The 57,671-nt window shown below is 58.2% G+C and carries 49 protein-coding genes and 1 riboswitch (1 of these 50 only partly in view); of the genes, 31 read left to right on the forward strand and 18 right to left on the reverse strand.

All coding sequences use genetic code 11. From position 1 onward, the window contains the following. Positions 1–70: 70 nt before the first annotated feature. Together metH and VXJ35_RS01595 are read left to right on the forward strand one after the other, a co-directional pair. The gene (gene metH, locus VXJ35_RS01590; RefSeq protein WP_064020209.1) at positions 71–3,742 is read left to right on the forward strand and encodes a methionine synthase; all 3,672 of its coding nucleotides are present in this window, start codon (positions 71–73) and stop codon (positions 3,740–3,742) included. A gap of 39 nt (positions 3,743–3,781) precedes the next feature. After that, complete coding sequence (locus VXJ35_RS01595; protein WP_064020210.1) at positions 3,782–4,018, forward strand: glutaredoxin family protein; 237 nt, start codon at positions 3,782–3,784, stop codon at positions 4,016–4,018. Positions 4,019–4,034: 16 nt separating this feature from the next. On the opposite strand, the gene trmB is transcribed toward VXJ35_RS01595, so the two are convergent. The 4 genes from trmB to VXJ35_RS01615 all read right to left on the reverse strand — a co-directional run bounded on the left by trmB (position 4,035) and on the right by VXJ35_RS01615 (position 7,526). Then, the gene (trmB, locus tag VXJ35_RS01600) at positions 4,035–4,724 is read right to left on the reverse strand and encodes a tRNA (guanosine(46)-N7)-methyltransferase TrmB (protein WP_064020211.1); all 690 of its coding nucleotides are present in this window, start codon (positions 4,722–4,724) and stop codon (positions 4,035–4,037) included. Between the two features lie 102 nt (positions 4,725–4,826). Continuing rightward, the gene (locus tag VXJ35_RS01605; RefSeq protein ID WP_064020212.1) at positions 4,827–5,966 is read right to left on the reverse strand and encodes a hypothetical protein; all 1,140 of its coding nucleotides are present in this window, start codon (positions 5,964–5,966) and stop codon (positions 4,827–4,829) included. Between the two features lie 190 nt (positions 5,967–6,156). Next, positions 6,157–6,603: an NfeD family protein gene (locus tag VXJ35_RS01610; RefSeq protein ID WP_064020213.1), complete on the reverse strand. Its 447-nt coding sequence runs from the start codon at positions 6,601–6,603 to the stop codon at positions 6,157–6,159. Positions 6,604–6,605: 2 nt separating this feature from the next. Then, complete coding sequence (locus VXJ35_RS01615; RefSeq protein WP_064020214.1) at positions 6,606–7,526, reverse strand: SPFH domain-containing protein; 921 nt, start codon at positions 7,524–7,526, stop codon at positions 6,606–6,608. 102 nt (positions 7,527–7,628) lie between these two features. Here VXJ35_RS01615 and VXJ35_RS01620 point away from each other — a divergent pair, with 102 nt between their 5' ends. Beyond that, on the forward strand, positions 7,629–7,892 hold the full coding sequence (locus tag VXJ35_RS01620) for a hypothetical protein (protein WP_054760456.1): 264 nt from the start codon (positions 7,629–7,631) through the stop codon (positions 7,890–7,892). A gap of 8 nt (positions 7,893–7,900) precedes the next feature. Here the strand turns inward: VXJ35_RS01620 and VXJ35_RS01625 are convergent, their stop codons facing one another. From VXJ35_RS01625 to VXJ35_RS01635, 3 genes are all read right to left on the reverse strand, one after another. Beyond that, a complete protein-coding gene (locus VXJ35_RS01625; protein WP_157198272.1) occupies positions 7,901–9,853 on the reverse strand; it encodes a DUF3488 and transglutaminase-like domain-containing protein in 1,953 nt (650 codons plus the stop codon). A 2-nt stretch (positions 9,854–9,855) separates the two neighbouring features. Next, the gene (locus VXJ35_RS01630) at positions 9,856–10,695 is read right to left on the reverse strand and encodes a DUF58 domain-containing protein (protein ID WP_331711083.1); all 840 of its coding nucleotides are present in this window, start codon (positions 10,693–10,695) and stop codon (positions 9,856–9,858) included. A gap of 107 nt (positions 10,696–10,802) precedes the next feature. Next, positions 10,803–11,708 (reverse strand): MoxR family ATPase, encoded by a 906-nt coding sequence (locus tag VXJ35_RS01635; RefSeq protein WP_054760454.1) that lies wholly within the window; start codon positions 11,706–11,708, stop codon positions 10,803–10,805. 136 nt (positions 11,709–11,844) lie between these two features. On the opposite strand from VXJ35_RS01635, the gene VXJ35_RS01640 reads away from it, so the two are divergent. Further along, positions 11,845–12,186 (forward strand): TraR/DksA family transcriptional regulator, encoded by a 342-nt coding sequence (locus VXJ35_RS01640; RefSeq protein ID WP_064020217.1) that lies wholly within the window; start codon positions 11,845–11,847, stop codon positions 12,184–12,186. Between the two features lie 92 nt (positions 12,187–12,278). Here the strand turns inward: VXJ35_RS01640 and yihA are convergent, their stop codons facing one another. After that, positions 12,279–12,890 (reverse strand): ribosome biogenesis GTP-binding protein YihA/YsxC, encoded by a 612-nt coding sequence (yihA, locus tag VXJ35_RS01645; RefSeq protein WP_064020218.1) that lies wholly within the window; start codon positions 12,888–12,890, stop codon positions 12,279–12,281. Between the two features lie 110 nt (positions 12,891–13,000). On the opposite strand from yihA, the gene VXJ35_RS01650 reads away from it, so the two are divergent. From VXJ35_RS01650 to VXJ35_RS01665, 4 genes are all read left to right on the forward strand, one after another. After that, positions 13,001–13,678: a cytochrome c gene (locus tag VXJ35_RS01650; protein WP_054760451.1), complete on the forward strand. Its 678-nt coding sequence runs from the start codon at positions 13,001–13,003 to the stop codon at positions 13,676–13,678. A 214-nt stretch (positions 13,679–13,892) separates the two neighbouring features. After that, complete coding sequence (locus VXJ35_RS01655) at positions 13,893–14,498, forward strand: thiol:disulfide interchange protein DsbA/DsbL (protein WP_064020219.1); 606 nt, start codon at positions 13,893–13,895, stop codon at positions 14,496–14,498. 121 nt (positions 14,499–14,619) lie between these two features. Further along, positions 14,620–16,158, forward strand: a complete 1,539-nt coding sequence (locus VXJ35_RS01660) for a GGDEF domain-containing protein (protein ID WP_064020220.1) — start codon at positions 14,620–14,622, stop codon at positions 16,156–16,158. Between the two features lie 11 nt (positions 16,159–16,169). Continuing rightward, a complete protein-coding gene (locus VXJ35_RS01665) occupies positions 16,170–17,492 on the forward strand; it encodes a GGDEF domain-containing protein (protein ID WP_064020221.1) in 1,323 nt (440 codons plus the stop codon). Between the two features lie 56 nt (positions 17,493–17,548). Here VXJ35_RS01665 and VXJ35_RS01670 read toward each other — a convergent pair whose 3' ends face one another. Together VXJ35_RS01670 and VXJ35_RS01675 are read right to left on the reverse strand one after the other, a co-directional pair. Further along, positions 17,549–18,232 (reverse strand): hypothetical protein, encoded by a 684-nt coding sequence (locus VXJ35_RS01670; RefSeq protein ID WP_064020222.1) that lies wholly within the window; start codon positions 18,230–18,232, stop codon positions 17,549–17,551. A gap of 233 nt (positions 18,233–18,465) precedes the next feature. Continuing rightward, positions 18,466–20,049 carry a glycosyl hydrolase family 17 protein gene (locus tag VXJ35_RS01675; protein ID WP_310751868.1) on the reverse strand — a complete coding sequence of 528 codons (1,584 nt, stop codon included), beginning with the start codon at positions 20,047–20,049 and terminating at the stop codon, positions 18,466–18,468. A gap of 374 nt (positions 20,050–20,423) precedes the next feature. Here VXJ35_RS01675 and VXJ35_RS01680 point away from each other — a divergent pair, with 374 nt between their 5' ends. Then, positions 20,424–22,151, forward strand: a complete 1,728-nt coding sequence (locus tag VXJ35_RS01680; protein ID WP_064020224.1) for a multicopper oxidase domain-containing protein — start codon at positions 20,424–20,426, stop codon at positions 22,149–22,151. A gap of 60 nt (positions 22,152–22,211) precedes the next feature. Here VXJ35_RS01680 and VXJ35_RS01685 read toward each other — a convergent pair whose 3' ends face one another. Beyond that, on the reverse strand, positions 22,212–23,864 hold the full coding sequence (locus VXJ35_RS01685) for a multicopper oxidase family protein (RefSeq protein WP_064020225.1): 1,653 nt from the start codon (positions 23,862–23,864) through the stop codon (positions 22,212–22,214). Positions 23,865–24,105: 241 nt separating this feature from the next. Here VXJ35_RS01685 and VXJ35_RS01690 point away from each other — a divergent pair, with 241 nt between their 5' ends. Then, complete coding sequence (locus VXJ35_RS01690) at positions 24,106–26,742, forward strand: UPF0182 family protein (RefSeq protein ID WP_064020226.1); 2,637 nt, start codon at positions 24,106–24,108, stop codon at positions 26,740–26,742. A gap of 22 nt (positions 26,743–26,764) precedes the next feature. On the opposite strand, the gene VXJ35_RS01695 is transcribed toward VXJ35_RS01690, so the two are convergent. Next, positions 26,765–27,211, reverse strand: coding sequence for an Rsd/AlgQ family anti-sigma factor (locus tag VXJ35_RS01695; protein ID WP_231914830.1), 447 nt, complete (start codon positions 27,209–27,211; stop codon positions 26,765–26,767). Positions 27,212–27,474: 263 nt separating this feature from the next. Between VXJ35_RS01695 and VXJ35_RS01700 the strand changes: the two genes are divergently transcribed. Next, on the forward strand, positions 27,475–28,128 hold the full coding sequence (locus VXJ35_RS01700; RefSeq protein WP_157198038.1) for a hypothetical protein: 654 nt from the start codon (positions 27,475–27,477) through the stop codon (positions 28,126–28,128). Positions 28,129–28,202: 74 nt separating this feature from the next. Here the strand turns inward: VXJ35_RS01700 and VXJ35_RS01705 are convergent, their stop codons facing one another. From VXJ35_RS01705 to VXJ35_RS01715, 3 genes are read right to left on the reverse strand one after another with little or no spacing between them, the layout of a single operon-like run. Then, positions 28,203–28,685, reverse strand: coding sequence for a hypothetical protein (locus VXJ35_RS01705; RefSeq protein WP_231879430.1), 483 nt, complete (start codon positions 28,683–28,685; stop codon positions 28,203–28,205). Positions 28,686–28,741: 56 nt separating this feature from the next. Beyond that, positions 28,742–29,575, reverse strand: a complete 834-nt coding sequence (locus VXJ35_RS01710; protein ID WP_064020228.1) for an SDR family oxidoreductase — start codon at positions 29,573–29,575, stop codon at positions 28,742–28,744. Further along, positions 29,572–30,162, reverse strand: coding sequence for a DUF4124 domain-containing protein (locus VXJ35_RS01715; protein WP_064020229.1), 591 nt, complete (start codon positions 30,160–30,162; stop codon positions 29,572–29,574). Before VXJ35_RS01715 ends, VXJ35_RS01710 begins: the two co-directional genes overlap by 4 nt. A gap of 79 nt (positions 30,163–30,241) precedes the next feature. Here VXJ35_RS01715 and recC point away from each other — a divergent pair, with 79 nt between their 5' ends. From recC to VXJ35_RS01770, 11 genes are all read left to right on the forward strand, one after another. Next, on the forward strand, positions 30,242–33,340 hold the full coding sequence (gene recC / locus VXJ35_RS01720) for an exodeoxyribonuclease V subunit gamma (RefSeq protein ID WP_064020230.1): 3,099 nt from the start codon (positions 30,242–30,244) through the stop codon (positions 33,338–33,340). Beyond that, entirely contained in the window at positions 33,330–36,845 is a 3,516-nt protein-coding gene (gene recB, locus VXJ35_RS01725) for an exodeoxyribonuclease V subunit beta (protein ID WP_064020231.1), read from the forward strand. Before recC ends, recB begins: the two co-directional genes overlap by 11 nt. Positions 36,846–36,912: 67 nt before the next feature. Further along, entirely contained in the window at positions 36,913–37,287 is a 375-nt protein-coding gene (locus VXJ35_RS01730; RefSeq protein WP_157198039.1) for a hypothetical protein, read from the forward strand. Positions 37,288–37,394: 107 nt separating this feature from the next. Next, positions 37,395–37,474: riboswitch (cyclic di-GMP riboswitch) on the forward strand. Positions 37,475–37,536: 62 nt separating this feature from the next. Continuing rightward, positions 37,537–38,367, forward strand: a complete 831-nt coding sequence (locus VXJ35_RS01735; protein WP_064020233.1) for a hypothetical protein — start codon at positions 37,537–37,539, stop codon at positions 38,365–38,367. A gap of 74 nt (positions 38,368–38,441) precedes the next feature. After that, a complete protein-coding gene (locus VXJ35_RS01740; protein ID WP_408953924.1) occupies positions 38,442–39,233 on the forward strand; it encodes a hypothetical protein in 792 nt (263 codons plus the stop codon). Next, the gene (locus tag VXJ35_RS01745) at positions 39,230–40,912 is read left to right on the forward strand and encodes a hypothetical protein (RefSeq protein WP_064020235.1); all 1,683 of its coding nucleotides are present in this window, start codon (positions 39,230–39,232) and stop codon (positions 40,910–40,912) included. The genes VXJ35_RS01740 and VXJ35_RS01745 overlap by 4 nt, the downstream gene beginning before the upstream one ends. 18 nt (positions 40,913–40,930) lie before the next feature. Next, complete coding sequence (locus tag VXJ35_RS01750) at positions 40,931–41,509, forward strand: cohesin domain-containing protein (RefSeq protein ID WP_064020236.1); 579 nt, start codon at positions 40,931–40,933, stop codon at positions 41,507–41,509. A gap of 45 nt (positions 41,510–41,554) precedes the next feature. Then, on the forward strand, positions 41,555–41,860 hold the full coding sequence (locus VXJ35_RS01755; RefSeq protein ID WP_064020237.1) for a hypothetical protein: 306 nt from the start codon (positions 41,555–41,557) through the stop codon (positions 41,858–41,860). A gap of 200 nt (positions 41,861–42,060) precedes the next feature. Then, the gene (locus VXJ35_RS01760) at positions 42,061–42,825 is read left to right on the forward strand and encodes a hypothetical protein (RefSeq protein ID WP_064020238.1); all 765 of its coding nucleotides are present in this window, start codon (positions 42,061–42,063) and stop codon (positions 42,823–42,825) included. Positions 42,826–42,950: 125 nt separating this feature from the next. After that, the gene (locus VXJ35_RS01765; protein ID WP_064020239.1) at positions 42,951–43,784 is read left to right on the forward strand and encodes a hypothetical protein; all 834 of its coding nucleotides are present in this window, start codon (positions 42,951–42,953) and stop codon (positions 43,782–43,784) included. Positions 43,785–43,908: 124 nt separating this feature from the next. Continuing rightward, a complete protein-coding gene (locus tag VXJ35_RS01770; RefSeq protein ID WP_064020240.1) occupies positions 43,909–46,119 on the forward strand; it encodes a cytochrome-c peroxidase in 2,211 nt (736 codons plus the stop codon). Between the two features lie 797 nt (positions 46,120–46,916). On the opposite strand, the gene VXJ35_RS01775 is transcribed toward VXJ35_RS01770, so the two are convergent. Genes VXJ35_RS01775 through VXJ35_RS01785 form a run of 3 tightly spaced genes read right to left on the reverse strand, consistent with a single transcriptional unit; the run spans position 46,917 to position 49,110 of the window. Beyond that, positions 46,917–47,570 (reverse strand): hypothetical protein, encoded by a 654-nt coding sequence (locus VXJ35_RS01775; protein ID WP_064020241.1) that lies wholly within the window; start codon positions 47,568–47,570, stop codon positions 46,917–46,919. Between the two features lie 5 nt (positions 47,571–47,575). Continuing rightward, positions 47,576–48,238: a hypothetical protein gene (locus VXJ35_RS01780; protein ID WP_157198040.1), complete on the reverse strand. Its 663-nt coding sequence runs from the start codon at positions 48,236–48,238 to the stop codon at positions 47,576–47,578. Positions 48,239–48,240: 2 nt separating this feature from the next. Next, positions 48,241–49,110, reverse strand: a complete 870-nt coding sequence (locus tag VXJ35_RS01785; RefSeq protein ID WP_157198041.1) for a TIGR04255 family protein — start codon at positions 49,108–49,110, stop codon at positions 48,241–48,243. 472 nt (positions 49,111–49,582) lie between these two features. On the opposite strand from VXJ35_RS01785, the gene VXJ35_RS01790 reads away from it, so the two are divergent. From VXJ35_RS01790 to bluB, 9 genes are all read left to right on the forward strand, one after another. Beyond that, complete coding sequence (locus tag VXJ35_RS01790; protein ID WP_064020244.1) at positions 49,583–51,448, forward strand: M48 family metallopeptidase; 1,866 nt, start codon at positions 49,583–49,585, stop codon at positions 51,446–51,448. A 141-nt stretch (positions 51,449–51,589) separates the two neighbouring features. After that, on the forward strand, positions 51,590–53,476 hold the full coding sequence (locus VXJ35_RS01795) for an ATP-binding cassette domain-containing protein (RefSeq protein ID WP_064020245.1): 1,887 nt from the start codon (positions 51,590–51,592) through the stop codon (positions 53,474–53,476). A gap of 2 nt (positions 53,477–53,478) precedes the next feature. Continuing rightward, on the forward strand, positions 53,479–53,985 hold the full coding sequence (locus VXJ35_RS01800; protein ID WP_064020246.1) for a hypothetical protein: 507 nt from the start codon (positions 53,479–53,481) through the stop codon (positions 53,983–53,985). A gap of 13 nt (positions 53,986–53,998) precedes the next feature. Beyond that, positions 53,999–54,442 (forward strand): universal stress protein, encoded by a 444-nt coding sequence (locus VXJ35_RS01805; RefSeq protein ID WP_064020247.1) that lies wholly within the window; start codon positions 53,999–54,001, stop codon positions 54,440–54,442. Next, positions 54,435–54,962, forward strand: a complete 528-nt coding sequence (cobU, locus tag VXJ35_RS01810; RefSeq protein WP_064020248.1) for a bifunctional adenosylcobinamide kinase/adenosylcobinamide-phosphate guanylyltransferase — start codon at positions 54,435–54,437, stop codon at positions 54,960–54,962. The genes VXJ35_RS01805 and cobU overlap by 8 nt, the downstream gene beginning before the upstream one ends. Positions 54,963–54,970: 8 nt before the next feature. Beyond that, the gene (gene cobT, locus VXJ35_RS01815; protein WP_064020249.1) at positions 54,971–56,011 is read left to right on the forward strand and encodes a nicotinate-nucleotide--dimethylbenzimidazole phosphoribosyltransferase; all 1,041 of its coding nucleotides are present in this window, start codon (positions 54,971–54,973) and stop codon (positions 56,009–56,011) included. Between the two features lie 130 nt (positions 56,012–56,141). Continuing rightward, positions 56,142–56,555: a TM2 domain-containing protein gene (locus VXJ35_RS01820; protein ID WP_064023324.1), complete on the forward strand. Its 414-nt coding sequence runs from the start codon at positions 56,142–56,144 to the stop codon at positions 56,553–56,555. A gap of 2 nt (positions 56,556–56,557) precedes the next feature. Next, complete coding sequence (locus VXJ35_RS01825; protein ID WP_064020250.1) at positions 56,558–57,280, forward strand: adenosylcobinamide-GDP ribazoletransferase; 723 nt, start codon at positions 56,558–56,560, stop codon at positions 57,278–57,280. Further along, positions 57,277–57,671, forward strand: partial view of a 5,6-dimethylbenzimidazole synthase gene (gene bluB / locus VXJ35_RS01830; protein ID WP_064020251.1) — the 5' portion only. 262 nt of this gene lie beyond the right edge of the window; 395 of the gene's 657 nt are visible here — the first part of the coding sequence; its start codon is at positions 57,277–57,279; its stop codon lies beyond the right edge, outside the window. Before VXJ35_RS01825 ends, bluB begins: the two co-directional genes overlap by 4 nt.

A 57,671-nucleotide genomic window follows, 5' to 3' on the forward strand; every position in this document is an offset into this window, starting at 1 on the left:
CTCAAAAATTGGTTTGCCGAAATTTCCGGTTAGCCGCCGTTCCAATATTACCTTTCGATAAACTGTCCGCATGAATAGCTCTCAAAGATTACACCAGCTTCTGTCACAGCGAATATTATTTCTGGATGGCGCTATGGGCACCATGATACAGAGCTACAAGCTGGAGGAAAAGGACTATCGCGGCGAGCGTTTTGCCGATTGGCCGGTCGATTTGAAAGGCAACAACGACCTGTTGTCGATCACCCAGCCCGATGTGATTCGCGCTATTCACAAGGCTTATCTGGACGCCGGCACCGACATTCTGGAAACCAACACCTTCAATTCCACCAAGGTGGCGATGGCCGATTACCGGATGGAAGATCTGGCCTACGAGATTAACGTCGCCTCGGCCCGAGTCGCTAGACAAGCGGCCGATGCAGCGACCGCTGTGACTCCAGACAAACCGCGTTTCGTGGCTGGAGTACTAGGGCCTACCAACCGCACCTCGTCGATGTCGCCCGACGTTAACGATCCCGGTTTCAGAAACATCAGCTTCGATGAATTGGTTGACGCATACAGCGAAGCCACCCGCGGTCTGATTGACGGCGGTGCCGATATTATTTTGATCGAAACCGTATTTGATACCCTGAACGCCAAGGCGGCGATATTTGCCGTGGAATCGGTGTTCGATCAACTCGGCTACAAGCTGCCGGTGATGATTTCCGGCACCATTACCGACGCCTCCGGCCGCACGCTGTCGGGCCAGACCGCCGCCGCGTTTTGGACTTCGTTGAAGCACGTCAAGCCGATTTCTATCGGCTTCAACTGTGCCTTGGGCGCTCAGGAACTGCGCCAGTACATCGAAGAATTGTCCAACATTGCCGACACCTACGTCTCGGCCCACCCCAACGCAGGCCTGCCCAACGAATTCGGCGAATACGACGAAACTCCGGAAATGATGGCCGCAGAGCTAGCCGACTGGGCTGCCAGCGGTTATTTGAACATCATCGGCGGTTGCTGCGGCACCTCGCCCGACACGATACGCGCCATCGTCGCCGCGCTGAGCAAATATCCTCCTCGCCGGATTCCCGAATTGGAAAAACGTTGCCATCTGGCCGGCCTGGAAGCGATGAGCATCGGCCCCGAGACCTTGTTCGTCAACGTCGGCGAACGCACCAACGTTACCGGCTCTGCGGCTTTTAAGAAAATGATCGTCGAAGAGCGTTACGAGGACGCGCTGGAAGTGGCGCGCCAGCAGGTCGAAAACGGCGCCCAGATCATCGACATCAATATGGACGAAGGCATGCTGGATTCGAAAGCGGCGATGGGGCGCTTTTTGAACCTGCTCGCTGCCGAGCCGGACATCGCCAAGGTTCCCATCATGCTCGATTCGTCGAAATGGGACATCCTGGAAGCCGGCCTGAAATGCATCCAGGGCAAGGGCATCGTCAATTCGATTTCGATCAAGGAAGGCGAAGCCAAATTCATCGAACAAGCCAAGCTGGTGCGGCGCTACGGCGCTGCGGTGATCGTCATGGCGTTCGACGAAGTCGGCCAGGCCGACACCATGGCGCGCAAGATCGAGATTTGCAGCCGCGCCTACAAAATTTTGACCGAACAGGTCGGTTTTCCGCCGGAAGACATCATCTTCGACCCCAACATTTTCGCGGTTGCCACCGGCATTGAGGAACACAACAACTACGGCGTCGATTTCATCGAAGCCACCCGTGCCATCAAGCAAAATCTGCCGCACGCCTTGATTTCCGGCGGCGTCTCCAACGTGTCGTTCTCGTTCCGCGGCAACAACCCGGTGCGCGAGGCGATTCACGCGGTATTTTTGTACCACGCCGTGCAGGCCGGCATGGACATGGGTATCGTCAACGCCGGCCAGTTGGCGATCTACGAAGACATTCCCAGGGAATTGCGCGATGCGGTCGAGGACGTGATCCTGAATCGCACGCCGGAAGGCACCGAAAAATTGCTGGAAATCGCCGAAAAATACCGCGGCAGCGGCCAAGCGGCCAAGCAGGAAACCTTGGAATGGCGCGAGTGGCCGGTCAACAAGCGCCTGGAACATGCGCTGGTCAAAGGCATCGCCGATTACATCGAAGAAGACACCGAAGCCGCGCGACTGGAAGCGGAAAAACCGCTGCACGTGATCGAAGGCCCGCTGATGGACGGTATGAACGTGGTCGGCGATTTGTTCGGCGAGGGCAAGATGTTCCTGCCGCAAGTGGTCAAATCGGCGCGGGTCATGAAAAAAGCCGTGGCCTATCTGATGCCGTTCATGGACGCCGACAAAGACGGCGCTGCCCGCGAAACCAACGGCAAGGTGCTGATGGCCACAGTCAAGGGCGACGTGCACGATATCGGCAAAAACATCGTCACCGTGGTGTTGCAGTGCAACAACTACGAGGTGATCGACATGGGCGTGATGGTGCCGGCGGAAAATATCTTGAAAACCGCCCGCGAGGAGAAGGTCGACGTGATCGGCTTGAGCGGCTTGATCACGCCGTCGCTGGACGAGATGGTGCACGTCGCCAAGGAAATGCAACGCCAGGGTTTCGAGATACCGTTGCTGATTGGCGGCGCCACCACCTCGCGCGCCCACACCGCGGTCAAGATCGAACCGAATTACCAGCACCCGACCGTTTACGTCACCGATGCCTCGCGCGCGGTCGGCGTGGTTGGCTCCCTGTTGAGCCAGGATTTAAACGCCGATTTCGTTGCTAAAACCCGCGAGGAATATGCCTTGGTCCGCGAGCGACATAAAGGCAGGCAAGCCAAGAATCCGCAACATCCGCTGGAAGCCGCCCGGCGCAACCGTTTCGACCACGCCGGCCACCAGCCGGTGAAACCTAAGTTCCTTGGCACCAAGGCCATCGACGACCTCCCGCTGGCAACGTTGGTGCCATTTATCGACTGGACGCCGTTTTTCCTGACCTGGGAGTTATCCGGCCGTTATCCGGCTATCTTGACCGATGCGGTCGTGGGCACGGAAGCCAGCAAGTTGTTTCAAGACGCGCAGGACATGCTGCAACGCATCGTCAGCGAAAACTGGCTGACTGCCAAAGCCGTGATCGGCTTCTTCCCGGCGAACAGCGACGGTGACGACATCATCGTTTATAACGACGACAGCCGCACCGAGCAGCTCGAAGTGTTGCACCACCTACGCCAGCAGAACGTCAAAGCGCCGGGCCGGCCGAATTATTGCCTGTCCGACTTCATCGCGCCGGTCGGCAGCGGCATAGCCGATTACATCGGCGGTTTCGCGGTGACGGCAGGCATCGGTATCGAAACCAAGCTGGCCGAATTCGAACAAGACCACGACGATTACAGTGCCATCATGCTGAAGGCGCTGGCGGACCGTTTGGCCGAAGCCTTCGCCGAATACATGCACTTGGCGGTGCGTAAGGATTATTGGGGCTATGCCGAGGATGAAAGCCACGACAACGAGGCGCTGATCGAAGAAGCCTATCGTGGCATCCGTCCGGCGCCGGGTTATCCGGCCTGCCCGGACCACACCGAAAAAGCCAAGTTGTTCGAATTGCTGAACGTCACCGCGACGACCTCGATCGCCCTGACCGAAAACTTTGCGATGTATCCGGCGGCGGCGGTCAGCGGCTGGTATTTCTCGCATCCGGAGTCGCAATATTTCAATGTCGGCAAGATCGACCGCGACCAGTTGGAAGACTATGCCCGGCGCAAAGGCATCAAACTGGAAGTGGCTGAGCGCTGGCTGGCGGCACATTTGAACCACTAACGGCTTACCGGTCCGTACGCTTGGAGCAGGCAGGCACAGATGGCGGATTTTATCTTGTACGGCACCGAAGGCTGCCATTTATGCGAAGAAGCCGAACAGATAGTCCGGCTGGCCGGCTTGAGCTTCGACACGCGGGACATTATCGAAGACGAGGCCTTACAACAACGTTACGGCGTAAAAATACCGGTGTTGGCGCACCGCGACGGCGAGCTGGAACTGCACTGGCCGTTCGGCCCGGAACAGGTACTCTGGCTTGCCGCCCAAGCCCGCACTTAATCCGGGCGGCGAATCGTCAACGCTTGGCGAAAATCAAATCCCAAACGCCATGGCCCAGGCCTAAACCGCGATTCTCGAATTTGGTCAACGGCCGGTAAGCCGGGCGCGGACAAAAATCCCCGCTCGGACTGCTATTCTTCAATCCTTCGCCTGCCGCCAGAATCGCCAGCATATCTTTGGCGTAATGCTCCCAATCGGTCGCCGCATGAAAATAACCGCCGACCGCCAATTTCTTATTCAGCAATTCGACAAAACTGGGGCGGACGATGCGGCGCTTATGGTGGCGGCGTTTTTGCCACGGGTCCGGAAAAAATAAATGGATGCCGGCCAGGCTGTGGTCGGCAATTTTGCGCTCCAATATCTCGATCGCGTCGTGGTGGTAGATGCGAACGTTGCTTATGCCCTGCTGTTCCAGCAACATCATCAGATGGCCGACGCCGGGCCGGTGAACTTCGATACCTAAATAATTCAAATGCGGATTGGCTGCCGCCATCGCCGCCAGGCTGTCGCCGTTGCCGAAACCGATCTCGACGATCAACGGCGCTTGCCGGCCGAAGGCTTGCACCGGGTCGAAGGCCTGCTCCGGTATCAGGCAGTATTTCTGCCAATGGTGCTCCAGCGCGAACTTCTGGCCGGCGGTGGCGCGGCCTTGGCGGCGGATAAAGCTGCGGATTTTGGAAGGGTCGATGCGTTGCGGTTCGGTCATTGGGTCAGAAGGTAAAAGCGGAACGAATGCGGTCAGGCCAAGGCGCCATCCACCGAGTCAGGCCGAAGCGTAAGCGGCTGCCGGGGCGGAGCGAGGCGGCGGTTAGCCGCCAAGATCGACTTTCGACATCGCGATGGCGCTTTCCATGACAATTTTAAGCGCAATGCACGGGTCGATCACGGATTTTCCGCTATGGATGGCCTCTTGTATCGCCAAACCGAACAGAATCGGCCAATGCGCCGGGTGCGGGCATAGCATGCGTATGGTCGGCAATAGGTTGGGCCACAGGGCTTTTAAATAATTTAAAGGCTGATCGGCCGGAGATTTTCGTAACGGTAAGCGCAGCATGCCGAATTCGCCGCTGCCCAAGGTATTCGCACTATGGCTGAACATGGCCTTGAGGTCCGGCAAAGCTTGGCAGCCGGATTTTTGCGCCGCCGCCGCGGCCAGTCCCCATACCGAATATTGCGATTCCGCCAGCGGCGAATTGACCGCGTCACCGTAAAAATACTGGTTGCCGTCCGCATCTTCGATCTGAACCAAACCGGCATCTTCCGCCAGCCCTAGCGCCAGATTCCGTTGTCTGACGCTGGCCTGGCAGGCATAGCCCGCCAACGCTCCCAATGCACACAACAGCGATTCGGCATGCACGCCTTTATCGCTTTGCATTGCCGAGGTCAGGCGATGGTATACCTCCTGAGCGGCAATCTTGGCGCCGGCCAGCGGATCCTCTTTGCTGCGTTCGCGAATTGCGGCCACTAGCGACTCGACGGCCGGCGGCGTGGTCTTGGCGTGTTGGGCGCGGCGCTGCTCGAGTTGCGCGAGAAATTCGGCGAACTCGCCTTCCAGCGCGAACCAATCGGAGCTGACGCGGGATTCGCCGAAAGCCGAAACCACGACGGCCACGCTATGGCCGGACAATTTGAGCACGCTGATTTGTTTGATTGCCGAGTAAGGCATGCCGATAAACGCTAAAGCCAGAGTAGCTTTGGGCAACAACGCCTCTTCCGCCCGCAGTTCGATGAAATTCTGTTTGGCCAGCGCTCGGGCAACAATCCATAGCGGCAAAATAGCCAATAAACCGCTGGCGGCCGCCAACCAAACCAATAAGCCGGCATACTTCGCAAAAACGCCGCAACCGGCGAGATAAGCCAAGCCGCCGGGCGGGGCCATCGCCAAAAACAGCAGCCACGCCGCAAAGCGGGCGGGTAACCGATAGCGGTAGCGGATTATGTCGGCCATGGCCTTACCGGTAATATTTGGCTGAAAGTCGGTTTCATTAGTATCAACCCTCCGCAACGCGAGTCTGGCCGAGGCCGTCTTGCCGCTAACTCTCGAGTTATGCCGCCCGATTGCGGCATTTTCAACGCCGCGAATGTGGATCGCCGAAAACCGATCGGGGCGGACTAATCCGGCGTATGTATCGATCGGGCTATTGGCAAACCTGCACCTCGAACACAGTGCCCTTGATGGCCACGACCTTGACTTTTGTTCCCAGCGGCGTGTCGGGGCCGTGGACCTTCCAGATCGTGTCGTCGACCTTGATTTTGCCCTGGCCGTTTTCGATCGGCGCGATCAGATTGAAAGTACGGCCGATGTATTGGGCGCCACGCCGGTTCAGCAATGGGTGGTCGCTGACTTCCGGGGTGCGGGTGCGGGCGTATTTGCGCCAGGCCAGCACCGACGACACCGCCAGTAACGAAAACAGCAAGATCTGGACGTTGAACGTGGTGGTTTCGATCAGCAACACCACCGAGCCGACGATAAAGGCCGAAACCGCCAGCCACAGGAAGAAGAAGCCGCTGGCCAGGATTTCCAACGCCAGAAAGCCGACCGCCAGCACCCACCAATACCAAAACACGATGCCTTGTTCCAACATGTTTAGCCCTTCTTCTGCAATGCTTCTTTGGCCAGCTCGCCGATGCCGCCCAACGCCCCGATGACGCTGGAGGCTTCCAGCGGAATCATGATTAATTTGCTGTTATCGGCAGAGGCGATCGCTTTGACCGATTCGATATATTTTTGCGCGACGAAATAGTTGATGGCCTGGACGTCGCCCTTGGAGATGGCCTCGGAGACCATTAGCGTGGCGCGGGCTTCGGCTTCGGCCAGCCGTTCGCGGGCCTCGGCTTCGCGAAACGCGGCTTCCTTGCGGCCTTCGGCTTCCAGAATCGCGCTTTGTTTCAAGCCTTCGGCTTTCAAAATTTCCGCCTGGCGCAAGCCTTCGGCTTCCAGAATCTGGGCGCGTTTTTCCCGCTCGGCCTTCATCTGCCGCGCCATCGAGTCAACCAAGTCCTTGGGCGGCGCAATGTCCTTGATTTCGATACGGGTGACTTTAATGCCCCACGGCGAGGTGGCATCGTCGACAACGGTTAGTAAGCGGGCGTTGATTTCGTCGCGGCGCGACAACAATTCGTCCAGATCCATCGAACCCATTACGGTGCGGATGTTGGTCATCACCAGATTGATGATCGCCACGTCCAGATAATTGACCTCGTAGGCGGCTTTGGCGGCATCCAGGATTTGGTAGAACACCACGCCATCGACCCGCACCATCGCGTTGTCCTTGGTAATCACTTCCTGGGACGGCACGTCCAGCACCTGTTCCATCATGTTCAGCTTGCGGCCAATATTCTCAATTATGGGCATGATGAAATCCAAGCCAGGACTGAGTGTTCGGGTATATTTGCCAAAACGTTCGACGGTATACTCCATCCCTTGAGGTACCGATTGCACACACTTGTAAACCATCAATATTGCAAATACCAACGACACAATTCCCAATAACTCAAAGCCGCCCATAGCGCCCCCTTAAGGTGATGATTAATTTTGTATATTGCCAAGGCCTGGTAGGCTAATAATAATGTATGTCTTATCAACTTGCTGGAAACAGGACCCGGTTACATGAATACCTTGATCTACTACAGTTTTAACGTAATGATTCTTGCCGTCGTGATTTTGATCGTCGGGATGGTCAAACCCAAGTGGATACTGTTGTGGATGGATAAACCGGGGCGCCTGCCGATCGTTGCCATTGCCGGCGCGATCTTTATGGCTGCCGCGGTGATGTTCGGCGAGGGCAACAAGCAAATACAAGCCGAAAAATCGAAACAAGTCCAAGCGCAACCCCAGCAAAACGCCAAGGAAGAAGTACCGGATCTGCACTAAGCTCTGGCTCAAACCCGCAAACTGCCGATCAGCGTTTTCAAGGCGCGCAAGTCTCCGGCTTCGGCGCTGGGTTCGTAGCGCAGCCGAATAAATACCGCGACGATCCGTTCGATGGTGTCGGCCAAATCCGGCCTTACCGCCTTGGCGCGTTGCGCCAACGTTTGCGGACCGTCGCCGGGGCCGAAGTCGACGCCGGCCTTGCGCAGTTTGCCGCAAAATTGGCGGTAGGCCTGCAACACCGGATCGCGCCGGCGCCGGTTGGGCCGCAACAAACGCCAGGCCAGCAAGCTGCTGAACCCGCCCACGCTGAGCAACAGCCAATAACCGAGCTTGACGAAATCGTCGATTCCTAAGTTTTGCAACAAGGCCTTTTGGTTGTCGGTATCGTAATTGATGACCCAGCGCTGCCATTGGTAATCGACGTTCTGCCATAGCTGTCGGCTGCGTTGCAGCCAGGTCAAGGTCTTGGCGTCGAACTGGATCGGGCTGAAATTGGCGGCGCCGCTGGCGATCTGCAAATCGACGTTGACTCCTTGCTCGATGCGTTCCGGCGCAATCGCGGCGGTCGGGTCAAAACGCACCCAGCCCTTCCCGTCCAGCCAGACTTCGGCCCAAGCATGGGCGTCAGCTTGGCGAATTTCCAGAAAACCGCCGACCGTGTTGAAACGGCCGCCTTGGTAACCGCCGACTACCCGCGCCGGAATTTCGGCGGCCCGCAGCAGATAAACGAAAGCCGTGGCGTAATGGCTGCAAAAACCGGCGCGGCGTTCGAACAGAAAAGTTTCGACCTGGCGCTCCGGCATCGGCTCCGGATTCAAGGTGTAGCGAAAATTCTCGCGGTGGAAGTGCTGCAACAGATTAGCGATCAACACCTCCGGCGATGCCGCCGTACCGTGCAATTGAGCGAGCAGATTGCGTATCCGCTCGGAAGGCTTGCCGGGCAATTGCAGGCTTTCCCGCCGCTCCGCCGGGTTGATGCCACCGGTATTGTAGGACGGCACCGAAGAAATTCGATATTCGGCGCGGTCGCCGGGATTTTTATTCGTGGTTAATTGGTACAACTCGTTGCGGCGCAAGCCGGCGGGGAATGCGCTGGGCAGTTCCAACGCAAACACCCAATTTTGTTTTTGCGGCTCCATCATCAGCGTGTAATCGTAAGCCTTGCCGCCGAATACCGGTTGGTCCGGATTGGCTGCACGGAACAAGGCCGGTGCTGCCTTCCACGCCGAACCGTCGAAAAGGGTGTAAACCGGGCCGCGCCAATAGCGCTGGGCCGGCGGCGGCAGATCGGAGTCGAACTTGACCCGAAATACCAATTCCGCCGACAAGCTCAATTCGGCAATCGAACCGGGCTCCAAAGTATCGCTCAAGCCGCTTTTGGCCTGATTGTCGGCATCCAGCCAACTCCAGCGCGGCGCTTCCAGCCTGGGGAACAACACAAACAACACGGCCGCGATCGGCAGGGCTTGCACGATCAGCGTCGCGGCGGTTTTCAGCGCCGGAACGGTTTGCGGAGAAACGCTGTTTTGGGTGACCAGCGTCGCTAACAGCACGGTACAGACCAGCAGGATGTAAAGCGCCATCAAGATGCTTTCTTCGTACAAAAACTGCGTCGCCGCGACGAGGAAGGCCAGATAAACGATGACGTAGATGTCGCGTTTGCCGTGAATTTCGAGTAATTTCAGCCCCAAGGCCACGACAAACAAGCCGGTACCGGCATCGCGGCCGAACACGCCGCGATGTTGGCTGTAGGCCAGGCCGATACCGGCCAGCGTCAACGCAAACAATCCCAACCGGTTCGGCAACCAGGCCGGCCGGCTAATCGCCAGCAGCCGCCACAGCCACATCAGGCCGAAAAAGCCTATCAGCAGCGGCGGCATATGCCAGGCGTGCGGCAATGTGATCAAGCCTATCGAACCCGACATGAACCATAACAGCCGCGGCGAAGGCTGGCCGTTCACGTTCAAAACAGCGCCAGGGCTTGCAGGCATTGGCGGTAATGGGCGGCCCCGGTGTCCGGCGGCACGCGAAGATTGGGCAGAACCAGGCCGTAACGCAATCCGGCCTTCTCCGCATCGACGATCCAGCGGCAGAGTTGGCTCAGGCGTTCCTCGCTGTTGTGTCCCGGCGCCTGTTGATAATCCAGCCACAATTCGCTCGATCCGGCGCCGGCATATTGCTTGCTGAACACGCCCTGGCCTTTGGCGAAGGTCTTCCAATGGATTTGCCGGATCGCATCGCCGCGTTGGTAGGGGCGCAAGCCGTAAAATTCGTCGCCCTGGCGCCGGCTCAGACCCTGGGCGACTTGGCCGTCGCCGCTTTCCGGAAACGGCAGTTGCCGCTTGGCCGGTTTGGGGTAGACCAGCAACGGGTTGTCGAAACGCAGCGGCGCCCAGGCTCTAAACAGCCCCAGCGGGTACAAGCTGGAAACGGTCAGCGTCTGCGGTTGCAGCCAGCCGCGCCGCGCCGTCGCCTGGTACAGGGTAGCGGTTCGGATTTCGGCCGGCGCCAAACCGATGGCCAGCTCGCTTTGCAAGGCCAAGTGCACCGCATAACGGCTGTGGCGGCCGGGATTGCCGATTTGAAAATTAAAGGCGCCGGCTTGGCCGGCAAACACGGCGGGTTGGCGGCCGGCTCTGACGGTCAAGCCGGCCAGGGATTTGAAGCTGTGCAAAATCGCGACGAAAAAGATGCTGGCCAATAAAAATCCCAACAAATAGGCCAGATTGTTGCTGTAGACGAAGCCGACCAGTAGCAGCAACACGATCAATAGCACGAAGGCTAAGCCGCGCTGGGTCGGCAAGATAAAGATCCGGCGGTGTCCCAGCGAGATCGGAGCGGAGGTCGGCGCCTCGCCCCGGAAAAAGCGCGACAGCCGAAAGCGGTCCGCCAACGATAGCGGGGCCGAGCTCAATGGACCGGTACTTGCGCCAATATCGGCGCGACAATGCCGACCGAGTCGCTGGAGCCGGCATTTAAACGGTGGCCGGCCACGGCGGGTAATACCGCCTGCAGGTCTTCCGGCAACACCGCCTGGCGTTTGCCGACGAAGGCCCAGGCCTTGGCCGCCGCCAGCAAACCCAGTCCGGCGCGCGGCGACAGGCCGTTGACGAAATCCGGCGATTGTCGGGTATAGGCCAGAATCGCCTGCAGATAATCCAGCAAAGCGGGCGAGGCATAAACGCCGGCCGCGGCCTGTTGCAGTTCGACCAGTTGCGTCGGACTCAAGGCCTCCGCCAGACCGTTGATCAACAGGTGGCGGGGTTGGCCGGCCAACAACTCGCGTTCGGCCTGGCGGCTGGGGTAACCCAGCTCTATCCGCATCAGAAAGCGATCCACTTGCGATTCCGGCAGCGGAAAAGTACCGATTTGGTTCGCCGGATTTTGGGTGGCGATGACGAAAAACGGTTGCGGCAAGGGGTAGGTCTGGCCTTCGACGGTAACCTGGCGTTCTTCCATCGCTTCCAGCAACGCACTCTGCGCCTTGGGCGTGGCGCGGTTGATTTCGTCGGCCAGGATCATTTGCTTGAAGATCGGCCCGGGGTGGAAGCTGAATTGTTGCTTATGCGTGTCGAACACCGTCGAGCCGACGATGTCGGCCGGCAGGATGTCGCTGGTGAATTGGATACGTTGGTATTCCAAGCCGAACAAGCGCGCCAAGGTATGCGACAGCGTGGTTTTGCCAACGCCGGGAATGTCTTCGATCAGCAAATGGCCCTTGGCCAGCAGGCAACAGACCGCCAGTTGAATTTGCCGTTCCTTGCCGAGAATGATTTGGTTGGCGGCGGCGATTAGCCGGTCGAGTGCAAGGTCCATCGTGCGAAATACCGTTAAGAAGCGATGGACCGAGTATAGACCAGCTTGGTTGCGCCGGCATCCGCTTCGTTGTATAAACCCGGAACGGCCGGCGCCGGCCGGACTAAAGCCACGCTGCCTCGCTGCGGAGATAGAAATGAAAGAATATCAAGACGTTCGAGACCAATTGCTGAACATGCTGGAAGATCTCGACGACCGGCTCGGCAAGATCACCGCCGATGTAAAACACGTCGACCACCCGCTGGACAAGGATTTCTCCGAACAAGCGGTCGAAACCGAAAACGACCAAGTACTGGACGCCCTGGGCAACGCCGCCCGCGACGAAGTCGAAAAAATCAAGCAGGCCATTTTCAGAATCGATGCTGGCACTTACGGAGTGTGCGCCACTTGCGGCGAGCCGATACGCAAGGAGCGGCTGGCGGCGTTGCCGTTCGCCAACCAATGCCTGCGCTGCGCGGAACGCAGCCAAGGCCGCTAATAGCGGTTTATGGGCGCGGCAGCCCGGGCAATGCCTGGCTCAGCGCGGTAACCAGCCGATAGCCCTGTCGGCGAGCCGATCCGCGGCGAAATTTACGCGGCCGCTTCGGAAAATCCGAACCACTCGTCCAGAATCTGGTGCACGTCGTCGACTCCGACCTTGTTCAAAGCCGAAAATAACTGCAGGGTCACGACAATATCGACCCGGCTCAATTCCCGTTGCACTTGCAATAACGTGGTTTTAGCGGCGCCGAAATTAAGTTTGTCGGCCTTGGTCAATAGAATGTGTAGCGGCAATTTGCGGTGCTCGCACCATTCGACCATCTGCCAATCGAAGTCGGTCAGCGGGTGGCGGATATCCATAACCAACACGATGCCGCACAAAGCCTGGCGCTGGTTCAGATAGGTCGCCATCATTTTTTGCCATTCCAGCTTCATCGCTTCCGGAACCTTGGCATAGCCGTAGCCGGGCAAGTCCACCAGTTTGCGCTCCGGGTCGATTTCGAAGAAATTCAGCAATTGCGTGCGCCCCGGCGTTTTGCTGACGCGTGCCAAAGCGTTTTGCCTGACCAGCGTATTGATTGCGCTGGATTTGCCGGCATTGGAGCGGCCGGCGAACGCAATTTCCTTACCCTGGTCCGGCGGCGCATCCTTCAGTTTGGGGGCGCTGTTGATGAACTTGGCCTGGTGGTAGATCGGATTCATCCAGTCTCGCTTACAGTGATTAAATCGGTTAGAATCCGGCCATTATAGCGCTTGGCGGCTGATGCCAGCGCGCTTTATGTCGATCAACTTTTCCTGAACAGGGGCCCATAATGACAAGAAAATTGCTGACTGTTTCCATCTGCCTGGCGTTGGCATCCGCTAGCGGTTACGTCCATGCCCAAGGCAATGCCAGCGCCGGCAAAGCCAAAGCGGCCAGTTGCGCGGGCTGCCACGGTGAAGACGGTAACAGTACGATGCCGAGCTTTCCGAAGTTGGCCGGCCAGCACCAGGGTTATCTGGCCAAGCAATTGCAAGCGTTCAAAAACGGTACCCGTAATTCGCCAATGATGGCGCCGCTGGCCGCCGGCCTGGACGACCAGGCCATACAGGAAATCGCAGCTTACTATGCCGGCAACAAGATTTCGGCCAATCCGGCGCCGACGCTGCCGGCCGGCGATGACGACGACGCTCCGGCCAAAACCGAGGAACAGAAAAAGGCCGAGCTGGCTGCGTTGATTGCCCAGGGCAGCGACTTGTACCGCAACGGCAACTTGAGCCGCGAAGTTTCGGCTTGCGTCGCCTGCCACGGCCCATACGCCGAGGGTAACAAGCCGGCCTCATTCCCGTCGCTACATTCGCAACATGCCGACTATCTGATCAAAACCTTGACCGATTTTAAGACCGGCGCGCGCAGCAACAATCGCGAAAACATGATGCATATGATCGCCACCAAAATGACCGACGAGGATATCAAAGCCGTTTCTTACTACATCTCGACGATGAAGTAAGCGCCTAGCCTCTTCTCTATTCGCCCGCCGGCGGTCTTGGCGAGGCCGGGCGATTTGATGTAGAGCGCCGGATTGCTCGTTATCTGCCATTGCCGTCCTGGCGCTGCGGTTTTCCGGCCAGCCAAAGCCGATTGGCGAGCGGCTTTTCGGAACTTGCCAGCGTATTTCGGTTCGGACGCATTTTTATCGGGATTACTTTTTACGGAGAACTTTGATGTTAAAAATTATTGCGTTGTTGGGGTTAATGGGATTATCCGCATTGGCCAATGCGGAAGGCGGCTACGATCCGATCTCGCCGGCGCAACCGGTGCAGAATCCGGACAAAGTCGAAGTCATCGAATTTTTTTGGTACGGCTGCCCGCATTGCTACAGCCTGGAACCGGCCATGGCCGAATGGCTGAAAACCAAGCCGGCCAACGTCGAGTTCATCCGCCAACCGGCGGTATTCAGCGATCTGTGGGGCAAGCACGCCAAAGCCTATTACACCGCGGAAGCCTTGGGCGTGCTGGATAAGGTCCACGCCGATCTGTTCGACGCGATCCAGAACAAAAAACAAAAACTGACCGACGAAAACGACTTGGCGAAATTTTTTGTCGAACACGGCGTGAAAGACGAAGATTTCCGCGCGGCATACAACTCGTTCCTGGTCGACGCCAAATTGCGCCAGGCCGAATCGATAGGGCCGCGCTACGGTATTACCGGCGTGCCTTCGCTGGTGGTCAACGGCAAGTACAAAGTGACTGCGCAATCGGCCAAATCGCAGGCCAACATGCTGAATGTGGTCAATCAGTTAATCGCGCAGGAAAGCCCCAAGAAATAATGCCCCATTCCCCCGCGCATTTCACGGGGACATGGGCGCTCGCGCCGCAATCGTAGGCTTCGCAATCTCGACGATAGTCTATAATTCGACCGGTAAAAGTTTCGATATTGAGGCGTAATTCATGGTTTTTTTTAAGAACAAGGAAGAAGGGCCGGAAAAGTGGAAGGAGAAATATCTCCGGCTGTTGGATGACCAGGAACAAAGCGAAAAACAGTTCAAAGCCAACGAAGAATTACTTTGCAAGACCATCGTCCGTTTCGCATTGGCGGTGAAAGGCCTTAACCGGCAACTGGACCCGCATTTGAATCGGATCCGCAGTCTGCTGAAAGGCGGCCTGCAGAGCCAACAACTGCAGAAAGAACTGACCGCGTTTTCCGCCGCGCTGGCGAAACTGGAAGACTCGGCCGAGACCAGCCTGGCCGACGCCGCACTGCTATTCGAATTTCTGGGCAAGCGATACCCGCTGCTGCAAGACCAACTGGACCAAATCCGCGACAACTACGAAAGCCGCAAGTTTGCCAACAACCAAGGTTTGTTCCTGGCGCTGCTGGAACTGATCGAAGCCGACAGCAAACCGCAACCGGTGTTTGCGGCGGAAGTCGGGCTTGCTCCCGGCGACATCGACGTCAACGCTATCCATATCCAACTGATTCGGTTGCTCGACAACGCCGAGATTCCGCTGTTTTTTGCCGAGGACGCCGAGCAGTTAAAACAACGGATCCAAAGCGAACAGCAACCGTTGAGCCGGGTGTTCGACGACACCATCAGTTTGCTGCTGTCGATCAAAAAGCACCTGGAAGCCGAACAGCGCGAGATGGCGATGTTCCTGGCCGCATTGACCGAACAGTTGACCGAGCTCGGCATCAAGGCCACCGGCGTCAACTCCGCCGCCGAAAATAGCTTGAAAAAGCGCAACCTGCTGGACCGTTCGGTCTCCGAACAAATCCAGGAGTTGAAGGAAAAAACCGAAAACGCCACGCAATTGGAACCGCTCAAGCAAGTCGTCAGCAGCCGGCTCAGCGCGATCAGCGAACAAATCCAGGAGCACAACCATCGAGAACAAAAGGAGCGCGACCGGGTTCGGCAGGAGATGCAAGCCTTGGCCGCCAAGCTGAGGGATATGGAATCCGAATCCGGCGAATTGCGCTCGCGGCTCGATGCCGCACAGCAGCGGGCAACCCGCGACCCGTTGACCGGTTTGCCGAACCGTTTAGCCCTCGAAGACCGGCTCGCCGACGAAATTGCGCGTTGCAAGCGCTACCAATCGGCTTTGACCATGATCGTTTGGGATGTGGATTTGTTCAAGGCCATCAACGACAATTACGGGCACAAATCCGGCGACAAAGCCTTGGTAATCATCGGCAAATTATTGTCCGAACATTGCCGGCAGACTGACTTCGTCTCCCGTTTCGGCGGCGAGGAATTCGTGATGCTGTTACCGGACACCGACGCCGTAGCCGGTTTGCAGGTCGCGGAGAAATTGCGCGGCACGGTGCAAAACTGCAGTTTCAACGCCAACGGCAACAAGGTAAATATCACACTGTCCTGCGGCTTAAGCCAATACCGCGACGGCGACACTACCGAGTCGTTGTTCGAGCGTGCCGACGCCGGCTTATACAAGGCCAAGCAATCCGGACGGAATTGCTGCATCGTGGTTTAAGCGCCAGCACGATGGCTACCCATTCCCCTTATTCGGCTCCGGTCGATATCGAAAAATTCCTGTACAAGCTGGTGATTCAGCTTTTGATTTTCAGCCAAGGCAGCCACAAGCTGCTGGAGCCGCATTTGGTGACGATAGGCGCCAAATTGCGTAGTGGCGCCAACTTGCATGACTTGTTGCAGGAATTACAGTCGGTATCGAAAACGTTGTTGCAGATATCCAAGCAAACCAAGGAAGATTCCGCAGCCGACAGCGGTGCCGCCTCCGGCCAGGCCCAGCCCGATTATGTAATGCAGCGCCTCGAAGAACTATTGACCGCAGCCGAGGTTCCGCTACGTTTCGAGCAACAGACCTCTATGCTCAGGCAACGCATCCGCGCCAGACAAACCGGACAAGCGTATAAACGGGTGATCGACTCGGCAATCGAGTTGTTGTTGAACATCAAAGATTATGGCGCCTCCGAAAAACAAGACCTCGACTTGTTTCTGGCCGACTTGACCGGCCAACTCAGCGAAATAGAGCAACACGCCGAAAGTGCGGGCGAGTCCAACATGTTGTCGATAGACAATCGGCATGCGCTGAGCCACGAGATTTCCCGCCAGGTCGGCGATTTCAAGGATTCCACGCAATCGGCGGCGGAACTGGCCGAATTGAAAACTCAGACCAGCGAGCACCTCGATCGCCTGCTGGAGCAGTTGCTCGAACACAAGCAAATGGAAGACGAGCGCCAACTCGAAGCGCAACAGAAAATCGAGCTGATGACGCAAAAGCTGCAGGCCTTGGAAACCGAGACTGAAACCTTGCGCACCAAGCTGAAAATAGAACACGACAAGGCTTTGTGCGATTCGCTGACCGGCTTACCGAACCGCTTGGCCTACAACAACCGGGTGGAAATGGAAGCCAACCGCTGGAAACGCTACCGGGCGCCGCTGGCTTTGGTGATTTGGGATATCGACCATTTCAAGCAGATTAACGACAACTACGGCCATAAAGCCGGTGACAAAACCCTGGCGCTGGTCGGCCAATTATTGTCCAGCAACTGCCGGGAAACCGATTTCGTGGCGCGTTACGGCGGAGAAGAGTTCGTCATGCTGATGCCGAGCACTACGGAAGAGCAAGCCCTGGAAGTGGCGGATACCATCCGCGACATCATCCAGCACTCCGGATTCCACTCCAACGGCGAAGACATTGATTTGACGTTGAGCTGCGGCGTCAGCGGATTCAAGGAAGGCGATCAGCACGACGACGTATTCGTCCGAGCCGACCAAGCTCTGTACCGGTCAAAACAACTCGGGCGTAACCGTTGCACTTTATTCGCCGACGATCTCCGCTAGGATGCGGAAACCGTCGCCTGCATTATCTAACGCATTTGCAGGGCGGCGAATCGAGGTTAATTGAAGAAGAAAGGGTAGCGGGCCGAACGGTATGGCCGGGCGGCGGCCAGGCAACGATCGAACACCGTGATAGCCTGGTCGCAGGAAATCACTGCTTGCTGGCTGTCCAGGATGTAGTGCGCCAAATTCAGAATACATTTCCAATGGCGGCGGTCGTCGATAAAACGAAAAGCCTCGGCCAGCAATTCCTGCATTTTTTTCTCGCGTTCGACGCGGCAGGAAATGAAGTGCTCCAAATAGCATGAGGCTTTTTCCAGGTCGCTGTATCCGCCGTAGTTGTGCAAGGCATTGAAATTGATCAGATTCAGGTTGAAGACCTCGTCGTCGCGGATCGCCACATATTTGGCTTCGGCCAACGGCCCGGCCAAAAGATTCACCACGTCCGCTTCGTAAGCCCGTTGGCAACTGTGTTGCGGATGGTCGGCAAACGCTGAAAAACTTTCGACTACGGCGATCGGCAAATTTTGGATCAGATTGCCGTCCACGACTTTGGCGAAAAACTGGTCTTTGTCATGGTCGGGCCGTTGGACGTGGATTTCGAAAAACACCGGCGGCAATTGCTTTTGCCGGTTGCTGAGGTAAATGGCCGCTGCGTGGCCGGCCTCGTGAAAGGCAGTACGTAAGTCCAGTTCGGCTGGATGCACGAATGTAGACGTAGAAGACTGGTAGTTTCTTTCCATATTGACGACCTCATCCAAAAAAAGATGCGGCGCTAAGGCCGCATTGAGGAAGGATATTAAAACTCTTTACCCTTTAGGAGAGGGAGCGCATACATAAGAGTTGCACGTAGTTTACTGGCGGGCTCGGAATTTGAGAATGTGACAAATTGCCGCGCGGCAAACTGTCGCTCGATGCCGGAACTGCCGAAAAGCCTTAGCCGAGGCTACCGTTCCGGCGCGCGCAGTATCTAGCGTTAAACCTTAGCGTTCTGCGTTTTGCCGGTCCAAAACGGCAGCGATAGCAGCGCAAGATAAATCAGCCATGTGGTCAATTGCCCGTTTTTCAGCGTATAACTCAGCGCAACCGGCACACCTTCGGCAATGCCGGGGTGGGCCTGGATGAAATCCCTTCCCACCATAAACGCCAAGCTCTCGCCGACTACCATGCCGACTATCGCGAAACTCAATAAATAGGCGGCTAAGCGGTCGCGTTTACAACTCAATTCCCAACCGATTAAGCCGTCGAAGGCCGCAAAGCGGTCGGCCGATTGCCCAGGGCTGAGCCACCGGCATGCCGATAGCGCGACTATGCCGAAAACCGGAATCGAAAACTGTTCGATCGGGAAGCTCAAATAGCGGCCATTGACCGCCAAACCATAAGTTTTGTACAACGCCAGGCCGATAAAAATCAGATATGCGGTGCGCAGCGCCTTTGCCAGCTCCAGCGTCCCCGGTCGGTCGGCCAGGATTTGCTGCGCCCGGCCGAGCAACAACCCGGCTAAAGCCGCATTGGCCAATACGATTAATAGGGTATATAACCTTTGCCAATCGCTGTAACTGGTGTACCAAAGAAAATCGGCCAGAGTGACCAGGCTGGCGCTAAAAGTCTGGGTCATCGCCAGCACCAGCAATAATCTCGGCCAGGGCAGGGCCTGCAAAGTTTTAAAATAAGCGCCGACAACCGTTAAACCGAGCAATATGGCGGCCGCTAAGCGCCACGGCCAGTTCGGCGTTTCCAGCACCGGCCCGGTCAATGGGAATACCGGCTTGCGGTCAGCCGAGAACAAGCCCCAGTTGGCGCCGACCACGCCTTCCAGTTCGCTTTTCCAAGGTTGGTTGAAGGCTTCGACGATGTTGTAATCGAAATTGTGGCGTTTAGCGACCTGGATCATGCCACGGATGAACTTGGCTTCGTTGACTACGCTCGGTACTGCCAGCCCGCGCTGGCGCCCGGCGCTGGGCCAACCGGACTCGCCGATCAAAATCGGCTTGCCGGGGGCGATTCCACGCGCTTCGTCTTCCACTTGCTTGACGATTTTTTCCAAATGTTGCGTCGCATTTTCCACCGAGATCGGCTCGTCCTCCCAATAAGGCAGGATATGGATGGTGATGAAGTCGACCTCGTTGATCAGTTGCGGATGCTTCATATACATCGACCAGACATCGGCATAAGACACCGGCTGTTTGACCGCCTGCTTCACGGCGCGGATGTAGCCGATCAAACGGTCGACGTCCATTTCGCCGCGCAACAAGACTTCGTTACCGACAATGACTCGTTTCACGACGTCCGGATTCGCATTCGCCGATTTAATCAACGCCTCCATTTCCCGCTGGTTGTCCAGATAAATCGCGTCGATCCAGCAGCCTTGGATCATCTGCAAGCCGTATTTTCGCGCCAATTCCGGCGTGGGCTGCATACCGCCCAAGCTGGAGTAAGTGCGAATGGTTTGGGTCTTGTCCGCCAGCAGGCGCAAGTCTTCGTCGACATGCTCGGCCAACGGAAATTTTTCCAGCAACGGGCTGAATCCTTCGCGGAAAGGCGCGAAAGACAGGCTCATCAGTTTGCCGGCGGGAACGTCGGTGCCCGCATCCTGCGGCCGGTTACTGAGCCAGGCGTAGCCGCCGTGAACTGATAAAATAAGGAGCAAACAAAGCAGGAGTCGGAGGCTGGGCATAGTGTCGCGTGCTGAATTAACGGGCAAAAATGTTGTCCGACGATTAGCAAAAAGCGCCGGTTATGGAATTATAAGGCATAGCTGCTGCGGCTGATTGCAACGTTTTCCCGGCTGGCGAACCGAGCCGCCTCGGCGGCAAAATTGTTAAATAATTTCTGTACTTTACCCATGGGTTCTGGTTACAGTATCGCGCTTTTTCTGATGTCCGGATGCCGTGTCGAGCCATCCGCTAATTTGTCTGTTTTATGAGGTTTTGTATGCATAAAAAGGTTATCCCCATGCTGTGTGGCGCCATGTTGCTGTCCGGGTCGCAGTGGGTTTTGGCGGCGGCGGACAAGCTACCGGCAAGCACGAACGTCAAATTGGGGGCGGCGGAAGAATTTTGTTCTGAATTTACCGATCCGAAGTGGCGGGAAGCGCAAGTGATAGACGGCGTGGAAATTCAGGAATCGCGGATGTGCAATCCGGACAACCCCGCCGAAATTGCCGCGTTCGTTAAGGGTACCAACAATATCTCGATGGCGACGCTGATGGAAACCCAATTGGCGGCCGATGCGATTACCGTCGGTAACGACATGGACGGCGACGGCGACCCCGACCATTACATCATCAAACTGGAAATTGCCGAGCTGAACGGCCATTCTCCCGACATGAAGGAACCGACCACGACCTTCGACATAGCTCCCGGCATCCAGCCCACCTTCTGGGTCTACGCGCCCAAAACCCGCGATATGTCGACGCTGAGCTTGTACGAACCGGTGGCTAACCCGCTGTTGCGAGCGCCGTCGCCGGTGATTCGCGTCGAACAGGGCGACATCGTCTGGATCGTGTTGGAAAACAGCCATTATTTCCCGCATTCGATTCACTTGCACGGTATCGACCATCCGTATATGGACCATGGCGGCGAAGGCAACGACGGCGTCGGCCAGACCGGGCAAATGGACGTGATGCCGGGCCAGAGCAAAACCTACGTAATCAAGCCGCGCCAACCGGGCACGATGTATTACCATTGCCACGTACAGCCCCACACCCACATCCCGATGGGCTTGCAGGGCATTTTCATCGTCGAGGAAAACCGACCCAACAACTGGGTGCAAGTGTTTAACGTCGGTGCCGGCCACGTCCGCCACCCTTCGGTCGCGGTCAAAGAGAAATACGCGGCGGAATACGACTTGCATTATCAATCCGCGGATAAGGAATTGCACGAAATGGTGCGTTCCGCCAACGACCCGCGCATTATCGCCCGGCGCATGAACCAGGAATACGATATCACCGAAGCCAAGCCGGATTACTTCATGCTGAACGGCCGCTCGTTCCCGTATACCTTGCGCGAATCGTTGATCCTGATGGAAGAAAATAAAAAGGTCAAAATCCGCGTGTTGAACGGCCACGAAGAGGAATTTGCATTGCACATCCACGGCCATAAACCGATGGTAACGCATTACGACGGCGTCGATAACGGACCGTCCTCTTATATCAAACGCGATGTGCACGCGATGGTACCGGCACAGCGCTTGGATCTGGAGTTGAGCGGCGTCGACGACGGCTTGAACAGCTTCGGCCAGGGCGTCTGGATGTTTCACGACCACGTCGAAAAATCGTTCACGACCAACGGCATCGGCGAAGGCGGCGACATCAGCTTGGTGGTTTACAAAGGTTACATGGACGAGCGCGGCATCCCGAAAGTACACGGCATGAGTCTGGCGCCGTATTTCACCAAAGAATTCTGGCAAGGCAAATATCCGGCCTGGCAGGATTACGACGCCTGGAAAAGTTTAGGTTTGCCGGAAATTTCCAACAAGAAACAGGCAGCTTTCGTACCGCCGCCGCCCGCGCCGGCTAAAGCCGATGGCACTGCACAACCGGCTGCCGCGGAACAATCGTCATTCTTCGGCCAGTTGTTTACCGGTCTGGTTCTGGGTGGCCTGGGTTATGCCGGTTTCACCAACCGGCAACGCATCCTGGAACTGTTCGGTAAAAAATAAACCGAACCTGCCGCCAAAACGCGCCGGTGTCGAGCCAGCCTCGGCACCGGCGTTTGTTTGTCAGCCGATATAGTACTGGCGCATCATGCCCAAATCCTCGTGTTCCAGGTTGTGGCAGTGGTACAAAAATAAGCCTTTGTAATCCTGAAACGGCTTGACGATGTTGACTTCCTCGCCCGGCATCACCAATACCGTATCTTTCCAGCCCGAATCGATAAAACCGTCCTTGACCGTCGAATAATCGGCGGCGTCGGTTTTAGCGGCGTTGCGGGACAATATCTGGTATTGCTGGCCGTGCAGATGTATCGGGTGGGCCATGTCCATACTCATGCCGCCCATTCCGCCCATGCCCTGGCCGGCCTCATCGCCGCCGCGGCGCATACCGCCCATCCTGCCCATACCCATGCCTGTAGTGTGTTCGCGACCCGCTTCGCCATGGTCGTGAAAGATTCGGATTTTCTTGATTGAGCCAAGCGCGACCTTCTCGTAATCCGTCACTCTATCCATGGAGAACGACAAGCCGTTCAATAACGGCCGCATATGGCGGATGGATAAGGCAATCGGAATCGGATTGTCCCGGTTGTCGGTATCAGCGTCGCTCAGGCGCTGAAACGGCACCAGCGTTTGCGGCAATTTCGGCGAGTCGCCGACTTTTTCGTTGACGTTGAATACCGCGATCGGAAACTTCGCGCCTTGCGCCAACTGTGCCTGCATCATGCCCATGCCGCCATGCATGCCGGGCAAGGCGCCGGAATAAGCCAAGCTGTACAAGGTCAAACGCGAGCCGACGGCTCGGCCGCTGAAATCCAGCCATAAATCGACGCGCTCGCCGGGGGCCAACATGATGTAAGGCCGGGTTTCCGGTTTTGCCAGCAGTCCGGCGTCGGTGCCGATCGCGGTCAGCGCTGTGCCATCGTCCCAGCCCAATTTGTAGATTCTGGAGTTGGAGCCGTTGACGGCACGAAACCGGTAGGCCCGCGTTTTCACGCTGAACTGGGCTTGCGGCTTGCCGTTGACCAGGATCGTGTCGCCCAGAAAGCCCATCATCCGCTCCGGCATCGCATGCAAATACTGCAATTGGTTACGGCCGTCGAAGCGCCGGTCCTGGATCACCAAGGGCAGGTCGTATTCGCCGCGCGGCAAATCCAGCTTGGCTTCGTCGGCGTCGTTGACCACGATCAAGCCGGCCAGGCCGCGGTAGACCTGTTCGGCAGTCAAATCGTGGGCATGCGAATGGTAAAAACTGGTGCCGGCCCGGTTCAGCACTTCGAATTCGTACACGTATTGCTCGCCGGGCTGAATCGTGTACATCGGATGGCCGTCGCTGCGCTGCGGTACATGCAAGCCGTGCCAATGGATGATGGACGGTTCGTGCAAGCGGTTATTGAAAAATATCCTAACCTTTTGGCCTTTTTCTAAGGTCAATATCGGCCCGAGATAATTGTCCGGCAATGCCCGCAACGTATTCGCCGGCCCCTTCAGTAGCTTAGCGCTGTAGCTCTGTACCCGGGTTGCCGGCCCGCCGCCGATTATGGTTGCTTGCGACGCTTGCGCGGCAAATTCGATTTCGACATCGGCAATAAATCCCGGCGTGGCCTTGCGCAGCAGGCTGCCGCCGGTCGCCGCCGACATCGCCGGCATGGCGGCGAAAGCCGCCCCAGCCGCCGAAATTTGCAAAAACTTCCGCCTACTGTAGTTGGTTCGATGCGTCATTTTCCCCTCCCCCTGTATTAGCCCTATGAAAAAGCTCATTGTTATTGGGTTTGAACATACTCCAAATTCCAGTGCCCAACAACTTGCCGTTACCGGTCGCGGCCGGCCCCAGCCAAGCCGATCACAATCCGGATTTGGGTGTTAGAATGCTCGGCGATCGATACGCAAACGCCCAACCGAGCCGATTTCAACCCGGCCGGGGCAATGGCGGCCAATCGGAAACCCAAGCAAAGAGGACATTATGCGTAACTGGAAACTGTTGCCGGCGCTGATGGCGGCAACCCTGGTAGTAGCTGCTGTTTTGTACGTGGCGTTCTACTTCGTGTTTCTCGATTTTTTCGTCGACTTGTGGTGGTTCCGCTCGTTGGAGTTCGAAACCTACTTTTGGTTGAAACTGCTCTACCGTTTTATCTTTTCCGGTGCGGTAACCACCTTCTTCTTCGCGATCTTTCTGTTCCATTTCTGGATCGCCTCCCGTTACCTGGGCTTGAACCCTCCAGAGGATATTTTGATGGACGACGGCAAACGCCGCCGTTTTCAGCGTTTTGCCGACGTATTCATGACCGGCTCGGCTAAGGTCTACACGCCGGTTTCGCTGGTGTTGGCCATCGTCATCGCGATTCCGTTTTATTTGCAATGGGAACAAGCGCTACTGTTCTTCTTCGGCGAAGCCGCCGGTATCACCGATCCGGTGTACGGCAACGACGTCAGCTTCTACATGTTTTCCTATCCGATTTACATGTTGATTCAAAAGGAATTGCTGACTACGGCTTCGCTGGTGCTGTTAGCGACCGGCGTGTTGTATTGGCTGGAACACGTATTCGTTCCCAACCAAAGCAAGGAGTTTCCGGTTGGCGCCAAAATCCACCTGGCGGTTCTGTTCGGCTTTGTCGTGCTGTTCGTGATCTGGGGATTCCTGCTGGACCGGTTTTCGCTGCTGTACTCCGATCAAAACGAGCCGGTGTTTTTCGGCCCGGGATTTGTCGAACTGCATTACCAATTGCCGTTGATTTGGTTGGAAATATTTTTTATTGCCGCGATCGCGGTCTCGATCGTGTTTTACGCATTTTCGGAGCGGCACCGCAGTAAAGCGCCGACTATCGTTGCCGTGCTGGGTTATCTGGCGGCCTGGGGGCTGAGCGGCTCGCATACCATTCCGGAAATGATCGAAAAGTTTATCGTCAAGCCTAATTTCACCCGTACCGAAGGCGATTCGATGTTGCACAACATCGATGCGACGATGGCAGCCTACGACCTGAACAACATTAAAGTCGTCGATTTCAAAGTCAATCTCGACGCGACCAAAGACATCGAAGCCTGGTCCAACGTCAAGCATTTTGAAAACATTCCGGTTTGGGATCGCGAGTTTTTGATCGACAGCTATATGCAATTGCAAGGCTTGCGCTCTTACTACGTGTTCCCGACCGTCGACGAAGACCGCTATTTCATCAACGACCACCACCAGCAAGTCAATCTGGCCGCGCGGGAAGTCAATATCGAGCGCATGCCGAAAGAAGCCCAAAACTGGGAAAACGCCCATCTGCGCTTTACCCACGGTTACGGCGCCGTGGTGTCGCCCGCGGCGCAAGATGCCGGCATTCCTATCGTCTGGTATCTGCGGGATTTGAACATGACCTCCGATGTCGGCTTTTCGGTCAAATATCCGGATATTTACTACGGGCAGGAAAAGTACCGTTATGCGATTGTGCCGAACAAGCTGGCGGTATCCGACATCTCGACATCGGCACCGGACGAGGGCAAGGATTACCGTGGCAATACCGGCATTCCGATCCCGTCGTTGTTTAGAAAGATGCTGTTCGCCTTTTATTTGAAAGACGAAAAAATCTTTTTCTCGCCGAATATTTCCAACGACAGCAAATTATTGCTGCGCCGCAATATCGACGAACGCATCAGCGCATTGACCCCGTTCCTGCATCTGGACAAAGACCCTTACCTGGTGATCGACAAGGACCGCTTATACTGGATTCAGGACGCCTACACGCTGTCGAAATACTATCCGGTCTCGAAACCGGCCGCCGACGATTATTTGGACGGCAGCCACGAGTTCAATTACATCCGCAATTCGGTCAAAGTGGTGGTCGACGCTTACGACGGCAGCGTCGACTATTACATGTCGAACCCGGACGACCCCATCATCAAAGCGTATAGCAGGGCCTACCCAGGACTGTTAAAAAACCTGAAGGAGATGCCGGACCACTTGTTGCAGCATTTGCGTTACCCGCGCGATTTGTACTTCATGCAAATGAAGATTTACGCGAAGTACCACCAAAACACGCCGGAGCTGTTTTACGAGCAGGCGGAGACTTGGCAGTACGCCACGGTCGACGGCCAATCGGTTCTTCCGTACTTCATCACGATGGATTTCAACCGTTGCAACGATACGGAAGAATTCGTCATGATCAATCCGATGACGCCGATTCGCCGCGACAATCTGAGCATGGTCGGTCTGGCCGGCACCTTGGACGAAGTCAACTGCGGCCACGCTTACAAACCGGGCATTACCATTTTCAAGTTTCCTAAGGATGTGCAAGTCAACGGCCCGTCTCAGGTCAACGCTTTGATCGACCAAAATCCGGAAATCGCCGCTCAATTCACGCTATGGAACCAACAGGGCTCCGAAGTCAAAAAAGGGCGGATGGTGATTTTGCCGATGGGCAATTCGATTTTATACGTGCAGCCGATTTACATGCTGGCGACCAAAACCAAAATCCCGGAATTGGCTCGCGTCATCGTCTCTATCGGCAATCAGGTGGTGATGGATAAAACGCTACAGGCCGCGTTCGACCATTTGAAGGCCCAGTTCATCAAAGGCGCTAACGGCCCGACATCGGGCATTTCGGCCACCGAAAGCAAATAAGCCTTCGGCGGAGCCTTTCGATTCAATGCAACAGCATGGAGCAGAGCCGGTCTTCCAGCTCCATGCGTTCGGCCAAGTGTTCGCCGAGTACCGATAAATCCTGCAGCAAATTGTCGGTCCTGAATTTGCGCCGGCCTTCGTCGTAGGTGTCGCTGAAGGATACGGCCGAGGCGGTGATCTTGGAGAATGCCGGATAAATCCGCTCGGCATAGCTCAGCGCAGACGATTGCTCCGGGCGGTCGGTTAACAGATGTTCGTAGATACCGAAATGGCCGAGCGAAATGTAATCGATCAACAACTGCGAGAATTCGGACAGTACCGATCGCAAATTACCGTCGCCGTTGAGCGGCAGCATGTTGCCAATCTTGCAGTATAACGACCAAACTGCGGAACGTTCTTCCAATAAGGTTGCAACCCAATGTTGGGCGCTGGCGCTTTTCTCGTTTTGGCAGACATTAGACTCGATCACGACGGTTCTCCCTTTGAAAATGACGAGGCTTAAATTTATGTCACTTCTCAACAATATTCAACAAGGCATTAAAAATTAACAATTTTCGCTTGAAAAGTGTGATCGATTTGGCACCTGTTAATTTCATATTTGTGGCTTTGCCCTGCGAAGCCAGGCCACTGATAAAGGCGTGGAACCTTAAAAAAATAACGCAAAAACAAGCGTTTGCCAGCTATGGCAACGAATTCGCCGTGTTAACGGTCAGTGGAATCGGCAAAGTGGCCATGGCCGGGGCAGTGGCCTATACCCTGGCGCAATATCCCGACGTTGCCGAACCGGTCATGTTGAATATCGGCATAGCCGGGCACAACCGACTACCGGTGGGCAGTTGCCTGCTGGCGGATCGAATTGCCGACGCAGACAGCGGCCGGCGTTTTTATCCGCAATTGCCGTTTGCTGCACCTTGCCCGACACGCGGTTTAACCACGTTCGCGCAAGCGGCTGCGGAATACTGCGGCGATTATCTACGCGACATGGAAGCCTCGGCGTTCTACGAAACGGCCGTCAAATTCAGTTCCAGCGAATTGATCCATTGCCTGAAGGTCGTCTCCGACAATTCCGAGTCGCCGTTGGCAAACGTCACCGAAGATGCGGTGGCGAACTGGATCGGTGCTAGTTTACCGGTCGTGGAGGCTTTATTAACGCGATTGGCGGAATTGGCAAACTCGCAGCCTAAACCCGACCGCAAACTGTACCGGGAAGCCTTGGGCCGGTTTCATTTCACGGCCAGCAATGCCGCAAAATTGCAAGCCGTATTGAACCGCTGGCGCTTGGTGTACGGAGAGCCTGCCGATTTGAACCGGATCGACGCGAAAAATGCAAAGGACTTGCTTGCGCAAATGGAAGCGCTATTGGCGGAAAAGCAGTTTTATTTGTAGCGGATGGGAGCCCCGGAAGGGCGAATCGGGCGGGGTAAAAAACAGGGCGCCGAAGCGCCCTGCCGCAAAAACAATTACAGCAATTTTTTCAAGCCTTCGACGCCTTGCTTGCCGGCAGCTAAGTGCTCTTTTGTTTCTTGCAAGTTGGCGGCTTTAGCTGAGGTAATCGCAGCTTTCAAGTGGCTCCGCGCTTTATCAGCAGCTCTGGCAACTTTATCGTTTGCGTTGAGTTCCTTGATAAAGTCAGCAGCTTTTTTGATCGAATCAACAACTGCGTCGCCTTCTGCACCGTTATTGATTGCGGTCTCGGCGGCTGTGATACGCGTAATCACTTCATTGATCACGTCGATAGGTTTATAAGAAACCCTGCCCGGATCGGATTCAGCAACCGCAGCGGTAGAGAAAGAACCCATAGCGGCAGCCAAAGAAAACGCGATAACAGCACTTTTTAAAATTTTCATGTATTGAACCTCACAGTTATTTTTATAAGAACATATAGCTGCTAACCCAACCGTTTTAGCCACCACATGTTGGGCCGGGATAATAGCATAGTTCATGGGCATTGCTAGCCTGTTTATTGGCGAAAATCAGGGTTTATACCGCCCGTTTCGCCTCACTCGACACTGGCCAGCAACTTATCCATCCAGGCCGCCGGCAGCAGGCGTTTCAGCCAAGCAAACAGATGGGTGGGGACGGTCACCCGATAGCGGATTTTCGGCCGCGGCGACTCTAACGCCAACGCAACTTTTTCGGCCACCGCGCTCGCCGGCAAGGTAAACGGCGCAGCCGGTCCCTGCTTTTGCAGACGGGCTTCCATGGCCCGGTAGGTGTCCCGATGGAAGCTGTGTTCCGGGTCGATGTTTTGTTGGTACAGCTTGAATGCATTCTGCCGGAAACGGCTCTCGATCGGTCCCGGTTCGATCAATACCACGTGCACGCCGCTACCGCGCAATTCCAGGCGCAAGGTATCGGCCAAACCCTCCAGCGCAAATTTGCTGGCGTTATAGGCGCCGCGGAATTTCATCGCTACGAAGCCCAGTACCGAGCTGTTGTAAATGATTCGGCCATGGCCTTGCTTACGCATCGCCGGCAACAGTAAATTCGTTAACTCGTGGGTGCCGAACAGATTGGTCTCGAACTGCTGGCGCAACACCTCGCGGCTCAAATCCTCGACTGCGCCCGGCTGGCCGAACGCGCCGTTATGAAACACCGCATCGAGTTTGCCGCCGGCCATCGCCAGCAACTCGGCAACCGCGGCGCGAATGCTGTTCGAATCGGCCAGATCCAGTTGCAGGCATTCGTAACCCTCGCTCCGCAAGCGTGCGACATCCTCCGCTTTGCGCGCCGAGCAGATCACCCGGTGGCCGCGCAATTTCAGGTACAACGCGGTGCTGTAACCGATGCCCGACGAGCAACCGGTAATGAAGATGGTTTTGCCTCGGTTCATGGCTGGCTCAATTCGCTTTCGCTGAAAGTAAAGGCTTTACCGCTGCTGCAGTTGATCGAGAACACCAAGTGGTCCAATTTGCTTTTACCGCTCAGTTCGTCGGCCTCGACCCGCTGGCACTCGCCGCCCGCCAACGCCTTCTGCGCCGCCAAACGCCGGAATTTCTCGACATCGGGCAACCGGGTTTCGAACGGCTTGATTTCCGCCGGCAATTTGTCCGGATCGTAGGGTGGCACGGCAAAGGCGGAAAATTGCAGCGGATTTTGCTTGATCAGCGTTTGCGTCTGTTCGCTCTGAATCCTGGCCGCCTGCTTGGTTTGCGCAATCAGATCCAGTTTGGCCTGTTGTTCGGCCCGTTCCTGTTCGGATTGCATTTTCTTCAACTCGGCTTCCTCGGCCTGTTTCTTTTCCTGTGCGGTGATATCGACGCTGCTACCGGTCTTGGTATTCATTTGCACCGCCTTGTGTTGTTCGGTACACGGCGACGACTGGTAGTTGGTATGGCCGCTCGCATCGGTGCACTTATAAACGCCCGCCCAGCCGTCGCAAGACAAGCACAGGGCAAAAACAAAGAACAGATTTTTCATTGTATTCCTGTCGGTTAAACGCTACTGTAAAACTATCACTTAGCTTGCCGTTACTGTAAACAGATTTTTCAATCCGCCGATGTTCGTCCTGCACAGCTCCAACAAAACCGAAAACCTGCTGGAGCATTTGGTCACGGTCATTAGCTCCGCGCCGCTGTCGTCGCCGTTCGCCGCCGAGTTATTCTTGATCCAAAGCCAGGGCATGGAGCGCTGGTTGTCGCAGCAACTGGCCGCGCGGCTCAAGGTTTGGGGGCATTTCAGTTATCTGTTCCCGGCCAAATTCTTTGCCGAAATCGCCGCGACGCTGCACGACGAATTGTGCGAAGCCAGCTTCGACCGCCATTGGATGTTGTGGCGCTTCGAAGCGCTATTGCGCGATCTCGACGGCGAAGTGTATCAGGCTTTGCGGCAATATCTAGTCGGCGAAAACGCCGAGCTTAAACGTTACCAATTGGCCCAGCAATTGGCGCGCGCCTACGACCAATACCAGATGCTGCGCCCGGACCTGCTCGACGCCTGGCAAGCGCGGCGGCTGTTGTACGGCAGTCCGGCGGAAGCCTGGCAAGCCGAGTTGTGGCGCGCCGTCGTCACCGAAATCGGCCAGCGCCACCGCGGCGCACACTGGCTGCAAGCGATCGCCAAGCTGCAGCGTGCCGAAGCCGGCGCTTTCGCCGGGCAATTGCCGGAACGGGTGTCGGTATTCGGCGTCAACAGCTTGCCGCCGTTAATGCTGAACTACCTGCAAGCCTTGTCCCGCCATTGCCAGGTACACCTGTATCTACTGAATCCGGTCCAGGGTTATTGGGCCGACCTGCCGCCGAAGCGGCTGCTGGCCGAATTGCAAAATTTCGACGGCCACCCGTTGCTGGTGCGGCTGGGTCAGCAAGGCCGCGAATTCCAGCAAATGCTGCTGGAGCAGGCCGAGTTCGCCTTCGAACCCAGCAGCTTCGAACCCGCACAGCCGCAGAGCGTGTTGCAATGCCTGCAAAACGACATCCTGGCCAACCGGCTGCCGCCGCAAACCCGGCTGGCGGCGGACGCTTCGATTTCCATCCACGCCTGTCACTCGCGCTTGCGCGAAGTGCAAGTTTTGAAAAACCAACTGCTGCAAACCCTGGAACAAAATCCCGATCTGGATTTGCGCGACATCGTCGTGATGGCGCCGGACATCCAGGCCTATGCGCAGTTCATCAGTGCCGTATTCGACGACATTCAGCATGCCGTCGCCGACCGCAGTTTGAAAATCAGCGATCCGCTGCTCGACGCTTTCGTTCGTTTTCTGCAACTGTCGCAAAGCCGCTTGGGTTGGCGCAGCGTGATGGATTTACTGGAGCAGCCGTTGATTCACGCCGGTTTCGGTCTGGCGGCCGCCGATCTGGAATTGATCGCGTATTGGTTGCGGGAACTGCACGTGCGCTGGGGGCGGTCGGCCAGTGCCAAACAGGGGCAAGGCCTACCGCCGACGCCGCAGAATACCTGGCAAGCCGGCCTGGAACGCCTGTTCATGGGCTATGCGCTGGCCGCCGACGAATTCGTCGATGACATCCTGCCGTACCCGGATATCGAAGGTTCGGCGGCGCAAGCGCTGGGCGGCCTGAACGCTTTCTTGCAACTGCTGTTCCGCGCCGGCGACGAATTGGCGGCTGCCAAAACCCTGGGCGAATGGCAAACCTGCCTGAGCCGCTACGCCGACAGCCTGTTGGCCGCTGCCGACGCGGCGCAACGCCAAGCATTGAACGAACTGTTGGCCGAATTGGCCGAGATGGCCGCGATTCACGACCGGCCGCTGCCGTTGGCCGTCATCGTCGCCTGGCTGCAAGGCCGGATGGACGAGACCAAATCCGGCGCCGGTTTTCTGCGCGGCCAACTGACTTTTTGTTCGATGCTGCCGATGCGCTCGATCCCGTTTCAGGTCATCGCCTTGCTGGGTATGAACGACGGCGAGTTCCCGAAAATCGAGCGCCATCCGACCTTCGATCTGCTGGCGGCCCAGCCACGGTTGGGCGACCGTTCGCGCCGGGCCGACGACCGCTACCAATTTCTGGAGATACTGCTGTCGGCCCGCCGGCAATTGGTCATTACCTACTTGGGCCAATCGCTGCGCGACAACAGCGATATTCCGCCGTCGCCTATCGTCAGCGAATTGCTCGACGTATTGCGCGACGGCTATGCGCTGGACGGCGTCGTGGTGCGCCACCCGCTACACCCGTTCAGCCGGCGCTATTTTCTCGGCGACGATCCCCGCTTGTTCAGCTACGCCCGCCACGATTGCGACACCGCCCGCCGCCTGCGCGGCGAGAAACCGGAGCCGCAGCCCTGGTGGTGCGGCGAGTTGGCGGCCGAAACCGACCGCGTGGTCGAAATCGACCGCCTGCGCCAGTTTTTTCACCACCCGCAACGCTATTTTTTCCGTCATTGCTTGGAATTGCAGTTGCCCAGCCTGGCAGCCGATGCCGAAGAACGGGAACCGTTCGCGCTGAACAGTCTGGAAGATTATGCCCTGGCCCAGGAATGGCTGGAGGCCGAATTGCAGGGTAAAGCGTTTTCGCTGGCAAAACTGCAAGCCCGCGGCTTGTGGCCGGCCGGCGCCGCCGGCGAAATTGCCTGGCGCCGGCGCCAGCCGGCGATTGCCGCGTTCTCCGCAACCATCGTCGACAAACAACTGGGTGCGGCGCTGCCGCCCCAGCTAATCGATCTGGAGCTGGGCGGCTACCGGCTGGTCGGCAAATTGGGGCGCCTATACCAAAACGGCGGACTGGTTTACCGCTGCGGCCGCTTGAAAGGCCGTGACTTTTTCGGCGCTTGGCTGCAGCACCTGATCGCCAACCAACTGGCGCCGCAAACCACCCACTTGCTGTGCCTGGACGCGGATTTGCGTTTTCCGGCCCAGTCCGGCCCCGGCGCCTTGCCGCAACTACTGCAGATTTTCCAGCGCGGCCAACAACGGCCAGACGCGTTTTTTACCGAAGCGGCACTGGATTTCGTGCAGCAAAAAAATCCCGACACGGCTCAGGCGGTAGTGGCCAGACACCTAATGGAAGACATCGAAAAAGGTTACGAAGCCGAAATCGGCCAACTGTTTGCCTACCGCGACCTCGAAGAATTGTTCGGCGACGAATTTCGCGGATTCTGCCGGGAATGGTTGGAACCGGCCTGGAGGGCGGCGCATGGCGATTAAGGCCTTCGACGCGGTCGGCGGCGCGCTGGAAACCGGCATCAACTTGATCGAAGCCAGTGCCGGCACCGGCAAAACTTACACCATCGCGATGCTGGTGCTGCGCTTTGTGGTCGAACGCGAACTCGACATCAAACAACTGTTGGTCGTCACCTTCACCAAAGCCGCCAGCGAAGAACTGAAGGAGCGTATTCGCGCCCGCCTGGCCGAAGCCCGGCGCATCCTGCTGAATCCGGCGGCGGGCGACGATCCGGCCGTCACCGGCTGGCTCGGCGGCCTGGCCCTGGACCAAAACCGTATCCGCCAACGCCTGGAGCTGGCGCTGCTCGATATCGACCAGGCGGCAATCTTCACTATCCACGGCTTCTGCCAGCGGGTGTTGGCGGAACACGCATTGGAAAGCGGCCAGTTGTTCGATTGCGAATTGAGCGGCGATGTGGCCGAATTGAAATTGCAGTGCGCCGACGACTTTTGGCGCCGGCAAATCTACCAACGCCCGGCCTGGCAAGCGGCGTTGCTCACCCAAACCTATCCAACCCCCGATGCGCTGCTGCAGAGCGTGCTTCGTGTCGATCTGCAGCAAAGCGCATATCCGCTGGATACCGACCTCGAGGCCGAACTGGCGGCGTTGCCGAGCTTGCGCGCAGAGGCTGCCGCAGCTTTGCCGGCGGCGGCCGCAGCCTTGAATAACGCGTTCGCCGACGGCTGTTTTACCCCAAGTTTCGCTGACGGGTTTTCCGCTCGGGTCGAGGCCCTGGCCGCTTGGCTGCACGACCCGGACCACGATTTGCCGGATTTCGACTGCCTGAATCCGGCCACGCTGTTGGCGGGTTTGAACGGCAATAAATTCCGCGCCGGCAAAACCAAGCCGCTGTCTGCCGAACAACAAAAGCAACAATACCTGGACAGTCTGAACATCGATTGCGCGCCGTTTCAAGCGCTGGCCGACGCGGTGCGGCGGCTGCCGGTCGCGTTTCGCGCCGCACTGCTGGCCAGCTTGCGCGTCGAGCTGGACCGGCGCCTGCTGCGGGAAAACGTGCTGTCCTTCGACGATTTGATCACTCGGCTGGCGGCTGCGCTGGACGGCGACAACGGCGCCTTGTTGGCGGCGGAATTGCGCTTGCGTTTCCGGGCGGCGTTGATCGACGAATTTCAGGACACCGACGCCAAGCAATGGCGCATTTTTTCCGGCGTGTTTGCCAGTGCGGAACATTACCTATACCTGATCGGCGATCCGAAGCAGGCGATTTACAAATTCCGCGGCGCCGATATTTTTTCCTACTTCGCCGCCCAACAACGCGCCGACCGGCATTACACGCTGCTACACAACTGGCGTTCGCATCCGCATCTGGTGCAGGCCGTGAACCGCTTGTTCCGCCGCGAAAAACCGTTCTTGTTCGATGCCTTGGATTTCACGCCGGTCATGGCCGGCCGCCAACCCGGCGACGGCAGCATTGCCGGCGGCGCGCCGCTGGTCTTGTGGCAGCTCGATAAGAATCCCGGCAAGCAGGAACATTGGACCGCGCGCAAAGGCGGCTCGGGCGAAGTCTCGGCGCGGGTGCTGCAGGCCGTGGTCGGCGAAATCCGCCAGTTGCTGGCGGCAGGCCGCATCGCCGAAAAGCACGGTAACGAGCGGCCGGTGCAAGCTCGGGACATCGCGGTTCTGGTCCGCAGCAACGCCGTTGCCGCCGACTACCAGCAGGCGCTGCTGCAAGCCGGCATACCGGCAGTATTGAACAGCAAGCAATCGGTGTTCGCCTCGGCGCAAGCCTTCGAGTTGTACTATGTGCTGAGCGCAGTGGCCGCCGCCGGCCAGGTTAACGTGTTGAAACAGGCTTTGGCGACGCCGTGGTTCGGCTTGGACGGCCAACAACTGTACCGGCTGAGCCGCGACGAAGCGGAGCTGGACGCGTGGATGTCGCGTTTTCAGGACTATCTGCAGTGCTGGCGCAACCAGGGCCTGCTGGCGACGGTGCAACAACTGCTGCGGCGGGAACGGGTCGAACAACACCTGTCGGCGCAACCCCAAGCCGAACGGGTGTTGACCAATATCCACCATTTGGCCGAGCGCCTGCAGCAGGCGGCCATCGACGAACATTTGGCAATCAACAAAACGCTGGACTGGCTGCGGCGGGCGATCCAGCAATCGGCGCAAGACAGCAGCGAAGACCGCCAATTGCGGCTGGAAAGCGACGAGGACGCGGTCAAGATCGTCACGTTGCACAGCTCCAAGGGCCTGGAATATCCGCTGGTGTTCTGCCCCGACCTGTGGCGGCGCAGCGACCGCTTGAAAACCGAAACCGCCTTGGTGCAATGCCACGAACACGGGGCGATGGTCGCCGACCTGGGCTCGGCACAATTCGGCGAACGCCGCGAACAAGCCTTGTTCGAAGAATTGGCCGAGGATTTGCGCTTGTTTTACGTGGCGCTAACCCGAGCCAAGTACCGCTGCTACCTGAATTGGGCCGACGTACGCACCAAGGAACGGGCCAACGATTCGGCGATGGCTTATTTATTCGAATTTGCCGACTGCGATTTCGCCGGCCAGCAGCGGGTGCTGCAACAGCTGGCTGCCGCCGAACCGGATTTATTCGAGTATCGCCTGCTGCCGGCCGCAGCGGCCGGCGAGCCGGCCGAATTGTCCGGCGCGCGCCGCGATCCGGAATTGCCGTTGGCCTACCGCCGCCAAACTCGTAGCTTGCACAGCATCTGGCAGATGAGCAGTTACACCGCGCTGGCCGCGCTGAGCCTGGACCAGGCGCCGGAACTGCCGGCCGATAAAGCCGAAGAAAGCCACGACCGGCCGGCCGGCGATGAGGCCCTGCCGCGCGGTGCCCACACCGGCAACGTGATCCACAGCCTGTTGGAGACCGTCGCCTTTGCCGATTTGGCCGCAGGCCGCGACATCGGCCGCGCCAGCGCCCAAGCCTGCCTGCGCTACGGTCTGAAGCTGGCGCAACCGCAAATTTTGAGTGAAGTGCTGTACCGCGTAGCCGCCACGCCGCTGGAAGACGATGCCGGGTTTTGCCTGAAGCATCTGGACCCGGCGCAGTGCATCAAGGAAATGCCGTTTTACTTGTCCATGCCAAGTAGGGTGGACACCGCCCGCATCAACCACGCTTTGGCCGCCTGTCCGGCCTACCAGGCGCTGGATGCCAAGCAAATCAGCGGCTATCTGACCGGCTTCATCGATCTGGTCTGTTGTTACGGCGGCCGCTACTACGTCATGGATTACAAAACCAATGCCTTGGCCGATTATGGGCCGCCGAGCCTGCTGCAGGCCATGCGCGAACACAATTACGGCCTGCAATATTGGCTGTACAGCCTGGTGTTGCACGAATACCTGGGCCAACGCCTGCCGGATTACGATTACGCTCGCCATTTCGGCGGCGTCAAATACCTGTTCGTGCGCGGCATGCATCCCGACCGCCCGGCCAGCGGCGTATTCGCCGACCGCCCGGAACCAAGCCGGCTCGCCGAGTTGGCCGAGGTGTTTTTTCGAGCCTAAATAGCCACTTCCTACTGCGCAGAGGGCGTTAGCGTCTTCATTGCCACCCGCGGCTAGCGCGCCGTGAATGTCTCTGTCCGGTACGATCCGGTGCCGCCGACCGCTGCCGAAATATGTTAAATCACCGAAACCGATATCGGGATTTGCCGCCATCGAAAATAAAGGTGTTTTCTTACAAGCGCTTATCGACGGCGATTTAATTTCCAATTGGGTTATATCGCCGGTTTTCGGTCACCGCTTTTTGCCGGTGGCCGCCGTCGCCGACTCTCGCCGCAACCGGCGGCCACCAATCCAATACCCCTGCCAACGCCTTGTCTGCCTGTCGCCAACCCACTGCCGCTGCGCTTTGCAACCGCTCGGCGGCGGCAGTCGTGCGGTTTTCCGTGCCCTTTGTCCGGACTGCATGCAACTGGCACACAATCTGCAATTTCGACCGCAGTGACCGTAACGCATCCCGGCCGGCAATTGCGCCCGGATCGGCGCGTTAGCGGGCAGCGCAGACAGCAAGGAATGCGCCGTTCGGATGCGATCCGTTACGGCCTCAAGGAAGAGACGCTTCGCCACATCCGCCGCAAGACGGAGCCGGAAAGCCGCGGGTCTTGCTATGCCGAGACAGCCGGGCCGCCTCTCGAACGGGAGCCATCGGCGGCTTGAATCCGCCAATTGTATCTTTCAATTTAAGGAAAAAATTATGCAACAGACTGGATCGAAATCGCTGCGGCTACGCTGCTTCCTGGCCGCCGGCGCGCTGGCATTGGCTAACGCGGCAAACGCCGGCACCTTGAGCGGCGGCGTGTTCAACATTTCCTTCGACCATCCGGACGATTTGTTGTCCGGCTTGACCCTGGGCGACGGCGCGCTCACCGGGTATTACGTCGCCAATTATTTCGACAAACCGGTGGCCGACACTATGGATGCGTCGCAGATGGTAACTGTGCCGACCGGCAGCTATCCGGCGCCGGCCACGCTGTCGTTCGAGATCAACCCGTCCAGTTTGGCCGGCACCGGCATTCCGTTCGGCAGCGGCGGCCGTAACAACAAAGCCACTACGCTGGCCTGGGACAGCAGCCAGGATGCGTTGGCCAATGCTTCCAGCTTTACTGCCAGCGGCGTCGCCGGCTTGAACGGCGTGGTAATGACCCGCGGCAGTTTCACCGGTACCCTGCTGTCCGGCGATTACCAATTCGGCTACGTCGCGGCGCGCAACAACGGCGTCAATAGCGGCTGGGCTTTGACCAACAACGTCAGCTTTGCCTCCACCACTTTCGATACCCGCAACATTAGCGTGACGACCGACGGCGACAAACTGCTGTTTACCGGCGAACTCTGGTGGTCCGCCAGTACCAGTGCCTTTCTGTTCGGCGGCGACGGCCTCAGCCAAGCCGGCCGCGCCGGTAGTTTCAGCCTGGTTTCGCCGGCTCCGGCCGCGGTTCCGGTGCCGGCTGCGGCTTGGTTGTTCGGCAGCGGGTTATTTGGCGTCATGGCAGCCGTTAGTCGCAAACGCGCGGCCCTTTCCGCTTGAGCCGGCTAACGCACCCGAGCTAGTGCATCCGGGTGCGTTTTTACAGACTTCGTAAGCTTATTCCACCCGCGAACATGATGAACATCCAGTTAGTTAGATTATTAACCTCCCGTTTCGGCGCAGGCGCGCTGCTGGCGGCGGCAGTCTCGGCGCCGGCAGCGGCCGCCACGGTCTCCGGCGGCGCGATGATCGTAAATTTCGACCGCAACGCGCTGGCGGCAGCCATCGCGATCGACGAAACTCCGGCGCCGGCCATGTACCTGGAGGAGTTTTTCGACGCGCCGGCGTCGCGCAGCCGCAGCTATAACCAGATTCTGGAAGACCACTTGGTGCCGGGAGTCAGCGAAATCGCCGCGACCGGATTGGCTTTGGCCGTCAACCCCGGCCAGGTCGCCAATTTGACCGGTCGCCGCAGCAAACCGACCACCCTCGATTTCGACCCGGCCAACTTCGCGGCTTCCGTGAGCGGCGCGATCGGCTTGGCCGGCGTGTTCCGCTTCCGCGTCGATACCGGTACCGACTTCAACCGCATATTGTCCGGCGATTACACGCTGGAATACGATGCCGCCAATATCGACGCCGCCAGCGGCCGCTCGGGTTGGAGCCTGTATAACCATGTTTCCTTCCGCGCCGAATCCTTTAATTTGTTTAATGTCGTGATGGGGCTCGATTCGGACAGTTTCAGCCTTTCCGGCGATCTGGGGCTGGGCGAGGGCTACGACCATTTGAACGGCAGCCGCGGCGCCATCGTCGGCAATTTCAATCTACAAACCGCGGTGGTGCCGTTGCCGCCGGCGTTCCTGCTGTTCGCGGCGGGCCTGGCCGGTCTCGGCATCGGCCGTAGCGGCGCAGGCCGCAACGCGTGAGCGCCGTCCGCTACCGCGACGGCCGGGCCGGGCCGGAACATGCCGCCGCGCGCCGCGCATTGGCCGCCGCGGCGTTGACCTTTTGCTGGCCGTGGCCTGCGGCCGCCGAGCAATATCGCCAGGGCGTTTACCTCAGCAGCCAAGTCAATGTCGCCGCCGACGGCCGCAATATCGTCGGCGATGCGGCCAACGAACCCAGCCTGGCGCTGAATCCGCTGGACCCCGCCAATATCGTGGTTTCCTGGCGCCAATTCGATTCGGTGGCGTCGTCGTTTCGCCAAGGCGGATGGGCTTATACCGCCGACGCCGGCGAACATTGGCATTTCGCCGGCACGATTACGCCGGGCGAGGGCCGCAGCAATCCGACGCTGGATGTCGACGCGCTGGGGCATTTCTATTACCAGAGCCTGCATTTCGACCCGAGCTACACCTTCGTGCAAGACATACAAGTCATCAAGTCGCTGGACGGCGGCCGCAGCTGGGAGGCGCCGGTGTTCGCTTACGGCCAGGGCGGCGACAAGGCGCAGATGGCCGTGGACCGCAGCGGGACCGCCAGCGACGGCCACGTTTATCTGGTTTGGCGCGATTGCCTGGCGGAAAAATGCTTCGTCCGCTCGACCGACCGCGGCGCGAGTTTCCAGCCGCCGCTGGCGATTCCGAGCACGCCGACCTTCGGCACGATGCGGATCGGCAACGACGGCGAGTTGTATCTGGCCGGCCGGCTGGAGCCGCCCGAGTTCGACCCCGAACAGCCGGACCGCAATTTGCATCGCCACCTGTTTTCCCGGTCGCTGAACGCCCGCGACCCGGCGCAAATCCCAACCTTCGATACGCGTGAAGTCGATCTGGGCGGTTTGGCGCCGCTATTTTTGTTCAAACAAAACCCGAACCAGTATGGCCCTGTCGGCGACGTCCAAGTCGGCGTGGACGCCTCGACCGGTGCGATGCGCGGCCAGCTCTACCTGTTGGCGACGGTCGATCCGCCCGGCGAGGACAATCTGGATATCAGCTTTGTCCGCAGTCTCGACGGCGGCGATAACTGGAGCGCGCCGGTACGCATCAACGACGATGCTCGCAGCCAACATCACTGGAACTGGTTCGGCATGATGGGCGTGGCGCCTAATTCGCGCATCGACGCGGTCTGGTACGACACCCGCGACAGCGCTAGCTACAAAGTCTCGCGCCTGTATTACAGCTATTCCTGGGACGGCGGCCAAACCTGGAGCAAGAACGTGCCGGTCAGCCCGGCCTTCGATACCACGCTGGCCTATCCGCACGCATCGACCAAGATCGGCGATTATTCGACCCTGGTGTCCGACGCCAACGCCGCGCATATCGCCTACACCGCCACCTTCAACGGCGAGCAGGACGTGTATTACCTGCAGGTATTCCCCGATTGCAACCAAAACGGCCAATCCGATGTGGCCGATATCGCACAGCGCCGGGTCGGCGACACCAATGCCAACCATCTGCCGGACGTATGCGAAGCGATACGGGTGCTGGGGGATATCGACGCCGACCGCGACGTCGACCAGGCCGACATCGATCGGGTATTAGCCGGCCGCGGCCGCCGCGCCGCGCCGGGCGATCCGCGCGACATCGACGGTAACGGCACCATTAACGTGCTGGATGCCCGCAAGCTGGCGGCAGCGTGCACCCGGCCGCGTTGCGCCATGTAATAAAAGGAGATTGGATAAATGCACAAGCGCGTTAGCTCGGCCCTGATCGGGGCATGGCTGTTATCGAATTCGGCAGCGGCTGGCGCCGCGATCGGATTGAACCTGGTGCCGATCGCTCACAGCGCATCGGCACTGAGCGTCGCGATCTCGATATCGGGATTGGGCGCCGGCGCTGCGCCGTCGTTGGCGGCCTACGACTTGGACCTGCTATTCGACGCCGGCCTTTTGGCTTATGTCGGCACCGCATTCGGCGATCCGGCCTTGGACAACCAACTGGACCCGCTCGACCTGGGTTCGAATCCGGCTACGGCGGCACTGGCCGGCACGGGCCGGCTGAATCTGTTCGAATTATCGTTGGATACTGCGGCGGAATTACACGCGTTGCAGGCCGACAGCTTCACGCTGGCCGTGGTCAATTTCGACGTGCTGGCCAACGGCAGCAGCGAATTGAGCTTGAACGTCAACGCGCTGGCCGACGCCAACGGCGACCCGCTGCCGGCGAACGTGGCGCCGACCACGATCACAACGGTGCCGCTACCTCCGGCCTGCGCGGCGATGGCCGCCGGCTTGGGTTTGCTGTACCGCCGCCGGGCTTAGCCTGGCGACATCCGTACTCCGCGCCGATATTGTCCGGCGGAAGTAATGGCCGCCAAGCCGAAGCGGTTTCCTGCTTTTCCGGCAGGGAATCGCTTTTGCGCTGTTACGGATGCCAGCTCTGGCGCCAAAGATGCCGGACTCGTTTGCATTCCTGCTGTCCGGATACCGGAAATCCCTGCCGGGATGGCGGCTTGGCTTAACGGCATTTGCGCCGAAGCTATGGGCAATCCGGCGGTAATCGAATCAGTTGCCAAGCTTGATCCACGCCTGGGCGGCAAGCGGCTATTGGCCGGTCGCCGAAACGTGAGCCAAATCACACAAGTTTTGGGGAAATCCCTTTTCTTAACATAGTTCAATTAATTCAATACATTTAACAGATTGATATTTAAAGGCATTCAATAAAGGCACACTAATTGTAATAGTAATTACGCCAAGCTCCGTTAGCGCGGACATTAGTCAGTGTCCGCCCGCAGCGACGTATCCGGGAAGATACGCGCGGATGCGGAAAATACGGTAACCGGCGCAATTTTTCGTTTTACAAAGGATTAACCATGCACAACATCGATAAAAAAACTCCGCTTCTCCGCCAATCCCTGCTGGCATTGGCGCTATCGGCCGCAGCCGTCTCCAGCGCCCAGGCCGCCACCGTCAACGGCACCATTTATAAAGCGACCGATCCGGTGCTGGGTGCCGGTACGACCGTCGACTATTGGTCGTTTACGCTGAGTGCGGCCGCCAACGTGATCATCGACGTGCGCGCCAACGAAGGCTACAGCAACGGCTGGGGCTCGCATCCCGGCTCTTACGTCGACCTGAACGGCGACGGCGAAATCACGCTGGCCGACACCCAATTCCGGCTGTACCAGGATTACGTCTCGCTGGACACCGAAGTCACCAGCGCCGACGACGGCTCCAGCTACACGCCGCCCGGCAACACCAACGGCTGGGCCGACGGTTCTTTGATGTCGCGCGACTCCTACCTGGCGACCGCGCTGGATGCCGGCCACTACGTGATCGCATTCGGCGATTACAAGCTGGATATCAACGACGCAGTGGCGGGCTTTAACACCGGCGACGCCATCACTGCCGCCACCGGCACCAATCCGTTCACCGGCGCCACCGGCCAAGACCATTTCGACTACCAACTGACCTTCCTGGCGACCGATTACGACACCGGCGCCAATCTGGACCTTAATCCGATGCAAGTCACGGTCGGCGGCGAACCGGTGCAACCGGTACCGGTACCGGGCGCGGTTTGGCTGTTCGGCAGCGCGCTGGCCGGCTTCCTGGGCTTGGGCAAACGTAAAACCGCCTGATACGGCCCGACAAACGGGCGGCCTTTGCCGGGTAACCGGCGGCAGGCCCGCTCGACAACGCATTTTCACCCAATTCGGAACCATTCCGGCGCCGCTGTAGCGGTGCCCAAACAGGAGTATGTAATATGGCATTCAATAAAATTTTCAAAACCTCGATGCTGGCCTCGGCCTTGACTTTGGCGGCCGCGCAACCGGCGGCTGCGGCTTGGACCGGCGGCGACAACAGCGTCGAGCTGGGCACCACGATCACCAATGCCGCATTTAACGGCAGCACGGTCGGCTTTTCCGGCAACGCGGCCCTGACCTACGATGCCTGGGGCATGCAAGGCGCGTTTACCAACTTCTATCTGCCGACTTCGGCGCAAAGCGTGACGATAGACGCCCGCTCTTCGGCCGGCAATTTTCCGGCGTTTTCGATTTTCAGAACCAACGTCGCCTATTCGGGCGATACCGTCGGCCAGGACACCCCGGCCGAATTGACCGGCCAAATCCATAAATTCAACTCGGTCGGCCAGGCCGGCGATCCGGGCATCATCTGGGCTACCGGCACCAACGGTATCGTCGAAACATTGGGTTACGCCAGCTCGTCGGCGAACAACTACGTCAACTCCTTCGGCGGCCAAGTCAATTCCGGCGCCCACGACATCAGTATCGACAACTTGTACGAAACCGGCGTCAGCGGCAGCATTGGCGTCACCGGCAATCCGGCCTTTGCTACCAGCAAACGCTTCGCCACCTTGACGCTGAACGATTTGCAAGCCGGCTGGTACGCCTTGTTCGTCGGCGGCGCGGATGCGGCCGGCACCGGCGGCGACATCACCGTCAAAGTCACCGCGTCGGCCCTGGCTTCGACCTACACCCCGCCGGCAGCCGTGCCGGTACCGGGTGCAGTCTGGTTGTTCGGCAGCGCACTGGCCGGCTTCCTGGGCCTGAAACGCAAGTCGTCTCTAGCCGCCTAAACCCTGACGGACCAGGCCTCGCCGGCCCACGTTCGGCGAGGCCTCCGCCGCCCTAAAACGGCGGGCTTCATCAACCTAATCGCCCGTTCGATCCGTTTCGCTTGCCAATCCCCCGAGTAAGACCATGCGTACATTCCGTAACTGTTCCCATCCACTGCTGGCGGCCGCCATGCTGTTTGCCTCTATGGCAGCCTTTGCCGCCGAATTGCCGCTCGGGCCGATGCCGATCAGCCTGAAATATTTGCCGGTGCCGCCGGTGCCGGGCCTGGCCGACGGCAGCGATCCGATTGTGGTCAATAAGCCGGCGGCGATCGCGTTGGGCAAGGCCTTGTTCTGGGACAGCAACGTCGGCAGCGACGGCATGGCCTGCGCTTCGTGCCATTTTCAAGCCGGCGCCGACGGCCGCAGCAAAAACCAAATTTCCGCCGGCGGCCAATCCAAACCGGTTGCCGAACAAATCTTCGCCGACAGTAGCGACGCTACGCCGCTGGGTCCGAATCGCACGCTGAGTCTGGCCGATTTTCCATTGCATCAGCGGCTGGACCCACTGGCGGATTCCGCAGTGGTTTTCGATACCGACAACGTGGTCGGTTCGGCCGGGACGTTCGCCGGCGAATTCAAAGGGGTCAACCGCTTCACCAGCGGCACCGACATTTGCAACCGGGCGGCGGACCCGGTGTTTCGCGTCGGCGCCAACGGCACCCGCCGCGTCACGCCGCGCAATGCGCCGACCGTGATCAACGCCGTATTCAACCACCGCAGTTTTTGGGACGGCCGCGCCAACAATGTTTTCAACGGCAGCAGCCCGTGGGGAGACCGCGACCCGGACGCCGGGGTCTGGGTCAAAACCGGCCCCAGAAACGTGCAAAAACAACGCCTGCACCTGATCAACTCGTCGCTGGCGTCCCTGGCCGTGGCCCCGCCGGCCAACCACACCGAAATGAGCTGCAGCAACCGCTCGCTGCTGGACGTCGGCCGGAAACTGCTGTACCGCGCGCCGTTGCAAAACCAATTGGTGCACCACGCCGACAGCGTGCTCGGCCCTTACAGCAACAGCAACCCGGAAAAACTGAATCCGGGCTTGAATCTGCCTTACGGCTCGCTGGTGCGGCAAGCGTTTAACGCCAAGTACTGGTCGTATTCGGGCTCGGTGCCGCTTGCCGTGCCGGCCGGCCAAGCGCCGTACACGCAACTGGAAGCCAACTTCCCGATGTTTTTCGCCTTGGCGATTCAGTTGTACGAAAGCACGCTGATTTCCGACCAAGCGCCGTTCGACAACAGCGCCCGCGACGCCAACCACCAGCCGGTCGATCTCAGCGCCGCGGAATTGAACGGCTTGAAACAGTTCCGCAAAAACCAGTGTGCGCTATGCCATTTGGGGCCCAATTTCAGTTCGGCCTCGATTGCCGCCAATGCCGCCATCGCCCAAAGCCATCCGGAAGCCTTCGGCGAGCCGACTTTCCGTATCAGCGCCAGCAGCAACGTGGTCAACCGGATTCCGCTGCTGGTCGGCGGCTTGCCGGTCACGGCGTTTTACGACACCGGCTTCTCGTCCAACGGCGCCAGCCGCGAAGCCAACGATATCGGTGCCGGCAGCGTCGACGATTTCGGCAATCCGCTGTCGTTCAGCCTCCAATACCTGCAACTGTTGGCCGGCAACAGCGCAGCGGTACAGGACAGCGAAGTCAACGCGGTGCGTGCCTGCGATTTCCAGGACGCGGTGGCGACCAACCTGAAATTGCCGTATTCGTTGCCTAACCTGTTCACCCAAATCGACGGGCTGATGCCGCAGCCGCAATCCACGGCAAATTGCTTCCTACCGCTGGTCAACGCCTTCCTGCCGACGCCGGCCGCGGCAGCGGCCGAACTGAACAAAGCGGTGAACCGGAAAATGGTGGCCGCCGTGACGGCCACCTTTAAAACGCCGTCGCTGCGCAATATCGAACTGACCGGCCCGTACATGCACAACGGCAGCATGGCGACGCTGGAGCAGGTGGTCGAGTTTTACAGCCGCGGCGGCAACTTCAAGAACGACAGCAAGCACGTGACGCGGGTATTTCCGCAACCGACGCTGCAAACCGATGCCCAAAACCGGGCCGATTTGGTGGCCTTCCTGAAAACGCTGACCGACGACCGGGTCCGCTACCAACGTGCGCCGTTCGACCATCCGGAGCTGAAGATCCCGCACGGCCACAGCGGCGACGAAGTCGCGACCGTCGCCGGCAATCCGCTGAACGCCAGCTTGTCCAAAGACGAGTATTTACGGCTGTCGGCCGTCGGCGCTGAAGGCGCGGCCGAACCGCTACCGGCGTTCGAACAGCGGCTGGCGCCCTGAGCCCGGTTGTTGCAGTATCGGCCGGCAACCTGTGTCGGATCGGCAGCGGCATAACGCCCGGTTCTATCAAACCGCAAACCATGCCGCTCCCGCCTTGCGGCCAATGCGCGCTGCGGGCACCGGGCAAATCCGGCGTCGCGTCGCTCGGGCTGTAACTGAGCCAGTGTTTGCGGGCGTGCGCTAAAAACAACACCAGGTCGCCGGCGGCCTGTAAACGCAACTGCTCCGGCATAGCCGGAGAATGCGCCTAGCCGCAACTCTTAGTCAGCAAATGAAACCGGATTGCCTGTTCGGAGTTATGGTCCATCATCCAGGGCCGCAAACACCGCCGGCACGCAGGCTCAGGCTGTGGAAAATTGCAACCAGGCCATCCATATCGTCAGCCTCGGTTAATCGGCCGGTCTTGGCAACGGCGCCGGGACATGAAAGGCCGGTTTTCGGGCTGTGCGCAAAGGTTTGCGGCTTGGGGGGCGCCGGGTGGGCTTCGAAAACGGATTTTGCGAAGGGCTGGTTTGCAGCCGGTTTGGTTTAGGTAAAAATCTACACCGAGTAGCGTTTGGAAGGCATCATTGTGGCGAAGCCGGGGACCACTCGGTACGGAACAATCCAGGCGAAAGGAGTAAGTTCGGCCAATAAGAGACCATCAAGAAGCTTTTTGGGGCCGGCAGATCAACAATTATTAGCTGTTTTTCAAGCATGTCATTGATAATTCAACTGCTCATCAAGAATGCTGGTGTAGGACTTAGTGCTTGGCCAGATCATCATCTCATTCAATGGTCAGATCTAAAGAATAACCATCAAGATAAGTACAGGTCCTCTGGATAATAGTTTAAATTGCAGCCACTATCGTGTGCCCTGCCATTCCCTTCTTCCGATAGAAACGGGGAAATGTATAAACCACGTTTCTGGGCTAAAACCATGAGCATCACCCGAAACAAATGCCGAAGACGTTTATCCATCCCATCATTATCAGCGAGGATCTCCGCATGATTTGGATCTGACTCATCCATGCCTGCATCATAAACTCGGACACGCCTTCGATCTTCCATTTCTAATTGCACAGCACGCAGTTCGCCGGCAGTCATGTGAAACGATCCAATATAGATGTTATCAGGCTTAGGCTGTCTCCTTTCAGAACCCTGACGTTTCGACGCTGCTCTCTCCTCAAATGCATTGTGCACACCGCTCGCCATAACATCCCAGCCTTCGATCAAACGTTGCACCGATGCGCCGTGCGTAAAAGCATCGTCAAAAAATGAATCATTAAGGCCACCGCTGGGATTGAACTTGTCCGGGTATTCTAGACTGCGAGCAAGCATTTCATCGTCACCAACCGGACCTGGGGAATAGGAGGAAACTTTCTCAAATTGTTTGGCACCATCTAGGTCTTTGGCAAGCAATTGACTGGCACGACTAATCTTCGAATTTTCGTCGATATCGTAGAAGCTCATAAGGACTATTTGGCGACAATAGCACGTAACTCGTTGGTCAATGCAGGAGGCATTGGGTTTCCTGGTAACTTCCAAGTACCAGAGTGAAAAACCTCTCCATCAGTACCGACCCAGGTATGCTCGCCATCGACCTCAAAGTCAATGCTGACATAGTATTGTTTTCTCCGCCAGTAGCCGCCAATTGTGCCGTCGTCAAGAAACATAGGCGATGGTGCGGGCACCAAGGCGGCCATTAGATTCGCCAAGCCCAATAGAGCGGCGGTTATTTGTAAATCAGATGGAGGGGTAGAATAATCACCGTCATCCAACGCGGTAACGCTAGCTTGATAGAGGTGTATGGCCCTGAAAAAAGGTTCGTATGAGTCGAAGAACCCTGCAGGAATTCGGGGGATAGGGGCAACCATCCAGGTAGCATCTTCACATTGCACGCTGGTCTTTTTTCCTATGCTGGAAAGCCAACCATTTATCTGGTCGCGGATTTGCTCGATAGGCGAAACTAAATAGTTGATATCAGATTTTGCCGCTAGACTCGCCGAAGTCGCTAAGTATTCGCATTCGGTCGTTACATGCATAGTTGCTTGCAAACCTGTATCTAGTGTGCGCCAACCAGACCCAATGGAGGATGAGTTTCGCGAGAATGTCGGAGTTCTGGTCAAGACTGAATTCATGATCATGCTCCTTCCACGAAACAGCCAATGGCCTCAAGTGCACCATCGCTAAGCATTTCGTTAATTACCTTCTTGTTTTCTTCATGTAAGCCTTCAAGAACATCATCGATTTCGCTTGTTTCAATTCGATTTTGAGTCTTGCCATCGAACGAGACTGAAAAGATTCGGTGTTGACCGCCGAGGCGAGCATAGTGAACTCCATCGACTTCTGCAAGATCAGTCGTAATGTTGTTCAGTATGCGACGCGAATTGTAGCTATTTGAAAACCAGCCTTGGTGGCAGTGCCAAAATGACGGTTCGTCGAACAGATGACTTGGAATCCAGCGTGAATCCTGGCGGAACAACTGCTTGGTTGTCTCAGGCGAAATGCCATCGAGCAGACGAAATGCATCTTGGTACTGCAGGCCGATTGCGTTGATCTCAGCTCCCAATCCGAGCGCTGCTTCTATGAATGGACCTAGCGCTTGGAGCACCCTAGGTTTGACGTTTTTCCAACGGTCGTACACAGTGCAATTGCATGACAAAAATTCGGGCCTGATAGAAATACCCCAAGAAATTTTTCCATCGGCGTCAACTCTATTAGCGTCGAATCCTGCCGCCTTAGTCACGAACTGCGGGGGGGGGATATCCTTTGACTCATGAAGCGGTTGCTGGCCCACGCCAGCGACATCGATTTGATGTATCCCTTGAATCAAGAAAGCTTGTGTCGGAGCGAACTGAGGAAACAAATCTTTAAGCTCCTGACTCTCTGTGTAGATACTTTGCAGCGCATGAAGGCATGAGTCATCAAGTGGCGCAGACCACTCTACTCCAATTGCCATCACTTCGATAGCATGATCGCCACCTACCGGCTGAATACGAGTTTTATCCACTTTAATACCAGGTGTGATGAATTAAAAAAGTCGCACATACGTTTACTAATTATTGTACCGAGGATCAAGGCCGAAATACTGCTGATATGCTATTTCACTGATTGTTCAGTATACCTCAGTGCCAGTTAGTTATGTCTGCTATTGAACGAATAGTCGTCGTTGAATCACTATGAGCGACAGGCCGCAAAGGGTCGATACCGCTCATTCCCTCGCACTCCAAGCACCATAGCTCTCCAATCCCATTCCTGGTGGCTATCTGCTTGCTGGAATTGAAAGTATTCGGCCAAATCGACAATACCGCGCAAGGCGGCAAAGGCATCGTTCGAAATCGGCGTTCGGCCATTGGCTTCGGCCATTCCTCCGAGATTAACCGCACAATCTTTCCGTTAGGTTGGTTATGATATCCGGGCCGACATAGCGGCGGCTTTTTTGCCGATTGCGCTAACCCAACCTTCTCAGTACGGAGCCTGCGATGAAAACCACGACCGAACGCCGCGAACACCTGGAAGCCTTGATCTGCCGCGCGGAGCGGGAGGCGCTGCAACGGCCCGATCTGTACCGGGCCAAAGTCGGCCTGATGGCGTTACTGGGTTATTTGGTGATCTTCGGCGTGTTGTTTACCTTGTTGGTGCTCAGCGTCGGCATCGGCTGGGCGGCGTTGGCCAGCACCACGTTTGCAATTCTGTTGCTGAAGAAGAAATTGATTTTCGTGATTTTGGGCATGATCTATGTGCTGCTCAGGGCGTTGTGGGTCAAGTTCGAAGCGCCGGACGGTTACCGCCTGACCGCCAAGCAATATCCGCAACTGTTCGACCGTTTGAAAACCCTGAGCCGGCAACTGCGCGCGCCGCGGATTCACCAAGTGATTTTAACGCCGGAAGCCAACGCCGCCATCGTACAAACTCCGCGGCTGGGCGTGTTCGGCTTTCCGAAAAACACGTTGATCCTCGGCCTGGAATTGTTGATGAGCCTGACGCCGGCTCAGGCCGAAGCTGTGGTCGCCCACGAATTGGGCCATTTGTCGGCTGCGCATGGCTGTTTCGGCGGCTGGATTTACCGGGTCAGGCTGGGCTGGCAACGCATCGTCGAAGGCCTGGAGCAGCAACAAAACATCGGCGCAAGCTTGATGCGGCGCTTCTTCGATTGGTATGCGCCGACCTTTGCCGCCTATTCGTTCGCGTTGGCCCGCAGCAACGAATTCGCCGCCGATGCCGTTGCCGCGCAATTGACCAGCCGCGCCGATGCGGCGCAGGCTTTGGTTAACAGCTATGTGGTCAGCGATTTGGTCTCAGAGCGGTTCTGGGCGCCGTTTTTTCAGCAGGCCGATTGCAACGAACAACCGGCCGCGCCGTTCGGCCCGTTGCGCGACTTTCTGAGCCAAGCGCCGTTCGCGGCCGACGAGTTGCAACGCAAGTCCGCCGAAGCGTTGGCGATCGCGACCGGCCACTACGATACCCACCCGGCTTTGAACGACCGCTTGCAGGCGCTGCAAGCCAGAACTCCGCTGCCGAAACTGCCGGCGCTGTCGGCGGCTCAAGCTTGGTTGGGCGAGCGTTTGCCAAGCGTGTTGGCCGATTTCGACCGGCTCTGGCTGCAACGCCACGGCGAAAATTGGCGGGAACGTTTCCGCTATTGCCGGCAAGGCCGTGAGCAACTCGCCGAATTGGCGCAGTTGCCGGCCGAACAGCTCAGCGCCGAACAACATTGGCGCCTGGCGATGCTGACCGAGGAGTTTATGCCCGACACCGATACGCTGCCGCTGTTCCAGCGCTACCGCGCCGCCCACCCCGATGCCAACGCCGATTTCGTGATCGGCCGGCTGTTACTGAAACGCGGCGATCCGGCCGGGGCGGACTCGATCCAGGCGGCGATGCAGGCCAAGCCGGAACTGGCTATCGACGGTTGCCGCTGGCTGGAATATTTCCACCGCAGCCGGGGCGAGTCGGCCTTAGCCGAGCAATGGTTGCGCCGGGCGGAACGGCAGGCCGACATCGGCCGCGCCGCCGACCTCGAACGGCAAAACCTGACGCGCAAAGACGCGTTGGCCAGCCCGCAAGCCGATGCCGATACCTTGGCTGCAGTGCGCACCGCCGCGGCAAACATCGCCGGCATCAAGCGCGTCTGGCTGGCGGAAAAACCGATGCAACATTATCCCGCGGCCAAATCCTACGTCGTCGTGTTTGCCAAAGGCTGGTTTGCCAGCGAGAAAAAATTGACGCAACGGCTGGTTGCCGAACTAAAGCTGCCGCAAAACCTGTTTGTGCTGTGCAAGTCCGGCGCCCACGCCGCCATCGCCAAATGCGCCATCAAGGCCGGTAGCGAAGTTTACCGGCGCTAGCCGGCTCGGCCGTAGCCCGCAGCCGATTACGCCGGTTGCGGCCGAGCCGCGACAAAATCCGTCACACCCAGGGCGCCATCCCGCGCTAAAATCGCCGTCCCGGTTCGGCATGTCGCCGAACCGAACGTTTTTGCCACCACCATGCTCAATTTCAAAAACATCGCGATACGCCGCGGCAGCCGCCAACTGTTCAGCGGGGCGTCCTTCACCATTCATAAAGGCCAGAAAATCGGTTTGACCGGAGCCAACGGCGCCGGCAAATCCAGCCTGTTCGCCTTGTTGCGCGGCGAATTGCACGCCGACGAAGGCGAGTTTTCGCTGCCGCCGAATCTGGAGATCGCCCATGTCGCCCAGGAAACCCCGGCGTTGTCCTGTTCGGCAATCGATTACGTGCTGGACGGCGACCAGGCCTTGCGCCGGTTGCAGGCCCAGTTGGCTGCGGCGGAGCAGGCGCACGACGGTTTGAAACTGGCGGAATTGCATGCGGCCCTGGAACACGCTGGCGGCTATACCGCCCAGGCCCGCGCCTCGCGGCTGCTGAACGGCTTGGGTTTTACCAGCGAGCAGGAAGCCCGGCCGGTCAGTTCGTTTTCCGGCGGTTGGCGGATGCGTTTGAATCTGGCGCAAGCCTTGATGTGCCGCTCCGACGTGTTGCTGCTGGACGAGCCGACCAACCACTTGGATCTGGACGCGGTGATTTACTTGCAGGATTGGCTGGTCAAATACCCGGGTACGCTGTTGCTGATTTCGCACGACCGCGATTTTCTGGATGCGATCACCGACCACATCGTTCATATCGAACAAGGCAAGGCCGAGATTTATACCGGCAATTATTCCGACTTCGAGCGGATGCGGGCCGAGAAACTGGCGCAGCAACAATCCGCCTTCGAAAAGCAGCAGCGCGAGATTGCCCATATCCAGAGCTTCATCGACCGCTTCAAGGCCAAAGCCACCAAGGCCCGCCAGGCGCAAAGCCGGATCAAGGCGCTGGAGCGGATGGAAATCATCGCCCAGGCCCACGTCGATTCGCCGTTCGGTTTCGCCTTTCCGCCGCCGAAACGGATGCCGAATCCGCTGCTGAAAATCGAAGAAGCCGACATCGGTTACGGCGACAAGGTGGTGGTCAAAAATGCCAGCCTGTCGATTTCGCCCGGCGACCGCATCGGCCTGCTCGGTCCCAACGGCGCCGGCAAGTCCAGTTTAATCAAAGTTTTATCCGGGCAAATGCCGCCATTGGCTGGTAAGCTGCAGAGCGCCCAGGATTTGAATATCGGTTATTTCGCCCAGCACCAGCTCGAATTGTTGCGGCTGGACGAAAGCCCGCTGTGGCATTTGCAGCAGCTGGACAAGCAGGCTACCGAGAAGGATTTGCGCAATTTCCTGGGCGGTTTCGATTTTCGCGGCGACAAGGTCAACGAGCCGGTCGGGCCGTTTTCTGGCGGCGAAAAAGCCCGGCTGGTGTTGGCGACGCTGGTGTACCAGAATCCCAATCTATTGCTGCTGGACGAACCGACTAACCATCTGGATCTGGAAATGCGCCACGCCTTGAGCGTGGCCTTGCAGGAATACCAGGGTGCGCTGGTCGTGGTGTCCCACGATAGGCACTTGTTGCGTTCGGTCACCGACCAGTTGCTGTTGGTGGCCGGCGGCAGATTGCAGCCTTTCGACGGCGATCTGGACGATTACAAGCAATGGCTGGCCGAGCAGAAAAAAGGCGACGAAGCGGCCGCCGGCGCGGATTCGGCCAATAATGTGTCGCGCAAGGACCAGCGCAAACAGGATGCCGAACGCCGCCAACGGTTGAAGCCGCTGCTGGATGCGGTCAAAGCCGCCGAAGCCGCGGTGGAGAAGTTTCACCAGCAACAACGGGATCTGGAAGAACTGCTGGCGGACCCGGCGATTTACGCCGAACAACATAAGGAACAACTGAAACAGCTACTAAGCCGCAAAAGCCAGATCGACAGCGCACTGGAACAAGCCGAGATGGATTGGCTGGCCGCGGAGGAAAACCTACAACAAGCGGAGTGACCATGTATCAACTGATCGTGTTGTTTTTCGAGATTACCATCCTGCGCAAAGGCCCGCAGGATGTGCCGGCTGCTCCGGTGTTGTACCGGCTGGTATTCGTGCCGTATATCGGCGTGAATCTGTTGATTCTGCTGCTGGACGGCTCTTGGAGCAAGGCCGTCGCCCAAATCGCGGTGGAAACGGCCTTGCTGGTCGGGTTTTGTTATCCGCTGCTGTATTTTGCCGGTAAAACCGCCCGGTTTCCGCAGACCTTCACCGCCTTGCTCGGTACCGACGCCATAATCAGCTTATGCGCGATTCCGGCCGTAGCCAGCCTGCAAACCCAGATCGGCGATTTCGCCTTCATCGCGGTGATGGGCATGATGCTCTGGCATTGGCTGGTCAACGGCCACATCTTCCGCAATGCGCTGGACCGGCCCTTGCTTTTCGGTTTGGCCTTGGCGTTTTTATATATACTGATTTCCTCGCAAGTTATGACCTTATTATTCGCCGGCCCCGCCGCCGATTAACCTGGAGCGCACTATGACTCTGTACAAACACATCTTGCTGGCCGCCGATTTTTTCGAACACGGCGGCCAAGTTGCGGAAAAAGCCAAACGGATTGCCGAGCAAAACCAGGCCCAGCTCAGTCTGGTGCATGTGGTCGACAACCTACCGATTACCGATCCGGCCTACGGGCCGATGATTCCGTTCGACGTCGATTTGACCCAGGAACTGATCGAAGCCACCAAAAAACGCCTGGCCGAGCTGGGCCAGAAACTGGGCGTGCCGGCCGAGCGGCAGTGGCTGGAGATGGGCAGTCCGAAATTGGAAATCGTCCGCATCGCCGAAGAGCGCCAGGTCGATCTGATCGTGGTCGGTTCGCACGGCCGCCACGGTCTGGCCTTGTTGCTGGGTTCCACCGCCAACGGCGTGTTGCACCACGCCAAATGCGACGTGCTGGCGGTACGCCTGACAGATGATTGAGTTGGTGTTGGGCGGCGCCCGTTCCGGCAAGAGCCGTTACGCCGAGCAACAGGCCTTGGCCAGCGGCCTGCCGGTGGTTTATCTTGCTACCGCCGAAGCCGGCGACGGCGAAATGAGCGCGCGCATCGCCCACCACCGGCAGCGCCGGCCGGCAGAATGGACGACGCTGGAAGAGCCGGTCGCACTGGCCGAAGCTATTACCGCACAGGCCGGCCGCGGCCAATGCCTGTTGGTGGATTGTCTGACCTTGTGGCTATGCAATGTGCTGTTCGACAAGCAAGGCAATTTGCAGGAGGATCGTTTTCGCCACTACAGCGCAGCGCTGTTCGACGCTCTCGGCGCCAGCGGCGAACGCATCATCCTGGTCAGCAACGAAGTTGGCCTGGGCGTGGTGGCTGCCGATGCGATGACGCGCCGCTTCGTCGACGAAGCCGGCTTCCTGCACCAAAAACTGGCGCAACTTTGCGATAAAGTGGTAATGGTTACCGCCGGTCTGCCGCAAATTCTGAAACACGTTTAATCCCGCCGATGAATTGGATCTTCGAGCCGATTGCCGCGCCCGCGGCCGACTATTACCTGAAAGCTCAGCAACGCGAACAGCAATTGACCAAGCCGCCCGGTTCGCTGGGCGTCCTGGAGGAGTGCGCCGCCCGCTTGGCGGCGATGCAACGCAGCGACGCGCCGGGCATAGAGCGTATCCATATCAGCGTATTTGCTGCCGACCACGGTATTGCCGAAGAAGGCGTGTCGGCGTTTCCGCAAGCGGTGACCGTGGAAATGGTGAAAAACTTCGCCGCCGGCGGTGCTGCGGTCAACGTGCTGGCCCGGCATATCGGCGCGCATTTCGAAGTGGTCGATGCCGGCTTGCGCCAGCCGGTGGCGCTGCCGAACGTGATTGCCGACCGCGCCGGCGCCGGCACGGCCAATTTCGCGCACGGCCCGGCGATGGCCGCCGCACAACTGGAATTTGCGCTGACCGCCGGCCGCCGCGCGATTGCCCGCGCGCTGGACCACGCGGCGCAGTTGTTCGTCGGCGGCGAAATGGGCATCGCCAATACCACCAGCGCCAGCGCGCTGGCCGCGGCCTGCCTGCAACTGCCGGCGAGCGAGATTACCGGCGCCGGCACCGGTCTGCTGCCCGAGCAAATCGACCGGAAAGCCGCGGTGATCGCGGCCGCGCTGCAAAGCCACCGCCAGTTGTTGGATACGCCGCTGACCATCCTGCAAACTTTGGGCGGCTTCGAGATTGCGGCGTTGGCCGGCGCCTACATCGCTGCCGCGCAGCAGGGTTTGCCGGTCCTGGTCGACGGCTTCATCAGCAGCGTCGCCGCCTTGCTGGCGGCGCGGATCAATCCGGGCTGCGCAGCCTGGTTTTTCTTCGGCCATTGCTCGGCGGAAAAGGGCCACAGCCGGGTGTTGCAAGCGCTGAACGCCCGGCCGCTGTTGACGATGGACATGCGTTTGGGCGAGGGTAGCGGTGCGGCGTTGGCGGTGCCTATGCTGCAAATGGCCTGCCGGCTGCATAACGAAATGGCCACTTTTGCCGAAGCCGGAGTGTCCTCCGGCTGAAGCCCGCGGCCAACTTTGCGGACGATGGCAGGCCATGGCGCTTTCCCGTATCATGGCCGGCGCTGCGCACACCCGCTTCGATCCGGCGCGGCACCATAATAAAAACAACTCAAACCACTGCGGATTAGCCATGCTAGGACATATCGAGAGTTACGACGAAAGATGCCAAACCGGCGTCATCAAATATCAAAACCAGTTTTACGAATTTCATATCGACCAGTGGACTTCGCAAGAGCCGCCCAAAGCCGGCGACGATGTCGATTTCGACCATGATGACGGCAAAGTCAGCGAAGTCAGCCCGGTCGGCGCCTACCTGATGGAAGTCAAGCCGGTGAAGAGCCGGATGTTGGCGGCCTTGCTGGGCATTGCCTTCGGTGCGATCGGTTTGCACCGGATCTATCTGGGCTTTTACATGTTGGGCTTGTTACAAACCCTGGTTACCTTAGGTACCGGCGGTTTCGGCGTGATGTGGGGCTTTATCGAAGGCGTGCTGATTTTTACCGGCCATATCGATAAAGACGCCAAGGGCCGCCATTTGAAATAACCGTGCAGGCTTTTTGGCTGGCATTACAGTTTTTGACTCGCATTCCGGTCCCGGATGCCGGGCCGGCCGCGCCGCGCCGGTTGGGCCAATCCGCACTGTATTATCCGGCGGTCGGCCTGCTGCTCGGTTTGCTGCTGGCGCTGCTGGCGGCGGCGTTGGCCGGCGGCCCGCACCTGGCAACCGCCGCGCTGGTGCTGGCCGCCTGGGTGTTAGTGACCGGCGGTTTGCATCTGGACGGATTGGCTGATTGCGCTGACGCCTGGGTCGGCGGTTACGGCGACCGCGAGCGCAGCTTGCGGATCATGAAAGACCCTAGCTCCGGCCCGATTGCGGTTTGCGTCTTGCTATTGCTGTTGCTGCTGAAGTTCGCTGCGATCGAGGCGATGCTGGCCGAACAACGCTATGCGCCGTTGCTGGTGGCGCCGGTATTGGGCCGGGCGGCGATCTTGCTGTTGATGTGTAGCACCGCTTACGTCAATCCGCACGGTCTGGCCGCCAAACTGCTGGAGCAGTTTCCGGCGGACGCGGCGCGCTGGCCGATCGCGGTGAGCGCGGTATTGGGCTGGGCAGTATTGGGTTGGTCGGCGTTATTGGCCGCCGGCCTGGTGCTGGTTTGGCTGCGGCGTAGCGCCATCGCCCGCTTGGGCGGCTGCACCGGCGACGTTTACGGCGCCGCGGTGGAGTTGGTGGAAACCGCAGTCATCACCGCCGCCGCATTCCAATGAAGCCGTCGCCTTATCGCTTTGCCGAGCCGGAATTGAACGGCGTTTACCGCGCGATTGCCGAACGCCGCGACATGCGCCATTTCCTGAACCTTCCGGTCGATCCGCAAATCCTGGCCCGCTTGTTACAGGCCGCGCATCAGGCCGGCAGCGTCGGCCTGATGCAACCCTGGCGGTTTTTACGCATCAGCGACCGCGAACTGCGCCGGCAGATCCATGATCTGGTCGAAGCCGAACGCCGCGCTACCGCCGAAGCGTTAGCGGAACGCCACGACGAATTCATGAAACTGAAAGTGGAAGGCATCCTCGACTGCGGCGAATTGCTGGTGGTTGCGTTGCCGGACCGGCGCGAACGCCATATTTTCGGCCGGCGCACGCTGCCGGAAATGGATTT

It is taken from the genome of Methylomonas sp. DH-1 (genome assembly GCF_046097555.1).
GTDB classification, from domain to species: domain Bacteria; phylum Pseudomonadota; class Gammaproteobacteria; order Methylococcales; family Methylomonadaceae; genus Methylomonas; species Methylomonas koyamae.

Coding starts and splice junctions, on each gene's coding strand:
- VXJ35_RS01620 (WP_054760456.1), top strand. CDS start 7,629: ATGAATACCTTGATCTACTACAGTTTTAACGTAATGATTCTTGCCGTC.
- VXJ35_RS01680 (WP_064020224.1), top strand. CDS start 20,424: ATGCATAAAAAGGTTATCCCCATGCTGTGTGGCGCCATGTTGCTGTCC.
- VXJ35_RS01755 (WP_064020237.1), top strand. CDS start 41,555: ATGGCCGCCAAGCCGAAGCGGTTTCCTGCTTTTCCGGCAGGGAATCGC.
- VXJ35_RS01780 (WP_157198040.1), bottom strand. CDS start 48,238: ATGAATTCAGTCTTGACCAGAACTCCGACATTCTCGCGAAACTCATCC.
- VXJ35_RS01665 (WP_064020221.1), top strand. CDS start 16,170: ATGGCTACCCATTCCCCTTATTCGGCTCCGGTCGATATCGAAAAATTC.
- recB (WP_064020231.1), top strand. CDS start 33,330: ATGGCGATTAAGGCCTTCGACGCGGTCGGCGGCGCGCTGGAAACCGGC.
- VXJ35_RS01740 (WP_408953924.1), top strand. CDS start 38,442: ATGATGAACATCCAGTTAGTTAGATTATTAACCTCCCGTTTCGGCGCA.
- VXJ35_RS01790 (WP_064020244.1), top strand. CDS start 49,583: ATGAAAACCACGACCGAACGCCGCGAACACCTGGAAGCCTTGATCTGC.
- VXJ35_RS01775 (WP_064020241.1), bottom strand. CDS start 47,570: ATGAGCTTCTACGATATCGACGAAAATTCGAAGATTAGTCGTGCCAGT.
- VXJ35_RS01710 (WP_064020228.1), bottom strand. CDS start 29,575: ATGAACCGAGGCAAAACCATCTTCATTACCGGTTGCTCGTCGGGCATC.
- VXJ35_RS01690 (WP_064020226.1), top strand. CDS start 24,106: ATGCGTAACTGGAAACTGTTGCCGGCGCTGATGGCGGCAACCCTGGTA.
- VXJ35_RS01735 (WP_064020233.1), top strand. CDS start 37,537: ATGCAACAGACTGGATCGAAATCGCTGCGGCTACGCTGCTTCCTGGCC.
- VXJ35_RS01605 (WP_064020212.1), bottom strand. CDS start 5,966: ATGGCCGACATAATCCGCTACCGCTATCGGTTACCCGCCCGCTTTGCG.
- VXJ35_RS01805 (WP_064020247.1), top strand. CDS start 53,999: ATGACTCTGTACAAACACATCTTGCTGGCCGCCGATTTTTTCGAACAC.
- VXJ35_RS01765 (WP_064020239.1), top strand. CDS start 42,951: ATGGCATTCAATAAAATTTTCAAAACCTCGATGCTGGCCTCGGCCTTG.
- VXJ35_RS01730 (WP_157198039.1), top strand. CDS start 36,913: ATGTCTCTGTCCGGTACGATCCGGTGCCGCCGACCGCTGCCGAAATAT.
- VXJ35_RS01635 (WP_054760454.1), bottom strand. CDS start 11,708: ATGGACCTTGCACTCGACCGGCTAATCGCCGCCGCCAACCAAATCATT.
- VXJ35_RS01820 (WP_064023324.1), top strand. CDS start 56,142: ATGCTAGGACATATCGAGAGTTACGACGAAAGATGCCAAACCGGCGTC.
- VXJ35_RS01640 (WP_064020217.1), top strand. CDS start 11,845: ATGAAAGAATATCAAGACGTTCGAGACCAATTGCTGAACATGCTGGAA.
- VXJ35_RS01660 (WP_064020220.1), top strand. CDS start 14,620: ATGGTTTTTTTTAAGAACAAGGAAGAAGGGCCGGAAAAGTGGAAGGAG.
- VXJ35_RS01760 (WP_064020238.1), top strand. CDS start 42,061: ATGCACAACATCGATAAAAAAACTCCGCTTCTCCGCCAATCCCTGCTG.
- VXJ35_RS01700 (WP_157198038.1), top strand. CDS start 27,475: ATGGCCGGGGCAGTGGCCTATACCCTGGCGCAATATCCCGACGTTGCC.
- VXJ35_RS01705 (WP_231879430.1), bottom strand. CDS start 28,685: ATGAACTATGCTATTATCCCGGCCCAACATGTGGTGGCTAAAACGGTT.
- VXJ35_RS01610 (WP_064020213.1), bottom strand. CDS start 6,603: ATGTTGGAACAAGGCATCGTGTTTTGGTATTGGTGGGTGCTGGCGGTC.
- VXJ35_RS01655 (WP_064020219.1), top strand. CDS start 13,893: ATGTTAAAAATTATTGCGTTGTTGGGGTTAATGGGATTATCCGCATTG.
- metH (WP_064020209.1), top strand. CDS start 71: ATGAATAGCTCTCAAAGATTACACCAGCTTCTGTCACAGCGAATATTA.
- cobT (WP_064020249.1), top strand. CDS start 54,971: ATGAATTGGATCTTCGAGCCGATTGCCGCGCCCGCGGCCGACTATTAC.
- yihA (WP_064020218.1), bottom strand. CDS start 12,890: ATGAATCCGATCTACCACCAGGCCAAGTTCATCAACAGCGCCCCCAAA.
- VXJ35_RS01795 (WP_064020245.1), top strand. CDS start 51,590: ATGCTCAATTTCAAAAACATCGCGATACGCCGCGGCAGCCGCCAACTG.
- VXJ35_RS01685 (WP_064020225.1), bottom strand. CDS start 23,864: ATGACGCATCGAACCAACTACAGTAGGCGGAAGTTTTTGCAAATTTCG.
- recC (WP_064020230.1), top strand. CDS start 30,242: ATGTTCGTCCTGCACAGCTCCAACAAAACCGAAAACCTGCTGGAGCAT.
- VXJ35_RS01675 (WP_310751868.1), bottom strand. CDS start 20,049: ATGAGCCTGTCTTTCGCGCCTTTCCGCGAAGGATTCAGCCCGTTGCTG.
- cobU (WP_064020248.1), top strand. CDS start 54,435: ATGATTGAGTTGGTGTTGGGCGGCGCCCGTTCCGGCAAGAGCCGTTAC.
- VXJ35_RS01800 (WP_064020246.1), top strand. CDS start 53,479: ATGTATCAACTGATCGTGTTGTTTTTCGAGATTACCATCCTGCGCAAA.
- VXJ35_RS01650 (WP_054760451.1), top strand. CDS start 13,001: ATGACAAGAAAATTGCTGACTGTTTCCATCTGCCTGGCGTTGGCATCC.
- trmB (WP_064020211.1), bottom strand. CDS start 4,724: ATGACCGAACCGCAACGCATCGACCCTTCCAAAATCCGCAGCTTTATC.
- VXJ35_RS01615 (WP_064020214.1), bottom strand. CDS start 7,526: ATGGGCGGCTTTGAGTTATTGGGAATTGTGTCGTTGGTATTTGCAATA.
- VXJ35_RS01670 (WP_064020222.1), bottom strand. CDS start 18,232: ATGGAAAGAAACTACCAGTCTTCTACGTCTACATTCGTGCATCCAGCC.
- VXJ35_RS01715 (WP_064020229.1), bottom strand. CDS start 30,162: ATGAAAAATCTGTTCTTTGTTTTTGCCCTGTGCTTGTCTTGCGACGGC.
- VXJ35_RS01770 (WP_064020240.1), top strand. CDS start 43,909: ATGCGTACATTCCGTAACTGTTCCCATCCACTGCTGGCGGCCGCCATG.
- VXJ35_RS01750 (WP_064020236.1), top strand. CDS start 40,931: ATGCACAAGCGCGTTAGCTCGGCCCTGATCGGGGCATGGCTGTTATCG.
- VXJ35_RS01595 (WP_064020210.1), top strand. CDS start 3,782: ATGGCGGATTTTATCTTGTACGGCACCGAAGGCTGCCATTTATGCGAA.